General features: G+C 67.1%; 50 protein-coding genes and 7 tRNA genes (2 of these 57 cut by a window edge). 20 read left to right on the forward strand and 37 right to left on the reverse strand.

From position 1 onward, the window contains the following. Both ABMA10_RS11695 and ABMA10_RS11700 read left to right on the forward strand, forming a co-directional pair. Positions 1–255, forward strand: partial view of a DUF349 domain-containing protein gene (locus ABMA10_RS11695; protein WP_414693670.1) — the end only. The gene continues 975 nt to the left of window position 1, outside the view; 255 of the gene's 1,230 nt are visible here — the last part of the coding sequence; the start codon falls outside the window, past its left edge; the stop codon is at positions 253–255. Between the two features lie 93 nt (positions 256–348). Continuing rightward, complete coding sequence (locus ABMA10_RS11700; RefSeq protein WP_347868818.1) at positions 349–1,023, forward strand: hypothetical protein; 675 nt, start codon at positions 349–351, stop codon at positions 1,021–1,023. Here the strand turns inward: ABMA10_RS11700 and ABMA10_RS11705 are convergent. From ABMA10_RS11705 to thrS, 12 genes are all read right to left on the reverse strand, one after another. Beyond that, positions 1,010–3,265, reverse strand: a complete 2,256-nt coding sequence (locus ABMA10_RS11705) for a RelA/SpoT family protein (RefSeq protein ID WP_347868819.1) — start codon at positions 3,263–3,265, stop codon at positions 1,010–1,012. The genes ABMA10_RS11700 and ABMA10_RS11705 overlap by 14 nt on opposite strands. Positions 3,266–3,313: 48 nt before the next feature. Further along, positions 3,314–4,357, reverse strand: coding sequence for a protein translocase subunit SecF (gene secF, locus ABMA10_RS11710; protein ID WP_347868820.1), 1,044 nt, complete (start codon positions 4,355–4,357; stop codon positions 3,314–3,316). After that, the gene (gene secD / locus ABMA10_RS11715; RefSeq protein ID WP_347868821.1) at positions 4,357–6,108 is read right to left on the reverse strand and encodes a protein translocase subunit SecD; all 1,752 of its coding nucleotides are present in this window, start codon (positions 6,106–6,108) and stop codon (positions 4,357–4,359) included. The genes secF and secD overlap by 1 nt, the downstream gene beginning before the upstream one ends. Positions 6,109–6,173: 65 nt before the next feature. Beyond that, on the reverse strand, positions 6,174–6,554 hold the full coding sequence (locus ABMA10_RS11720; protein WP_347868867.1) for a preprotein translocase subunit YajC: 381 nt from the start codon (positions 6,552–6,554) through the stop codon (positions 6,174–6,176). 72 nt (positions 6,555–6,626) lie between these two features. Continuing rightward, positions 6,627–7,658, reverse strand: coding sequence for a Holliday junction branch migration DNA helicase RuvB (gene ruvB, locus ABMA10_RS11725; protein ID WP_347868822.1), 1,032 nt, complete (start codon positions 7,656–7,658; stop codon positions 6,627–6,629). Next, the gene (ruvA, locus tag ABMA10_RS11730; RefSeq protein ID WP_347868823.1) at positions 7,655–8,281 is read right to left on the reverse strand and encodes a Holliday junction branch migration protein RuvA; all 627 of its coding nucleotides are present in this window, start codon (positions 8,279–8,281) and stop codon (positions 7,655–7,657) included. The genes ruvB and ruvA overlap by 4 nt, the downstream gene beginning before the upstream one ends. Next, on the reverse strand, positions 8,278–8,910 hold the full coding sequence (gene ruvC / locus ABMA10_RS11735; RefSeq protein WP_347868824.1) for a crossover junction endodeoxyribonuclease RuvC: 633 nt from the start codon (positions 8,908–8,910) through the stop codon (positions 8,278–8,280). The genes ruvA and ruvC overlap by 4 nt, the downstream gene beginning before the upstream one ends. 96 nt (positions 8,911–9,006) lie before the next feature. Then, positions 9,007–9,768: a YebC/PmpR family DNA-binding transcriptional regulator gene (locus ABMA10_RS11740; RefSeq protein WP_347868825.1), complete on the reverse strand. Its 762-nt coding sequence runs from the start codon at positions 9,766–9,768 to the stop codon at positions 9,007–9,009. Between the two features lie 99 nt (positions 9,769–9,867). Then, positions 9,868–10,464 (reverse strand): pyridoxal 5'-phosphate synthase glutaminase subunit PdxT, encoded by a 597-nt coding sequence (gene pdxT, locus ABMA10_RS11745; protein WP_347868826.1) that lies wholly within the window; start codon positions 10,462–10,464, stop codon positions 9,868–9,870. A 39-nt stretch (positions 10,465–10,503) separates the two neighbouring features. Continuing rightward, positions 10,504–11,409: a pyridoxal 5'-phosphate synthase lyase subunit PdxS gene (pdxS, locus tag ABMA10_RS11750; RefSeq protein ID WP_347868827.1), complete on the reverse strand. Its 906-nt coding sequence runs from the start codon at positions 11,407–11,409 to the stop codon at positions 10,504–10,506. A gap of 84 nt (positions 11,410–11,493) precedes the next feature. Then, on the reverse strand, positions 11,494–12,051 hold the full coding sequence (locus ABMA10_RS11755; protein WP_431030573.1) for an HIT family protein: 558 nt from the start codon (positions 12,049–12,051) through the stop codon (positions 11,494–11,496). Beyond that, on the reverse strand, positions 12,048–14,015 hold the full coding sequence (gene thrS / locus ABMA10_RS11760; RefSeq protein ID WP_414693671.1) for a threonine--tRNA ligase: 1,968 nt from the start codon (positions 14,013–14,015) through the stop codon (positions 12,048–12,050). The genes ABMA10_RS11755 and thrS overlap by 4 nt, the downstream gene beginning before the upstream one ends. A 146-nt stretch (positions 14,016–14,161) precedes the next feature. Between thrS and ABMA10_RS11765 the strand changes: the two genes are divergently transcribed. Then, complete coding sequence (locus ABMA10_RS11765; protein WP_347868829.1) at positions 14,162–14,845, forward strand: lysoplasmalogenase; 684 nt, start codon at positions 14,162–14,164, stop codon at positions 14,843–14,845. Positions 14,846–14,902: 57 nt separating this feature from the next. On the opposite strand, the gene ABMA10_RS11770 is transcribed toward ABMA10_RS11765, so the two are convergent. From ABMA10_RS11770 to ABMA10_RS11795, 6 genes are all read right to left on the reverse strand, one after another. After that, positions 14,903–14,977 (reverse strand) — tRNA-Val (locus ABMA10_RS11770). A 34-nt stretch (positions 14,978–15,011) separates the two neighbouring features. Beyond that, positions 15,012–15,082: transfer RNA gene (locus ABMA10_RS11775), tRNA-Cys, on the reverse strand. Positions 15,083–15,141: 59 nt separating this feature from the next. Then, a tRNA-Gly gene (locus tag ABMA10_RS11780) sits at positions 15,142–15,213 on the reverse strand. Between the two features lie 242 nt (positions 15,214–15,455). Next, positions 15,456–15,527, reverse strand: a tRNA-Val gene (locus tag ABMA10_RS11785). A 68-nt stretch (positions 15,528–15,595) separates the two neighbouring features. Continuing rightward, positions 15,596–15,669, reverse strand: a tRNA-Cys gene (locus tag ABMA10_RS11790). A gap of 58 nt (positions 15,670–15,727) precedes the next feature. Further along, positions 15,728–15,799, reverse strand: a tRNA-Gly gene (locus tag ABMA10_RS11795). Between the two features lie 171 nt (positions 15,800–15,970). Between ABMA10_RS11795 and ABMA10_RS11800 the strand changes: the two genes are divergently transcribed. The 6 genes from ABMA10_RS11800 (at position 15,971) to ABMA10_RS11825 (ending at position 22,861) form a co-directional block, all read left to right on the forward strand. Further along, positions 15,971–16,043 (forward strand) — tRNA-Val (locus tag ABMA10_RS11800). 59 nt (positions 16,044–16,102) lie between these two features. Further along, a complete protein-coding gene (locus ABMA10_RS11805) occupies positions 16,103–17,647 on the forward strand; it encodes a DUF3375 family protein (RefSeq protein WP_347868830.1) in 1,545 nt (514 codons plus the stop codon). 1 nt (position 17,648) lies between these two features. Next, positions 17,649–18,419 (forward strand): DUF4194 domain-containing protein, encoded by a 771-nt coding sequence (locus ABMA10_RS11810; RefSeq protein ID WP_347868831.1) that lies wholly within the window; start codon positions 17,649–17,651, stop codon positions 18,417–18,419. Then, positions 18,416–21,823 (forward strand): ATP-binding protein, encoded by a 3,408-nt coding sequence (locus tag ABMA10_RS11815; protein WP_347868832.1) that lies wholly within the window; start codon positions 18,416–18,418, stop codon positions 21,821–21,823. Before ABMA10_RS11810 ends, ABMA10_RS11815 begins: the two co-directional genes overlap by 4 nt. Before the next feature lie 43 nt (positions 21,824–21,866). Then, entirely contained in the window at positions 21,867–22,310 is a 444-nt protein-coding gene (locus tag ABMA10_RS11820; protein WP_347868833.1) for an META domain-containing protein, read from the forward strand. Continuing rightward, positions 22,307–22,861, forward strand: coding sequence for a GNAT family N-acetyltransferase (locus ABMA10_RS11825; protein WP_347868834.1), 555 nt, complete (start codon positions 22,307–22,309; stop codon positions 22,859–22,861). Before ABMA10_RS11820 ends, ABMA10_RS11825 begins: the two co-directional genes overlap by 4 nt. 127 nt (positions 22,862–22,988) lie before the next feature. On the opposite strand, the gene ABMA10_RS11830 is transcribed toward ABMA10_RS11825, so the two are convergent. Then, on the reverse strand, positions 22,989–23,756 hold the full coding sequence (locus tag ABMA10_RS11830) for a phosphotransferase (RefSeq protein WP_347868835.1): 768 nt from the start codon (positions 23,754–23,756) through the stop codon (positions 22,989–22,991). Positions 23,757–23,974: 218 nt separating this feature from the next. Between ABMA10_RS11830 and ABMA10_RS11835 the strand changes: the two genes are divergently transcribed. Then, positions 23,975–24,316: a hypothetical protein gene (locus ABMA10_RS11835; protein ID WP_347868836.1), complete on the forward strand. Its 342-nt coding sequence runs from the start codon at positions 23,975–23,977 to the stop codon at positions 24,314–24,316. A 19-nt stretch (positions 24,317–24,335) separates the two neighbouring features. On the opposite strand, the gene ABMA10_RS11840 is transcribed toward ABMA10_RS11835, so the two are convergent. From ABMA10_RS11840 to zapE, 3 genes are all read right to left on the reverse strand, one after another. Then, positions 24,336–24,884: a type II toxin-antitoxin system PemK/MazF family toxin gene (locus ABMA10_RS11840; RefSeq protein ID WP_431030574.1), complete on the reverse strand. Its 549-nt coding sequence runs from the start codon at positions 24,882–24,884 to the stop codon at positions 24,336–24,338. A gap of 100 nt (positions 24,885–24,984) precedes the next feature. After that, on the reverse strand, positions 24,985–26,217 hold the full coding sequence (locus ABMA10_RS11845; RefSeq protein WP_431030575.1) for an ammonium transporter: 1,233 nt from the start codon (positions 26,215–26,217) through the stop codon (positions 24,985–24,987). 197 nt (positions 26,218–26,414) lie between these two features. Then, complete coding sequence (zapE, locus tag ABMA10_RS11850) at positions 26,415–27,455, reverse strand: cell division protein ZapE (RefSeq protein WP_347868839.1); 1,041 nt, start codon at positions 27,453–27,455, stop codon at positions 26,415–26,417. A 155-nt stretch (positions 27,456–27,610) separates the two neighbouring features. Here zapE and ABMA10_RS11855 point away from each other — a divergent pair, with 155 nt between their 5' ends. Together ABMA10_RS11855 and ABMA10_RS11860 are read left to right on the forward strand one after the other, a co-directional pair. Next, a complete protein-coding gene (locus ABMA10_RS11855) occupies positions 27,611–28,513 on the forward strand; it encodes a sulfurtransferase (RefSeq protein ID WP_347868840.1) in 903 nt (300 codons plus the stop codon). An 84-nt stretch (positions 28,514–28,597) separates the two neighbouring features. Continuing rightward, entirely contained in the window at positions 28,598–29,032 is a 435-nt protein-coding gene (locus ABMA10_RS11860; RefSeq protein WP_347868841.1) for a SufE family protein, read from the forward strand. Between the two features lie 10 nt (positions 29,033–29,042). Here ABMA10_RS11860 and ABMA10_RS11865 read toward each other — a convergent pair whose 3' ends face one another. Further along, positions 29,043–30,260 carry an alpha/beta hydrolase family protein gene (locus ABMA10_RS11865; RefSeq protein ID WP_347868842.1) on the reverse strand — a complete coding sequence of 406 codons (1,218 nt, stop codon included), beginning with the start codon at positions 30,258–30,260 and terminating at the stop codon, positions 29,043–29,045. A gap of 25 nt (positions 30,261–30,285) precedes the next feature. On the opposite strand from ABMA10_RS11865, the gene ABMA10_RS11870 reads away from it, so the two are divergent. From ABMA10_RS11870 to ABMA10_RS11885, 4 genes are all read left to right on the forward strand, one after another. Further along, the gene (locus tag ABMA10_RS11870; protein ID WP_347868843.1) at positions 30,286–30,882 is read left to right on the forward strand and encodes a DUF3000 domain-containing protein; all 597 of its coding nucleotides are present in this window, start codon (positions 30,286–30,288) and stop codon (positions 30,880–30,882) included. A 64-nt stretch (positions 30,883–30,946) separates the two neighbouring features. Continuing rightward, entirely contained in the window at positions 30,947–32,131 is a 1,185-nt protein-coding gene (locus ABMA10_RS11875; protein WP_347868869.1) for an HRDC domain-containing protein, read from the forward strand. 74 nt (positions 32,132–32,205) lie between these two features. Then, on the forward strand, positions 32,206–33,411 hold the full coding sequence (locus ABMA10_RS11880; RefSeq protein ID WP_347868844.1) for a thiolase family protein: 1,206 nt from the start codon (positions 32,206–32,208) through the stop codon (positions 33,409–33,411). Continuing rightward, positions 33,412–35,553 carry a 3-hydroxyacyl-CoA dehydrogenase NAD-binding domain-containing protein gene (locus ABMA10_RS11885; RefSeq protein WP_431030576.1) on the forward strand — a complete coding sequence of 714 codons (2,142 nt, stop codon included), beginning with the start codon at positions 33,412–33,414 and terminating at the stop codon, positions 35,551–35,553. Positions 35,554–35,849: 296 nt separating this feature from the next. Here ABMA10_RS11885 and ABMA10_RS11890 read toward each other — a convergent pair whose 3' ends face one another. From ABMA10_RS11890 to dut, 7 genes are all read right to left on the reverse strand, one after another. Further along, complete coding sequence (locus ABMA10_RS11890) at positions 35,850–36,827, reverse strand: aldo/keto reductase (RefSeq protein WP_347868846.1); 978 nt, start codon at positions 36,825–36,827, stop codon at positions 35,850–35,852. Then, a complete protein-coding gene (locus ABMA10_RS11895; protein WP_347868847.1) occupies positions 36,824–37,207 on the reverse strand; it encodes a MerR family transcriptional regulator in 384 nt (127 codons plus the stop codon). The genes ABMA10_RS11890 and ABMA10_RS11895 overlap by 4 nt, the downstream gene beginning before the upstream one ends. Before the next feature lie 43 nt (positions 37,208–37,250). Further along, complete coding sequence (gene dxs / locus ABMA10_RS11900) at positions 37,251–39,227, reverse strand: 1-deoxy-D-xylulose-5-phosphate synthase (RefSeq protein ID WP_347868848.1); 1,977 nt, start codon at positions 39,225–39,227, stop codon at positions 37,251–37,253. Positions 39,228–39,387: 160 nt separating this feature from the next. After that, positions 39,388–42,225, reverse strand: a complete 2,838-nt coding sequence (locus ABMA10_RS11905; protein ID WP_347868849.1) for an aconitate hydratase — start codon at positions 42,223–42,225, stop codon at positions 39,388–39,390. 246 nt (positions 42,226–42,471) lie between these two features. Then, positions 42,472–43,248, reverse strand: coding sequence for a DUF3159 domain-containing protein (locus tag ABMA10_RS11910; RefSeq protein WP_347868850.1), 777 nt, complete (start codon positions 43,246–43,248; stop codon positions 42,472–42,474). A gap of 3 nt (positions 43,249–43,251) precedes the next feature. After that, positions 43,252–43,872, reverse strand: coding sequence for a DUF3710 domain-containing protein (locus ABMA10_RS11915; protein ID WP_347868851.1), 621 nt, complete (start codon positions 43,870–43,872; stop codon positions 43,252–43,254). Then, positions 43,869–44,354 (reverse strand): dUTP diphosphatase, encoded by a 486-nt coding sequence (gene dut, locus ABMA10_RS11920; protein ID WP_347868852.1) that lies wholly within the window; start codon positions 44,352–44,354, stop codon positions 43,869–43,871. The genes ABMA10_RS11915 and dut overlap by 4 nt, the downstream gene beginning before the upstream one ends. A 38-nt stretch (positions 44,355–44,392) precedes the next feature. On the opposite strand from dut, the gene ABMA10_RS11925 reads away from it, so the two are divergent. Further along, positions 44,393–44,839, forward strand: a complete 447-nt coding sequence (locus ABMA10_RS11925; protein ID WP_347868853.1) for a DUF3093 domain-containing protein — start codon at positions 44,393–44,395, stop codon at positions 44,837–44,839. Positions 44,840–44,935: 96 nt separating this feature from the next. On the opposite strand, the gene ABMA10_RS11930 is transcribed toward ABMA10_RS11925, so the two are convergent. After that, a complete protein-coding gene (locus ABMA10_RS11930; protein ID WP_056005937.1) occupies positions 44,936–45,229 on the reverse strand; it encodes a DUF4193 domain-containing protein in 294 nt (97 codons plus the stop codon). A 199-nt stretch (positions 45,230–45,428) separates the two neighbouring features. On the opposite strand from ABMA10_RS11930, the gene sepH reads away from it, so the two are divergent. After that, positions 45,429–46,556: a septation protein SepH gene (sepH, locus tag ABMA10_RS11935; protein ID WP_347868854.1), complete on the forward strand. Its 1,128-nt coding sequence runs from the start codon at positions 45,429–45,431 to the stop codon at positions 46,554–46,556. Positions 46,557–46,582: 26 nt separating this feature from the next. Here the strand turns inward: sepH and ABMA10_RS11940 are convergent, their stop codons facing one another. After that, positions 46,583–47,725, reverse strand: a complete 1,143-nt coding sequence (locus tag ABMA10_RS11940; protein WP_347868855.1) for an alkaline phosphatase family protein — start codon at positions 47,723–47,725, stop codon at positions 46,583–46,585. 84 nt (positions 47,726–47,809) lie between these two features. Between ABMA10_RS11940 and ABMA10_RS11945 the strand changes: the two genes are divergently transcribed. Continuing rightward, the gene (locus tag ABMA10_RS11945; protein ID WP_347868856.1) at positions 47,810–50,326 is read left to right on the forward strand and encodes a DNA gyrase/topoisomerase IV subunit A; all 2,517 of its coding nucleotides are present in this window, start codon (positions 47,810–47,812) and stop codon (positions 50,324–50,326) included. A gap of 81 nt (positions 50,327–50,407) precedes the next feature. Here ABMA10_RS11945 and ABMA10_RS11950 read toward each other — a convergent pair whose 3' ends face one another. Continuing rightward, positions 50,408–52,489 carry a DNA gyrase/topoisomerase IV subunit B gene (locus ABMA10_RS11950; protein WP_431030577.1) on the reverse strand — a complete coding sequence of 694 codons (2,082 nt, stop codon included), beginning with the start codon at positions 52,487–52,489 and terminating at the stop codon, positions 50,408–50,410. Positions 52,490–52,713: 224 nt separating this feature from the next. Between ABMA10_RS11950 and ABMA10_RS11955 the strand changes: the two genes are divergently transcribed. Next, positions 52,714–52,944, forward strand: coding sequence for a DUF7455 domain-containing protein (locus ABMA10_RS11955; protein WP_431030578.1), 231 nt, complete (start codon positions 52,714–52,716; stop codon positions 52,942–52,944). 92 nt (positions 52,945–53,036) lie between these two features. On the opposite strand, the gene ABMA10_RS11960 is transcribed toward ABMA10_RS11955, so the two are convergent. The 4 genes from ABMA10_RS11960 to ABMA10_RS11975 all read right to left on the reverse strand — a co-directional run. Continuing rightward, positions 53,037–53,786, reverse strand: coding sequence for a hypothetical protein (locus ABMA10_RS11960; RefSeq protein WP_347867235.1), 750 nt, complete (start codon positions 53,784–53,786; stop codon positions 53,037–53,039). Continuing rightward, positions 53,783–55,045, reverse strand: a complete 1,263-nt coding sequence (locus tag ABMA10_RS11965) for a MurT ligase domain-containing protein (protein WP_347867234.1) — start codon at positions 55,043–55,045, stop codon at positions 53,783–53,785. Before ABMA10_RS11965 ends, ABMA10_RS11960 begins: the two co-directional genes overlap by 4 nt. Positions 55,046–55,049: 4 nt before the next feature. Continuing rightward, entirely contained in the window at positions 55,050–56,327 is a 1,278-nt protein-coding gene (locus ABMA10_RS11970) for an RNA polymerase sigma factor (protein WP_347867233.1), read from the reverse strand. A 222-nt stretch (positions 56,328–56,549) separates the two neighbouring features. Next, a protein-coding gene (locus ABMA10_RS11975; RefSeq protein ID WP_347867232.1) for an MFS transporter crosses the window boundary here: on the reverse strand, positions 56,550–56,789 show its 3' end. The gene runs 1,068 nt beyond the window's last position; 240 of the gene's 1,308 nt are visible here — the last part of the coding sequence; its start codon lies beyond the right edge, outside the window; its stop codon occupies positions 56,550–56,552.

Genomic DNA, 56,789 nt, shown 5'->3' on the forward strand with positions numbered 1-56,789 from the left:
GAGCAGGTCCGTGTTGTCGAGGACCGGCTGCGAAAAGTGGAGTCCCATGTGAAGCAGCTCGAGGACGACCACTGGAAGCGTAACAACCCCGAGACGAAGGCCCGCACGGACGGACTCGCCAGTCAGCTGGCGGATGCCATCGCGAAGCTGGAGGATGAGGTCGAGGCGGCTCGAGCGTCCGGCGATGCCGACCGTCTCACCGCGGCCGTCGAAGCGCTCGATGCTCGGAAGGCGTGGCTCGGCGCGATCCGCTAGCGGAACCGCTCCACACGTGGCACGACGGCCGCGTTCTCCACAGATCCGTCGAACGATCCTCCTGCGACCACACGTTGCCGGAGGATCGTTCGTATGTCCACGGCCCCGAGAACCTCCCTGTCCGCTCATACCGCCATCGCACCCGGCGCACAGCCGGCTCAGCGCCTGCCGGCCTACCTGAGGCCGCCACAGCTCTCTGTCGCCGAATTCACCGCTGCGCGCCTCGACGGTGAGGTGTTCGCATTCGAGGACGGCTTCTGCAGCGTCGACGAACCGGACACAGCGCGACTGCGGGCGGAGGTGCTCGCGAGCATTCCTGCGCTCGATCAAGCCACCGTCGCCGAGCTGAGCGCCGCCTGGATCCACGGGGCCGTCCTCATCGCTCCGCGCGAGCACACCGGCTATGTGTCCTCCGCCAAGCGCAGTGCGGTCTCATCCCGCTTGCGGATCAGGCAGGTGGTGCTGCGCGCCGACGACACGGAACGGTCCGGTGGTCTCCGCGTCACGACACCGACCCGCACGGTCGCGGATCTCGCCAGACGCACCGGAGACGATGCTGCGCCGGCGCCGGCGGCGATCAGGAACTACTTCCTCCTGGGGCTCACGAGTCCATCGGAAGTCATCGCGTGGGTGCGTGCAGAACGCCGCGTGCTCGGACGAGCTCGCATCGAACGTGTCGTCGCGACAGCCACCGATGTCGCCCTTCCAGGACTCGAGCACAGCCCCAGCGAGCTGGCATCGTGGTCGCTCCCGATCAGCCGCCGTTGACGCGGTAGACGTCGTACACCGTGTCGATCCGACGAACGGCGTTGAGCACGCGGTCGAGGTGGGTCGTATCCCCCATCTCGAACACGAAACGGCTGATCGCCAGGCGATCACTCGACGTGTTGACCGTCGCCGACAGGATGTTCACGTGGTACTCCGAGAGCACCCGCGTCACGTCGGACAACAGGCCGGCGCGGTCGAGCGCTTCCACCTGGATCTGCACGAGGAATACGCTCTTCGATGACGGCGCCCATTCGACGTCGATCATGCGCTCGGGTTCCTGGAGGAGGTTCTGCACATTGTGGCAGTCAGAGCGGTGGACGGAGACACCCGAGCCACGCGTCACGAAGCCGACGATCTCGTCGCCGGGCACCGGGGTGCAGCACTTCGCGAGCTTCACCAGGATGTCCGGGGCGCCGAGCACGAGCACACCCGAGTCGCTGTTCTGCAGCCGGTCGCGACGACTCCCGCGGACGGGCACAGTGAATTCCGTGTGCTCGCTGTCGGCGTCCTTTTGCAGCAGCGCGACGACCTTCTCGAGCACGGACTGCGTCGATACGTGACCCTCGCCGACAGCGGCGTAGAGAGCGGTCACGTCCTCGTAGCGGAGCTGGGCAGCGACCTCCGCGAAGGAGTCCTGATTCATCAGCTTCTGCAGCGGAAGGTTCTGCTTGCGCATCGCGCGTGCAATGGCGTCACGGCCCTGCTCGATCGCTTCGTCCCGACGTTCCTTCGTGAACCACTGACGGATCTTGTTCCGGGCACGAGGGCTCTTCACGAAGTTCAGCCAGTCCTGGCTGGGTCCGGAGTCGGGGTTCTTCGAGGTGAAGACCTCGACCACATCACCGGTGTTGAGCGAGCTCTCGAGCGGCACGAGACGACCGTTGACGCGCGCGCCCATCGTGCGGTGGCCCACTTCGGTGTGCACGGCGTAGGCGAAGTCGACCGGTGTCGCGCCCGACGGAAGGCCGACGACCCGACCCTTCGGCGTGAAGACGTAGACCTCCTTCGCGCCGATCTCGAATCGCAGCGAATCGAGGAACTCCCCGGGGTCGGCGGTCTCGGCCTGCCAGTCGGAGATGTGGGCGAGCCACGCCATGGAACTGTCCGGTTCGGCTGAAGGTACGGTCTTGCCGCTGTTCATCCGTTCCTTGTACTTCCAGTGGGCAGCGACACCGAACTCGGCGCGCTGGTGCATCTCGTTCGTTCGGATCTGGATCTCGACGGGTTTGCCACCAGGGCCCACGACCGTCGTGTGCAGCGACTGGTACAGGTTGAACTTCGGTGTCGCGATGTAGTCCTTGAACCGTCCGGGGACGGGCGTCCATCGGGCGTGGATCGAACCCAGCACCGCATAACAATCGCGAAGCGAGGTCACGAGCACACGGATGCCGACGAGGTCGTAGATGTCGTCGAACTCACGTCCGCGAACGACCATCTTCTGGTAGATCGAGTAGTACTGCTTGGGTCGCCCAGCGACCTTGCCACGGATCTTCTGCGCCTTGAGGTCCTCGTTGACCGAGTCGATCACATGCTGGACGTACTCCTCGCGCTGCGGCGTGCGCTGCTTCACGAGCGACTCGATCTCGGCATACAGCTTCGGATAGAGCACCGCGAAGGAGAGGTCTTCGAGTTCCCACTTGATGGCCTGGATGCCGAGGCGGTGCGCCAAAGGCGCGTAGATCTCGAGTGTCTCCGTGGCCTTCTTGGCAGCCTTCTCGGCCGGGACGAAGCCCCAGGTCCTGGCGTTGTGCAGTCGGTCCGCCAGCTTGATGATCAGGACGCGGATGTCCTTCGACATCGCGACGATCATCTTGCGGACGGTCTCGGCCTGCGCACTGTCGCCGTACTTGACCTTGTCGAGCTTGGTGACGCCGTCCACCAGCATCGCGACCTCGTCGCCGAAGTCGGCGTGCAACTGGTCGAGCGAGTAGTCCGTGTCTTCGACTGTGTCGTGCAGTAGGGCGGCGACGATGGTCTTCGGGCCGATGCCGAGGTCTGCCAGGATCTGCGAGACGGCCACCGGGTGGGTGATGTACGGCTCACCGCTCTGGCGCTTCTGGCCCGAATGGGCGCGTTCCGCGACCGTGTAAGCGCGCTCGATGAGCGCGAGGTCGGCCTTGGGGTGGTGCTGCCGCACCGTGCGCATCAGCGTGTCGACGGCGCCGGCTGGTTGTGCCTTCGAGAAGATCCGAGGCACGAGACGACGCAGGGAGGCCGTCGAGGATGTCGTGGTGTCCGCCATCTCAGGCCTCCCTGCGTTCGTGCACGCGTGTGTTCGTGTCTACCGGAGTCAACGCGCCAGGGGCGCAGTTGCTTCCGGGCGTTCGCCGTCGGCGTCGTCCGTCGAGCCGTGAGCGCGCTCGCGGGCCTGGAGTACGCGCTTGTCGTGCTTCGCGATCCGAGGCTCGTTGTGACGGAAGTTCGCGTACAGCGGGGCTGCCACGAAGATCGTCGAATACGTGCCGACGAGGATGCCGACGAGCAACGCGAGGGAGATGTCGCGCAGCGTGTCCGCGCCGAGGACGAAGGCGCCGAAGAACAGGATGGCCGCAACCGGCAGCGCCGCGACGACGCCGGTGTTGATCGAGCGGACGAGCGTCTGGTTGACGGCCAGGTTGACCGACTCGCCGAAGGTGCGCGCCGCACCGTCGGCGTCGAGCGTCGTGTTCTCGCGGATCTTGTCGAACACCACGACCGTGTCGTAGAGCGAGAATCCGAGGATCGTGAGGAAGCCGATCATCGCGGCCGGAGTGATCTCCCACCCGGTGGCGGCGTAGACACCGGCCGTGATGATGAGGTCGTGCACGAGCGACAGGAGCGCAGCGGCGGACATCTTCCAGGTGCGGAAGTAGAGCGCCATCAGGATCGCCGCGAGGATCAGGAACACCACGAGGCCGACGATCGCCTGCTTCGAGACGTCCTGGCCCCAGGACGGGCCGATGAACGAGCTCGTGATGTCTGCCTGTTCGACGCCGTACGCCTCGGCGAGAGCCGCCGACACCTGCTGCGTGACCTTGTCGTTCTCGAGCTGGTCCGTCTGTACCCGCACCGAGTCTCCGCCGACCACGGTGACGTGGGTCGTCGCGCCCGGCACCACGGACGCGACCGCGTCCTCGGCGAGTGACTGTTCGGTGCTCTTGACGTCAGCGATCTGGAACTGCGAACCGCCGCGGAACTCGATGCCGAAGTTGAAGCCGCCCTTGACCACCGGGATCAGGATGGACAGGAGGACCGCGACGATGGCGATCGTGTACCAGATCTTGCGCTTCCCGACGAAGTCGTAGGAGCGCTTGCCCGTGTAGAGCTCGTTTCCGAACCGTGCGAACGCACCCATCAGGAGTCCTTCCCATCGGTCGGCAGATCGTCTGCTCTCGTGTCGGACCCGCCGCCGACGAGCGCTGCCTGCTTCCGCTCGGCGATCGTCTGGCGTTTCGCCGCCTCACGGCTGCTTGAAGCGGCCTTGGTACCTGGCACGGCGCTCGGCTTCCGGAACTCGGCTCGGCCGCGGTAGATCGCACCGAGGGCCGAAGGGTCGAGCCCCGTGAACGGCTTACCGCTGTTGAACAGTCTCGTCTGGCCGAGCAGCTGCATCATCGGATGCGTGAAGAGCAACACGACGATGACGTCGATGATGACCGTGATCCCGAGGGTGAGCGCGAACCCGCGCACGTTGCCGATCGCGACGATGTAGAGGACGACCGCTGAGAGCAGGTTGACGCCCTTCGCGACGTAGATGGTGCGCTTTGCACGCTTCCATCCGGCTTCGACGGCGGACTCCAGGCCGCGTCCGTCTCGGAGTTCATCCTTGATGCGCTCGAAGTAGACGATGAAGGAGTCGGCCGTGAATCCGATCGCGACGATCAGACCTGCTATCCCGGCGAGTGAGAGCCTGAAGCCCTGACGCCATGACATGAGCAGGATCACCACATAGGTCAGGACCGCTGCCACGACGAGGGACGCGATGGTCACCGTTCCGAGCAGTCGGTATTGGAACAGGGTGTAGATCACGACGAGGATGAGCCCGATGAGGCCGGCGATGAGTCCGCTCTCCAGCTGGCTCGACCCGAGCGTCGCCGAGATGGTGTCCTGGCTCTGCACGACGAAGCTGATGGGCAATGCGCCGAACTTCAGCTGATCGGCGAGGGTCTTCGCGGACTCCTCCGTGAACGAGCCACTGATCTCCGGCTTGCCGTCGGAGATGACGGCGAGCGATTGCGGGGCCGAGATGACGTTGCCGTCGAGCACGATCGCGAACTGGTTCTGCGGGCTCTGCAGCGCGGTGAGTCGACCGGTCACATCGGCGAAGAGCTCGGTGCCCTTCGTGTTGAAGACGGGGTACACCGCCCATTCGCCGGTGCTGGCACCCGAACTCGTGGTCTTGATGCCTGCGCTGGCGTCGGTGAGTTGCTCACCCGAGACCTCCACCGGGCCGAGGATGTACTTGAAGTTGCCGTCCACATCGCAGGTGATGAGTGGATCTGCCGCCGGGGCGGCAGTGGCGTCGAGCGAGTCCGCTGCGGCGGCGCAGTCGTAGGCCTGGAACGCTGCGTACAGCGCCGGCGTCACCTGCGCGAGGTCACTGGCGTCGGTCGGAGCCGCAGTCGGTGTGCTCTCGAGACCGGGATCTGGTGTCGGGTACGGCGTCGAGGACCCGTCCTCACCGATGAATGTGTTCGAGGGCTGACCAGGGGTCAGCTGCTGCGAGGTGAGGACCGGACGGAACTCGAGCTTCGCCGACGATTCGATGCGGTTCAGCGTCGCTTCGTCAGGTGTGCCGGGAATCGACACGACGACGTTCTGGCCCTGCGTCGTGATCTCGGCTTCGGAGACACCCGAGGCGTCGACACGCTGGCGGATGATCGCCACGGCCTGGTCGAGCTGCTCGTTCGAGACCGTCTGGCCGGACTCGAGCTTCGGCGCCAGGATGATTTGTGTGCCACCCTCGAGGTCGAGAGCCAGCTTGGGCGCCCAAGAGCTGTTCCCCCAGAGGACTCCGGCCGCGTTGATCGCGAACAAACCGATGAGGATTACGCCAAGCCAGGTGAGCGAACGCCACGCTTTCTTGACCGGAGTCGACTTTGCCAAACTCGGAACTCAGCTTTCTCTGCCGGTGATGACGCGTACGCCATCACCCGGGAAGGGGGGTTGGACTAGTCGTCGCTCTTCTGCGGCTTCGAGGAGTCCTCGACACGCTGACCGAACTCGGGCTCTGCATCGAGCGCCGAGGCGTCTTCGGGGATGGTCTCGACCGCGGGTGCGTCTTCGGTCGTCTCGGCGACGACGGGCGGGACGACCGCACCGGCGTAGCGAGGGTCGATGGTGACGATGACGCCGGGAGCGATCTCGACGTCGGCTTTGCGAGCGTCGCGATCCATGGAGATGAGCGTGCCGTACACACCGAAACCGGTGAGCACCTCGGCGCCGGGGACGAGCTTCTGCTCGGTCTGCGCGGCCGCCTTCTTCCGCTTGTTGTTGCTCACCATCATGAACACGATCATGACGCCGGCGAGGCCGAACAGGACGAGGGTCATTGCATCCACGATGGGAACCTTCCAGAGGAGATTGAGGGCAGATGCTGTTGAGAACGCACTGCCAAAGGGAAATTATAGGCCATCGAGGGTGGATCCTTGCTGAGAAGGTGTCCGGCCGAAGTGTCGCCAGGCCGCAGCCGTCGCGACACGGCCTCGTGGAGTACGCGTGATGAGCCCGATCCGGACGAGGAAGGGCTCGACGACGGACTCGATCGTCTCGGGTTCCTCGCCGACCGACACCGACAGGGTACTGAGACCGACAGGCCCGCCGGCGAACCGGTCGAGCATGCCTTCCATGACCGAGCGGTCGAGTCGATCGAGTCCGAGAGCGTCGACGTCGTAGAGGTCGAGGGCAGCTCGAACCGTCTCCAGGTCGGCCCGCCCGCCGTGGACGAGTGCGTAGTCCCGCACGCGACGGAGCAGGCGGTTCGCGATGCGCGGAGTGCCGCGGCATCTCCCAGCGATCTCGGCCACCGCACGAGCGTCGATGTCGAGGCCGAGGAGGTCTGCGGTGCGGTGGAGGACCTGTTCGAGTTCCGGCTCGTCGTAGAACTCCAGGTGGGCGGTGAAGCCGAAGCGGTCGCGGAGCGGGTTCGGCAACAGACCTGAACGCGTCGTCGCTCCGACGAGCGTGAAGGGCGCGAGCTCGAGCGGGATGCTCGTGGCCCCGGCTCCCTTGCCGACCATGATGTCGATCCGGAAGTCCTCCATCGCGAGGTACAGCATCTCCTCCGCCGGACGTGCCATGCGGTGGATCTCGTCGATGAACAGGACTTCACCGGGCGTCAAAGACGACAGTACCGCCGCAAGGTCGCCGGCGTGCTGGATCGCAGGTCCGCTGGTCAGGCGCAGTGGCTTGCCCGTCTCGTGGGCGATGATCATCGCCAGCGTGGTCTTACCGAGACCGGGAGGGCCGGCGAGCAGGATGTGGTCCGGGGTCCGGTTCTGCATGCCCGCGGCGGTGATGAGCAGTTGGAGTTGGCCGCGTGCCTTCGCCTGCCCGACGAACTCGGAGAGCGAGCGAGGGCGGAGCGCGCCTTCGAAGGCGAGTTCCGAGTCCGATTCGGAGGCCGGGTTCGTGAGGTCGTCCGGGGCGTCGCTCACGGGGTCCGTCCTGCCGGGTTGGCCGGACCCAGTCGGCCGAGGGCCAGGCGGATGAGTGAGGGCACTGCGGAGAGCTCGGACGAGCTCGCATCCGCCGAAGCCTCGACGACCGCCTGGACGGCCGTCTTCTCCGGCCAACCGAGCCCGATGAGGGCGGTGACGACCTGGTCGGCGATGGCAGCGGCGTTCACCGTCGTCGCAGGGGCCTCGGGGGTGGTCCGCGTGACACGGAGCTTGCCGGCGAGCGAGACCGTGATGAGTTTCGCGGTCTTCGGACCGATGCCGGACACCTTGCGGAACGGTGCGTCGTCCTCGGCGGAGATCGCCGTGGCGATCTGTTCGGGTGTGAGGGCCTCGAGCACACCCAACGCCGATTTCGGGCCGACGCCGGTGACGCTCACCAGGAGTTCGAAGACGGACAGTTCCTCCGCCGAGCGGAAGCCGAACAGCGCGAGTGAATCCTCTCGGACGATCAGCGTCGTGGACAGTCTCGCCTCGTCGCCGATGCGCAACGAGAGGGCCAAGGCAGGCGTGACCTGGACCGCGAAGCCGACGCCGCCCACCTCGATGACGACGAGACTGCCGACCGCGCTGAGGACGGTGCCGCGAAGCGAGGAGATCATGCTTCCAGCCTAGGGCTCTGCGCGGTGCGGCCGCGGCCGGTGGCGGCTCGGGCGGATCCGCCGCGCTCTGCGGCGGCCCAGGCGAGTTGCGCGGGTGTCAGCGCGGCACTCCCCCGCGGCTGCGGTCCCGCCGGCGCGACGGCCGTCGAGACGCTCGGCCGCCACGCGTGGCAGATCGCGAGAGCGAGCGCGTCTGCGGCATCCGCGGGCTTCGGCAGCTCAGCGAGTCCGAGGATGCGGGCGACCATCGTCTGCACCTGGAGTTTGTCGGCTCGGCCGTAGCCGGTGACGGCGGCCTTCACTTCGCTCGGTGTGTGGAGCCCGACGGGGATCCCGTTCGCCGCCGCGGCGTGCAGGGCGAGCCCGCTGGCCTGCGCAGTGCCCATGACCGTGCGGACGTTGTGTTGCGCGAACACCCGCTCGACAGCCATGGCCGTCGGCGAAGTCCGTGCGATCGCCTCCGAGATTCCACGCGCGATCTCCAGGAGCCGCTGTTCGAGCGGGGCGTGGGCATCGGTCCGGATGACGCCGTACTCGACGAGCGTCGCTTGTCGGCCAGGCAGTACGTCGACGACGCCGACCCCGCATCGAGTGAGGCCAGGATCGATCCCGAGGACGCGCAGAGTCATGTCTCGACCCTAGGCGCGCGCATCATGAGGGCCCGGCGGCGGATGCGGAGTGTCGTACATCCGTTCGAACGACAGAGCCGCTCAGGCCGCGCCGGACTATTCGTCGTCGGCTTCGAGCTCCGCCTGGACCTCGGGCGTGAGGTCGAAGTTGGAGTAGATGTTCTGGACGTCGTCGTTGTCTTCCAGCGCATCGATCAGCTTGAAGATCTTCCGCGCGGTGTCCGCGTCGATCTCGACCTTGAGGGTCGGCACGAACGCGACATCGGCGGAATCGTAATCGATGCCGGCGTCCTGGAGCGCGGAACGCGCGGCGACCATGTCGCTCGGCTCTGTGACGACTTCGAAGGTCTCGCCCTCGGTGTTGACCTCTTCTGCTCCCGCTTCGAGCACCGCCGCGAGGACGTCGTCCTCGTTGGTGCCCTCGGCCTGGACCACGATGAGGCCCTTGCGGTGGAAGTTGTACGCCACGGAGCCCGGATCGGCCATCGTGCCACCGTTGCGGGACATCAGCGTCCGGACGTCTGCGGCTGCGCGGTTCTTGTTGTCGGTCAGACACTCGACGAGCAGAGCGACGCCGTTCGGACCGTAGCCCTCGTAGATGATCGTGGTGTAGTCGACGACCTCACCGGTGAGACCGGCGCCGCGCTTGACGGCGCGATCGATGTTGTCGTTCGGGACGGAGGTCTTCTTCGCCTTCTGGATGGCGTCCTGCAGGGTCGGGTTCCCTGCAAGGTCTGCGCCGCCCATCTTGGCAGCGACCTCGATGTTCTTGATGAGCTTGGCGAACGACTTCGCGCGGCGGCCGTCGATGACGGCCTTCTTGTGCTTGGTCGTAGCCCACTTGGAGTGTCCGGACATGTGCTCCCTAACTGCGTGAAAAGAACCTGACCAGTCTAGGCCAGCGACCGGCAGCCCGCGATCTGTGCCGCGATGCTCGCGGCGTGACGGCCCAGTGTGTCAGCGAGCGGTGGCGACCTTGTCGAGGAAGTACGAGTGGAAGCGGGTGTCGCCGGTGACCTCCGGATGGAAGGAGGTGCCGAGGAGGTTCCCCTGCTCGACCGCGACGAGTCGGCCGTCGTCGAGCGTCGCGAGTGCAGTGACGCCCGGCCCAGCGTTCTCGACAACCGGTGCGCGGATGAAGACAGCGTGCACGGGCGGGGTGCCGAGCACCGGGATCTCGAGGTCGGTCTCGAACGAGTCGAGCTGAGAACCGAACGCGTTCCTCCTGACCGAGACGTCGAGACCGCCGAGGCTCTGCTGCCCCGTGATCCCGTCGAGGATCCGGTCGGCCAGCAGGATGAGGCCTGCGCAGGTGCCGTAGACCGGGAGGCCGGAACGGATCGCGTCCTGAAGTGGTCCGGCGAGATCGAACGCACGCGCCAGATTGTCCATGACGCTCGATTCGCCGCCCGGGAGGACGAGCCCGTCGACGCTCGCGAGCTCTGAGGGACGCCGGATGAGCGACACTTCGGCGCCGAGGCCTTGGAGGACGGCGGCGTGCTCGCGGAAGTCGCCCTGGAGCGCGAGGACCCCGACGCGGGTGCGGCCGGTCACAGAGTGACCGGCCGCATGCCACGAACGGTGCGGAGGGCGCTACCAGCCACGCTCGGCGAGACGGTGCGGGGCGGCGAGATCGGAGACGTTGATTCCCACCATCGCCTCGCCGAGGCCACGCGAGACCTCTGCGATGACCTGCGGGTCGTCGAAGAACGTGGTTGCCTTCACGACGGCCGCGGCACGCTGGGCGGGGTTGCCGGACTTGAAGATGCCCGAACCGACGAACACGCCGTCCGCACCGAGCTGCATCATCATCGCAGCATCGGCTGGCGTTGCGACGCCTCCGGCGGTGAAGAGGACGACGGGGAGCTTGCCTGTCTCGGCGATCTCGACGACGAGGTCGTACGGGGCCTGCAGCTCCTTCGCCGCGACGTACAGCTCGTCCTTCGACATGGACGACAGATTCGCGATCTCGGAGCGGATCTTGCGGATGTGCTTCGTCGCCTCGGACACGTCGCCGGTACCGGCTTCGCCCTTGGACCGGATCATCGCCGCACCCTCGTTGATTCGTCGGAGCGCCTCACCCAGGTTGGTCGCGCCGCACACGAACGGGACGTCGAAACCCCACTTGTCGATGTGGTTGACGTAGTCGGCGGGGCTCAGCACCTCTGACTCGTCGATGTAGTCGACGTCGAGTGCCTGCAAGACCTGCGCCTCGACGAAGTGGCCGATGCGGGCCTTCGCCATGACGGGGATGGAGACCTCGGCGATGATGGATTCGATCAGGTCGGGATCGCTCATCCGAGCGACACCACCCTGTGAACGGATGTCGGCCGGAACGCGCTCGAGCGCCATGACGGCGACCGCTCCGGCATCCTCGGCGATGCGTGCCTGCTCTGCGGTGACGACGTCCATGATGACGCCGCCCTTGAGCATCTCGGCGAGTCCGCGCTTCACGCGGTTCGAGCCGTGCTGTCCAGTGGTCGTGCTGCTCTCGGTCATGGTGGTGAGCCTAGTTCGCAGCCCGCGCGCGCTGCTCCGTCCACAGCCCAGGAATTGGACTTGTGGACGGAGCGCACGGCACCGTCAGGACGAGGCGGGCCAGGCGTCCGCGATCGACCGACGGACATCGCCGAGGAGCTGCGGGAGTGCCTTCGTCTGCGCGATGATCGGGAAGAAGTTGGCGTCGGTCGCCCAGCGCGGCACGACGTGCTGATGGAGGTGTGCCGCGATGCCGGCACCGGCCACGGCACCCTGATTCATCCCGAGGTTGAAGCCGTCGTTCCGAGACACCTCCCGGACCACCCGCATGGCGGTCTGCGTGAGACTGCCGATCTCGGCGACCTCCTCAGGGGTCGCGTCGTCGTACATGGCAACGTGACGGTACGGGCAGACGAGCAGGTGTCCGGAGTTGTACGGGAAGAGGTTGAGCAGCACGAAGGCGTGCTCACCGCGGTGCACGATGAGCGCCTGCTCGTCGTCCAGCGTGGGAGCGATACAGAACGGGCACCCGTCGTCTGCCGGCTGGCCTTGCTTGATGTAGACCATCCGGTGCGGTGTCCACAGGCGCTGGAAAGCGTCCGGGACACCCACCAGGTGGGACGCCTCGATCGACTCGGGTGCTTGCTCGGACGGCGACGTCATGCGGGCAGGTCCGTCGCGGTGTTCACCTGCACCTTGGCGGCGATGGCCGCCCGGATCCGGCGCACCGCGTCTGCGACGGCCACACCGTTCTCCTGGGTGCCGTCGCGGAAACGGAAGCTGACCGCGCCGTTCGCCTGGTCCTCTTCGCCGACGATCAGCTGCACGGGGACCTTGGCCTTCGTGTGGTTGCGGATCTTCTTCTGCATCCGGTCGTCCGACGCGTCGAGCTCTGCGCGGACACCGGACGACCGCAGCTCCGAGACGACTCCGCCGAGGAACTCCTCGTACTGCTCCGACACCGGGATGCCGACGACCTGGACCGGCGCGAGCCAGACCGGGAACGCTCCCGCGTAGTGCTCGAGCAGGATCGCGAAGAAGCGCTCGATCGAGCCGAGCAGGGCGCGGTGGATCATCGCGGGACGCTTGCGGGTGCCGTCGGCCGCCGTGTACTCGAGCTCGAAGAGTTCGGGCAGGTTGAAGTCGAGTTGCACCGTCGACAGCTGCCAGGTGCGGCCGATCGCATCGCGGGCCTGGACGGAGATCTTCGGGCCGTAGAACGCGGCGCCGGCAGGGTCGAGCACGAGCTCGAGGCCGGATTCGATCGCGACCTGCCGCAGCGTCTCGGTCGCTTCGTCCCAGACCTCGTCCGTGCCGACGTACTTGTCCGGGTCTTTCGTCGACAGCTCGAGGTAAAAGTCGTCGAGCCCGTAGCCGCGCAGGGTCTCGAGCACGAACTGCAACTGGCGTCCGACCTCGTCCTTGACCTGCTCGTCCGTCACGTAGATGTGCGCGTCGTCCTGGGTCAGCCCGCGCACGCGCGTGAGGCCGGAGAGTGTTCCGCTCTTCTCGTAGCGGTACACGGTGCCGAACTCCGCGAGGCGCAACGGGAGCTCCCGGTAGCTGCGACCGCGAGCCCGGTAGATCAGGTTGTGCATCGGGCAGTTCATCGGCTTCAGGTAGTAGTCCTGCCCCTGCCGCGTGACGTGTCCGTCCGCGTCGACCTCCTGGTCGAGGTGCATCGCGGGGAACATGCCGTCCTTGTACCAGGCGAGGTGCTGACTGACCTCGAACAGGTGCCCCTTGGTGATGTGCGGAGTGTTCACGAGCTCGTACCCGGAGGCGAGCAGCCGCTCGCGCATGAAGTTCTCGATCTCGTTCCGGATGATGCCACCCTTGGGGTGGAAGACGGCGAGACCCGAGCCGATCTCCTCGGGGAAACTGAAGAGGTCGAGTTCGGCGCCGAGCTTGCGGTGGTCGCGTTTCGCGGCTTCCTCGATGCGTGTCTGGTAGGCGCGCAGCTCGTCCTTCGTCGCCCAGGCGGTGCCGTAGATCCGCTGGAGCTGCGGGTTCTTCTCGCTCCCCCGCCAGTAGGCGGCGGCGAGGCGTGTGAGCGCCCAGCCGTTGCCGATCATCCGTGTGTTCGGCAGGTGGGGTCCGCGGCAGAGGTCCTTCCAGACCGTCTCCCCGGTCTTGGGATCGACGTTGTCGTAGATCGTCAGTTCAGCACCGCCGACCTCGACGTTCTCGTCGTCGGTGGAGGAGCCTCCCTTGAGGCCGATCAGTTCGAGCTTGTAGGGCTCGCCGGCGAGCTCCGCACGCGCCTCGTCCTCGGTGACGACGCGGCGCACGAAGCGCTGGCCCTGGCGGATGATGCGGTCCATGGTCTTCTGGAGCACCTTGAGTGCTTCGGGCGTGAAGGGTGCCGCGACGTCGAAGTCGTAGTAGAAGCCGTCGGTGACCGGGGGCCCGATGCCAAGCGTGGCGTGGGGGTCGACCTGCTGGACGGCCTGTGCCAGCACGTGGGCGGCCGAGTGGCGCAGGATGTTGAGACCGTCTGGCGAATCGAGATGGACCGGTTCGACGGTGTCCGTCTCCGTCACCGTGGCGGCGAGGTCCTTCAGTTCGCCGTTGACGCGCATGGCGACCACGGATCGGTCGGTGAACAGTGCGAACCCGTCACTCACGGATGATCCCTCTTTCTCAGGTGAAACCTTGGCCGTGCCAGCCTACCGTCGTCGGCGGTGGCCGGTGCTGCGCGGGGGCCGCCCGCGATGGAGCTCGTGTGGGGCCGTCGCTAGAGTGATGGCACACGACGCACGGGGGTGGCGGTATGACGACGACGAGCAGGTCCAGGGCCGCACTGGCGCTCTTCGCGGTGTTCCCGGCTGTCGCGGCAGTCCACGTCGCGGCGCTCGCGCTCGGCCAGGAATGGTTGTCCTCGCTCACGAAGCCATTCCTGATGCTCATCCTCGCGCTGGCGCTCCTATGGTCGATCCGGCGCCTGAGCGCGCCGGCGGTGATCGCCGTCATCGCGATCCTCTGCAGCTGGCTGGGCGACGTCGCGCTCATCGTCCCAGGCGAACTCGCCTTCGGTGTCGGGATCCTCTTCTTCATGCTGGCTCAGGCGGCCTACGTCGTGCTCTTCGTGCGACACCTGCGCACGCGTCGTCGACCACCCGCCTGGGCCCTCGTCTACGTCGTCTGGCTGGTGCTCGGCATCGGCCTGCTGAGCCAACAGGACATGGGCGCGTTGTATCCCGCCGTCGTCCTCTACGGCATCGTCATCGGCGCGATGGCTGCCACGTCGACCATGACGACACGGACGATCGCGCTCGGTGGCGCGCTGTTCCTCATCTCGGACTCGCTCATCGCCGTCGATCGTTTCGTCCCGTCGGTGACGGTCTGGGCTGCGGACGAGGTCATCATGATCACCTACGCTGCTGGCCAGGGGCTCATCGTCTGGGGGATCGCCGAGCTACTGCGGCGTCCACAACCTGCCGTCGTCCCGGTCTAGACCGGGACCGTGGAAACGACGAAGGGCCCGAGCATCTCGCTCGGGCCCTTCGCTGCGTGGTGGGCGATACTGGGATCGAACCAGTGACCTCTTCCGTGTCAGGGAAGCGCGCTACCGCTGCGCCAATCGCCCAAATGGGTTGTTGCCCAGATGGAGTGTAGCTCTGAGGTGGCGACGGGATTCGAACCCGTGTGGACGGCTTTGCAGGCCGCTGCCTAGCCTCTCGGCCACGCCACCACGTGTGATGGAACACACTGTGCAGCGGGCCGTTGATCCTGCAGGCCCACTGACACTCGAGCGGATGACGAGATTCGAACTCGCGACCCTCACCTTGGCAAGGTGATGCGCTACCACTGCGCCACATCCGCATTTGTCCCCGTTTCCGGGTGCTTGGAAACTCTAGCCGATCTTTGGACCGCACGTTGACACCAGCTGGTTCACTCTCAGCTCGAATCCCTGCCGTTCCGGGGAAAATCCGCCTGAAAATCAGTTCCGCCCGGGCGCGTCACGCTGCAGGCCGGCCAGGGAATGAAGCACCCTGTGGTGTCAGGCCGTGGAACGACGACAGCCCCGGACGATTCGTCCGGGGCTGTCGGTGGTGATGGAAACGTGGGCGATACTGGGATCGAACCAGTGACCTCTTCCGTGTCAGGGAAGCGCGCTACCGCTGCGCCAATCGCCCGGGTCGGCGTCTGTGCAGACACTGCGCCGGGATGTTGCTGGTGATTCAAGACTGCTCGTGGAACTGAGTGGAGGTGGCGACGGGATTCGAACCCGTGTGGACGGCTTTGCAGGCCGCTGCCTAGCCTCTCGGCCACGCCACCACGTGTGATGGAACACACCGTCGAGCGGGACACCCGAAGGCCGTACCACTGACACTCGAGCGGATGACGAGATTCGAACTCGCGACCCTCACCTTGGCAAGGTGATGCGCTACCACTGCGCCACATCCGCATTTGTGCCCGCATTGCTGCGTGCTCGAACGACTCTAGCCGATAAACCGACCGATCTTCAAACCGATGCTCGCGCGGCGTGGCCGATCCGCTCGATGTGCACTCTGCCCGCAGCATCGGCTAGTATCGTGATTCGCGGCTGTTCGGAACCCTGGCGGTACGGACGCCCTGCGGGCGATTGGCGCAGTTGGTAGCGCGCTTCCTTCACACGGAAGAGGTCATCGGTTCGAGTCCGGTATCGCCCACTCCACTCCCCCGAGTCAGATCGGGGGTTTTTCCATGTCCGGGCCAGACGAGGAGTGCGGTGGGAGAGATCGAGAGCGAGTTCGGCCGCGTCCGCGACGCACTCGAACGCCCCGCGCTGCGGCTGCTGAGCAGGCCGACCGCGCCTGCCGTCGTCGCGATCTTCCGCACCACCTTCGGGCGCGACGTGCAGTTCGTCGCTGCCGACCGGTTCCATCTGCAGGTCGAGGAGTACCTCGGCGAGCTCGTTGCACGAGGCGCGCGGATCCCTGCTGGCGGGGACGAGCGCGGGGGCGGACGTACACTCTGCCGGGAGTGGGTCCACGACCAGTGGCTCGTCCGGACGAGCACCGACGACGGCGAGGAGCAGTACTCGCTCACCTCCCACGCGCTCGAAGCGGTATCGCTCGTCGACGGACTCGCGCACGACCGGGCGCTGATCAGTGAGTCACGGCTGACGATGATCCTCGACTCCGTCCGCCGCTGGGCACTCCAGGCGGACCCTGATCGCGACGAGCACCTGCGCCGCATCGACGCCCAGCTCGCCGAGCTGCAGGCCGAGCGCGACCGCGTCGCCGGCGGCGGCCTCGTCGCCCCGGCCTCCGACGACCGCATGCACGACGGCTATGCGAACATCGCCGATCTCATCCGCCAACTCCCGAGTGACTTCCGCCGCGTCGAGGAGTCGGTGATCGCGATGCACCGCCGCATCGTCGAGGACTTCCGGAACGATACGAGGCCGATCGGCGAGATCCTCGACGACTACCTGCGGCGCACCGACGAGTTGATGACGGCGACGGCGGAGGGCCGCGCGTTCGAGGGAGCGTTCGAGCTGCTCAGGAACGACGAGCTGCTGCAGGATCTGAAGCGCGACCTGTCGACAATCCTCGACCACCCGTTCTCCTCGCGCCTCGGCCCGAACGAACTGCGCGGCTTCCGCGGCGCGGTGGGGATCATCCGTCAAGGAATCGAGGACGTCCTCGCGCAGCGTCGGCGCCTCACCTCGACCTTGCGTGACCACATCGTGCACCATGACGTCGTCCAGGACCGGGAACTCGACACCACCCTTCGCGCACTCAACCAGCGCCTGGGCATCTGGATGCGCACGGCCGGCCCGCGAGCGACGGTCGACGTCGCACTGTTGCCTGAACCGATCGAGATCGACCACCTGCGCGAGCGGTTCCACGACCCCGACGTCGACGCCGCTCCCCCACGCATCGAGGCGACGACCGCGCAGCCCTCCACCGCCCCGCTCTCCCTCGACTCGCTGCGGTCCCAGGGCGGCCCGCTGCTCGACGAGTTGCGTGCCGGCCTGCTCGCCGGCGCGACGTCGGGTGCGGCGGACGCGCATGCGGCGTTCTCCGAGCTCGACGACGAGCTCCGCCGCCCCGTCGAGCTCTTCGGACTCGTCCACCTCATGACGCAACTCGGTGCCTACGACGAGGATGCGCTGCGGCGGCGCTACGAGACGGTGCGGCCGGACGGAAGCACGAGTGTGTTCGAGCTTCCCGCCTTCCCCCTCGATGACCTCGCCGTCGCGGGGCTGGCCGAGACCGGCCCGACCGCCGGACATCTTGCAGACCGCGCCGCGCCCCGAACGGAGTGACATGACCACCGAACAGCACGTGGACACCCGCGACGAGGAGTCGATCGACCCCGGCCAGGCGGACGTCACCGACGACCCCACCGTCATCGTGCAGCCCGATGACGCCGACGGCTCGTTCGCACTGTTCGAGGGCGATGAAGGGCGACTCGACGCCGCGCAGCGACGGGCACTCGTCGCGCTCCTCAAACACCGCTACGTGAGTCCTGCGCTGCATCCGGCAGAGTGGCACACGATCCTCGAGACCGAATCGCTGCTCCGCTCGCGACTCAACGAGCTCTTCCTCGAGTTGCAGGTGGACCGTTCGGCAGAGGTCGCATTCAAACGCCAGGCGACGTCGGAGAGCGGCCGACGCCCCTTCCCGACGTTGCTTCACGACACGGCCTACAGTCGCGAGGAGACGATCCTGCTGGTCTATCTGCGCACGCGTCTGCGCACCGAGCAGGCGAACGGCGCTCGCGCAGCCATCGTCGAGCATGACGAGCTGCTGGGGTTCGTGGCCAGTTTCCGCCCAGAACACGCGAACGACCGGGCTCGCGACGACGGCCGCGTCGAGCGCGCGATCGAGAAGCTGCTGACTGCACGGGTCCTCCTCCGCACGAAAGACCTCCGACGCCACCGGATCGCCTCGGTCGTCGAGACCCTGCTCCCGCTCGAACGCCTGCAGGAGCTCCTCGAGTGGCTCGAGACCCAGACGTCTGAGACGCCTGAGCGAGCGGACGCTCCGGATGACGACGGCTCACCTGAATCACTAGCTGCAGAGGATGACCGATGAGCCGCACGCCTGACACCGACACGCTCATCGACCTCGTGGAGCAGTGGCGCGTCGAGCGCATGCAGCTCATCAACTGGGGTGGGTTCGACGGGTACCGATCGGTCGACTTCGCTTCCCGAGCGACCCTGATCTCCGGAGCATCGGGCACCGGGAAGAGCTCGCTCATGGACGCGTACCTCGCGGTGATGATGCCCTCGGACGTCCCGTTCAACGGGGCATCGAACGACGCGACCGTCGGTCGAGCACGGAATCCCGACCAGCGCAACCTGCTGACATACCTGCGCGGCAAGGTCGACTCGACCCGAGACCCGCAGACCGGTGCGATGCGCGACATCAACCTGCGCGGCTCCGACCAGCTGACGTGGGGCGCCGTCGCCGTCACCTTCCTCAACGACGACGACCGACGCTTCACGGTCGTGCGCGCGTATCTCGTGCCACGTCGCGCGGTCCGGACCGGAGACCTCTCGATGACGATGGCCACGGTCGACGGCCCGTTCGACCTGAAGCGGCTCGAGGAGTTCGTCCCCAAACGCTTCGACGCCGGAGAGCTGCAGGGGCGGATCCCCGGCTTCGTCGTCAGGGACACCTACGCCGAGCTGTCATACACGTTGCACACCCGACTCGGCATCGGCGCCGGCGGTGACGGTGGCCGGGCGATGCGCCTGCTCGCCCGGATCCAGGCGGGCCAGAACCTGCCGACGGTCGACGGGCTCTACAAGTCGATGGTCCTCGAGCGTCCGACCACCTACGACGCGGCGGATCGCGCCCTCGCGCATTTCGAGGCACTCGACGAGGCCTACCTCGCGATGGAGACGGAGAGCCGGAAGGCTCGGGTGCTCGAGCGACTCGGCGAGCTGCGGGACGACTACGAACGAGGACACCTGGCTGCAGCGGAGCTCGATCGACTCGGGTTCACCGACGACGGCCCCACGCCGTTCAACGTGTGGCGGAGCCGCGCCCACGAGGCGCTCCTCGACGACGCCGTCTCCCGCAACCGTCGAGACAAGCTCGAAGCCGGCGCGACGCTCGAGGCCGCTCGAGCGCGGGCGACCGCTGCGGGCGTCCGTCTGCGTGAACTCGAGCGTCAGGTCTCCGAGCAGGGCGGCAGCGCCCTCCGACGTGCCGAGGAGCGCCGCGAAGCCGCAGAGTCGGCGCAGCTCGAGGCGGAGCGCGCCCGCGCACTGTTCGATGAGCGAACCGGGGTATTGGACGAACCGATCGAGGACGAAGCCTCCTTCATCGCTGCTCGGAGCGCCAGCGAGGACTTCCTGGAGCGTTACGAGGGTGCGCTCGAGGTCATCGAGGGAGACCGCTCGGAGCTCCATCGAGAGGCGTACCCGCTCGAGGAGCGCAACACCGAACTGCGGCTCGAACTCCAATCGCTCCGAGGGCGGGACGGCGCGGTCCCAGATCGGCTCCACCGTGCGCGTGTCGCCCTTGCGGAGGCGGCCGGTATCGAGCCTGAGCAGCTGCCGTTCGTCGCCGAGCTGATCGACGTGCCGCAGGCGCACGCCGCCTGGCGTCCGGCGGTCGAGATCGCGCTCCACGGCCTCGCGCGGACGCTCCTGGTCGACGAGGAGCACCTCGATGCCTTCGGGCGCGCGATCGACACCGTGCGCATCCCCGTGCGCATCCAGTTCGAGGGTGTTCCCGTCGGCGCACCGAGCGCCCCGGCCTCCGGCGACCCGGCGTTCGTCTCGGGGAAGGTCGCCTACAAGGCCTCCCCCTTCAGCAACTGGGTCGAGGAGCGCGTCACCTCCGACCGCATCGACGCGCGATGCGTCGAGTCCCCCGTCGACCTCGCGGGCCCCGGCCGCCGGGTCACGTCCAGCGGGCAGTTGCGCGACGGGCGCCGCGGATCTCACGGCGACCCCGGAGGCGCTCCGATCCTCGGCTTCACCAACGACGCACGGATCGCGTCGATCGAGGCCGAGCAGGCCGAGCTCCGCGGCCGCCTCGAACTCATCGCCGGTAGACAGGCGGCCGTCCAGGACCGGATGACCAGGTTGGAGACCCAGCGGCTCGCGCACCGGTTCCGGCTGGACACCGAATGGTCGAAGATCGACGCTGTCGGAGCCCGCAGACATCGCGACGCAGCGGCGGCCGAGCTCACCCGGCTCCTCGATTCGAACGACGTCCTCCAGGAGCTGCAGGGCTCGGTCGCGGCTGCACAGCGTGAGCTCGACGCGGCGAACGCCGAGCGGTTCCCTGCAGAGGACCGCGTCCGACGTCTCGACGACGAGCACGGGACGCTCGTGGACGAGCAGGACGCCGCGACGACCGTGATCGACCGCTTCGAGCGATCCGGTGCCGAAGAGGCGCTGCCGGCCGACGTCGAGCGGATCGAGGCGTCGTTGGCCGCTGTCGGTGGCGCATCCTCGCTCGGCGGGTTCACCGATGCCGTCAAGCGCCTGCGCGTGCGCCTCGGCGAGGAACTCGCGGCGGCGCTGCGCCAGGCCGAGCAGGCCTCGCTCGCCCAGGTGCACGTGTTCGAGAGCTACCAGGCGGTCTGGCACGATCCGAACCTCGGTACGACGCTCGAATCGTATGCCGATTACCGCGCCATCCTGGACGGCATCATCGGTACCGGCCTCCCGGAACGCCGACAGGAGTGGCGACGGCGTCTGTCGCAGTGGAGCGGTGAGGATCTCGTGCCGCTCGGCAGTGCCTTCGAGAGCGCGGTGGAGGAGATCGAGGATCGCCTCGTCCCGGTCAACGACATCCTGCGCGACCTGCCGTTCGGGCCGGACCACGACCGCCTGAAGATCGTGCTCCGACGCGGCAACCGTGAGGAACTGTCCGCATTCCGCCGCGAACTGCGCTCACTGTCGGGCGAGACGTCGACAGACCTCGACGACGCGGCACTCGAGGCGAGGTTCCAGCGCCTCCGCCGGTTCATGGACTCGATCCGCGACGCCGGTGGAAGTTCCTCAGCACCGTCCGCCCGAGATCAGCTGCTCGACGTGCGGCGCCACGTCGAGATCACCGCGGTCCGATACGACACTGACGGCCGCGACGTGAGCGTGTACTCCTCGCTGGGCGACAAGAGCGGCGGCGAGACGCAGGAACTCGTCGCGTTCATCGTCGGGGCGGCGCTCCGGTACCAGCTGGGCGACGAGGACCGGCCACGCCCACGGTTCGCGCCGGTGCTGCTCGACGAGGGCTTCATCAAGGCGGACTCCGAGTTCGCCGGGCGTGCGGTCGTCGCCTGGTTGAGGCTCGGCTTCCAGCTCGTGATCGGCGCTCCTCTCGACAAGGTGACCGCGCTCGAGCCGTACATGGATCGTCTCCTGTCCATCCGGAAGGATCCCCAGACCCGCCACGCATGGGTCGCTGAGATATCCCGCGCGGCAGACGTCGATCAGGCGATCACGTCCGAGCCGGTTCCCGAGCCGACGCGCTAGCATCGATCGAGCTGCGACCGAGTGGTCGCCGGAGGGGGTCAGCATGTTCGCAGTCACACGGTCCGGACCAGCGCGTATCGCGGTCCTCGGCACCATCGGTGCCGGGATCCTGACGCTCGTGCTCGCAGGCTGTTCCGGAAGCTCCTCTGCCGGCGACCCGTCGGCATCGACGACACCCGACGCCGGTGCGTCCGACGCTGTCGGCATCGTCGGTGTGTGGGGAGACGCGGACGCGCAGCAGGAGCCGTCGCTCACCTTCGCGGAGGACGGTTCCGTCAGCGGTTCGGACGGCTGCAACCGCCTGGTGGCTTCCTGGACCGCGGACGGCGACACGGTCGACTTCGCGCCGCTCGCGTCCACCCGCATGGCGTGCGAGGGGGTAGACACCTGGTTGTCGAACGGCGCCTCCGGCACCTGGACGGAGTCCACGCTCGTGGTCCTCGATGAGACCGGGACGCAGATCGGCACCCTCGAGCGCTCGGAGTGAGCGGCTCGGTCGAGACTGCCGGCGCCTGGCTGCCGCGGCTCCCGGTCCGGACCGAACGACTCCTGCTCCGCGCGCACCGGCGCGAGGATCTCGACGATCTCGTCGTGTTCCACAGTGATCCGGCGGTGACGAGGTTCATTCCGGGGCCGGTGCGCACGCGTGAGCAGACGGCGGAAGCGCTCGAACTCAAGCTGACGCGGGCCGTCGCCGCCACCGAGGGCGATTGGTTGGTGTTGGCCGTCGAGGATCTGGCCACTGGCCGCGTGATCGGTGAGGTGCTGCTCAAGCGGACGAACGACGCGGAGCGTATCGGCGAGGTCGGCTACGCGTTCGCGACGGCGGCTCAGGGCCGCGGGTTCGCGAGTGAAGCCGTGCGATCAATCCTGCAGCTGGGGTTCACGACGTTCGGACTGCAGACCATCGTCGCTCGCGTCGAGACGGGCAACGATGCTTCATCACGGTTGCTCGATCGGCTCGGTTTCGAGCTGGACCCGAAGCCTGAGGTCGAGGAGTCCGGTGTCGAACTGCTGGTCTACCGACGAGCTCGCTGACGACAGTCCCGATGTCGCAGCGATCGCCCTGTGAGCTTCCTCGGCTCCACGAACGCGCAGAACTTCGGCGGCGACGAGCAGTACACGACCTTCGAAGGATGTCAGGGTCTTGCAACGTCAGAGGCTCTCAGGGACTGTCGCCGGCGAGAGCGGTGCGCCATGCTTCGAGGTTGCGCTCGACGTATCGCGCAGTCGATGACCAGAAATCTCCATGTCCTTCGAGGAACATCGTCGCCCAGGGTTCGCGTCCGCTAGCGTGCGAATCACGAAGCAGCGTGTACATCGTCTGAGTCCGCTGGACCATCGCATCCGGCAATGCAGCCCGAAGCTCAGCGCTCGCAGCGTACCCGTCGACGAACGCACGCAGTCGACGTGCTGCGCTCGACACCGTGTGCGCTTCGTCCAGAACCGCGAATGACTGTGCCGCATAGGCGAGGTCCCAGAGCCGAGTGCTTGGACCGGCTGCGTCCCAGTCGATGAAGACCAGTCGTCCCTCACCGACGATGAGATTCCACGGCGCGAGGTCGTTGTGACACACGAGGTCGGCGGTGTCGGGTGGAGGGATCAGGACGTCCCAGGTCGCATCGCCGTCCTGGTACGGACGACTGGCATCGTGAATGTCTCGGACGAGTGCGCCAACCCGTTGCAGCTCACCGTCGGAGAGCGGACCAAGCTCCATGGCAAGCGTGCCTGGCACGTATTCGAGTACTTGACGCCCACGGCTATCGGGACCGCTCCAGTCGGGGACCTCGACGCCCGCGCCGCGAAGCCAGCTCATGTACCGTGCCACCGACGCTGTCGAACGCAACCATGGTTTTCGCACGGTGCCGCCCACGCGCACGACGTCGTCGCCGGAAGCGTTGCCTCCGTGCAGGGGAACCTCGTCGTCGATCATCGTCTGAGCGTAACAATCGCGACCTGAGCCTTCGCGCTGCTGCCCCTGGACGCCACGCCCTGACTGGTGTCATGTCTCAGCTCATGGGTCACGACTCTGCATCAAGACGTCGGTGGTGTGTCAGGACATCCTGAAGGTTCGGTGTTCGTCACCACTGTCATGCGACACGCCGCCTACGCTGACTTGACTCTCTACCTGTTCGAACATATGTTCGATACATGCCTGGTCGGACCGTCTCCCCGCCGATCCGCATCGCCGATGCGGAGTGGATCGTCATGCGCGAGGCGGCCGACCGCCCGGCGGGAGTCGTGAAGTACTTCGCACCGAGCGGCGCACCAGGCTACTTCCGCTGCGTGACATGGGCTCCCCGCTCGGAGGATCGACGACTCATCGGTCGATACCCGACACTGGCCGAGGCTGAGCGCGCCGTTCCGCGCGCCAGCGGCGCTGCCCCGTCGGCGGCGGCCGATCAAACGTCATCGGCGCCAGCGCCGGATGCGTGGGAGCGGGGCCAGACACCGTGGGACGCTTCACCGCGGCGGAGCAACCGGTACGGGTGACACCGTCGCGCCGCGGAGCTCAGCGCCAGCCGTAGCGAGAGCGCAGCGCTGCCGCGACAACGACGAAGCGGTCCTTCGGCAGTTGCGCAGCCTCACGCCGCATCCCCGCAGGGTGGACCCGGAACACCCGGTCCAGGTTCGCCCAGCTCGGCCGTCCGGCGCTGTCCCACGGGCCAGCACCCAGCGGGACGAAGTCGCCCTCGTGTGAGTGGTCCTTGCTGGTCAACTGCACGGCGAGCACGTGCTGGTCGGTGGTGCGAGCGACCACGAGCACCGGGCGGTCCTTGCCTCGGCCGTCACGCTCCTCGTACGGTACCCACGTCCAGACGATCTCTCCTGGATCCGGATCACCGTCGACCACGGGGTTGTAGCTCAGCGAGACGCCTCCGACCCGATGGGGATCCACCTCTGTGGTGGCGGTCGGCCCCGAACGACCAGGCGAGGCAGCGCCGACGACGGTCGAGATCTCGCTCGGTACGGGCGGTCGGCTCGACTGCTGCCCTGTCGCCGTGGAGGGACGCAGGAGGGCGTTCGCGACGCGACGCAGGAGGGAACGAAGAGTGGCCACATCGTCACCCTATCGCCCGCGCCGCGGTCCCCCGCGCGCGACGAACGGGCGCCGTCCTGGTGGACGACGCCCGTTCGGTGATTCGCGACGGTACCCGTGGTCAGTCGACCAACGCGTAACCCTCCTCACCGTGAACAGAGGTGTCGACGCCGGCGAGCTCGTCCTCGTTCTTGATGCGGAACCCGATCGTCTTCTCGATCGCGAAGCCGATGACGAAGGCGACGAGGAACGAGTAGATCAGGACCGCGAAGGCCGCGATGGCCTGGAGTGCGAGTTGCTCGATACCGCCACCGACGAACAGGCCGGTCTCGGTTGCGAAGAGGCCGAGGTACAGCGTGCCGATGAGGCCACCGACCAGGTGGATGCCCACGACGTCGAGCGAGTCGTCGAAACCGAGCTTGAACTTCAACTCCACCGCGATGGCGCAGACGGCACCCGCGACGATACCGAGGAGCAGTGCCCAACCGGGCGTCAGGTTGGCGCAGGCCGGGGTGATGGCGACGAGACCTGCGACGGCTCCGGAGGCTGCGCCGACGGAGGTCGCCTTGCCGTCCTTGAACTTCTCGACGACGATCCAACCGATGATGGCTGCAGCGGTCGCGCCCAGGGTGTTGACGACGATGAGGCCGACGTTCGCGAGCCCGTTGAGCCACTCAGCACCGGCGTTGAAGCCGAACCAGCCGAACCACAGGATCGCAGCACCGAGGAGTGTGAGGAGGACGTTGTGCGGCTTGGTGATGCCCTTCTGGAAGCCGATGCGCTTCCCGAGCACGAGAGCCAGTGCGAGAGCCGCTGCACCGGCGTTGATGTGGACCGCGGTACCACCGGCGTAGTCGATGACGCCGAGCCCGGCCTCCTCACCGAAGAGTGTGGTGCCGAGGTTCATGATCCAGCCGCCGCCCCAGACCCAGGCGGCGATCGGGAAGTAGGCGATCGTCGCGAAGAGACCCGCGAAGATCATCCACGAACCGAACTTCGCGCGGTCCGCGATCGCACCGGAGATCAGCGCGATGGTGATGATCGCGAAGGTGGCACCGTAGGTCGCACTGAGGAGGTCGGTGTTGGACGCTTCACCGCTGGCGAGCGAGGTCATCCCGAAGTCCGAGAACGGGTTGCCCGCGAACTCCATCGGACCGCCCACAGCCGACATGTTGTAGCCGTAGAGGATCCACAACACGCTGATGAGGCCGAGTGCTCCGAAGCTCATCATCATCATCATGCTGACGACGCTCTTGGCCTTGACGAGACCGCCGTAGAAGAATGCGACGCCGGGGGTCATGAACAGCACCAGAGCGGTGGCTGTGATTCCCCAAGCAATACTGCCTGTGTCCATTGGGTTTTCCTCACACATCGTGATCTTGAAGGATGCCCGAGATGGTGAGGACTGCTGCGGCTAGGGCTCGCGGTCCGACTCGGTACAGCGACCAGTCTGGGGAATGGAGGTTTCAACCCGACTGTCAGCGTGTTTCCGGCGTGTTACGCGAGTGCCGCCCAGGTAAATAGCGTGTTTCGTGGCGCACGAAGACTGCGTCACGGCATCGACGTCAGCGCAATCATGCGCGACATGGCGCGCAGATACTTCTTTCGGTAGCCGCCGTTCAGCATGTCGCCGCCGAAGACCTCGTCGAGCGCTGTGCCCGACGTGACCACCGGGATCTGCGCGTCGTAGACACGGTCGATGAAGGCGACGAGGCGAAGCGCTTCGCTCTGGCCGGTCAGGACGTGGACGTCGCGCAGGGCGATGAGGTCGATTCCCTCGAGTAGCCCGATGAACCGCGAGGGGTGCACGGTGGCGAGGTGGGCGATGAGTCCATCGAACGTGTCGAGGGTGACGGTCGCGCCGGTTGCGGCTGCGTCGGCCGTCCGCTCGTCGAGCTGCTCCGGGCTGCTGACCACGGCATGTCCTTCGATGCTCCGGCGGCGGTAGTCCGTGCCGTCGATCCGCAGCGTCTCGAAGTTCGCGCTCATGGCGTGGATCTCTCGCAGGAAGTCGGCTGCGGCGAATCGCCCCTCGCCGAGCGCGTTCGGCGGGGTGTTCGAGGTCGCGGCGATCTTGGTGCCGGTCGCGACGAGTTCGCTGAGGAGCCGCGTCATCATCATCGTGTCACCGGGATCGTCGAGTTCGAACTCATCGATGCAGATCAGGGATGCACCCTTCAGCTGTTCGACTGTCGCGACGTAACCCAGGGCTCCCACGAGGGCGGTGTACTCGATGAACGTGCCGAAGTACTTCTTCCGGCCGGGGGCGTCATGCCAGAGCGCGGCGAGAAGGTGGGTCTTCCCCACACCGAACCCACCGTCGAGGTACACCCCGGGCTTCGCCGGCTCCACCTTGGGCTTCCTGCGACCGAAGAACCCGCCCCCGCCACCGGCCTGCGGTGCGAAGAACCCTCGGAGTTTCTCGACGGCCGCTGCCTGACCGGGGAAGTCGGCATCGGGCCGGTAGGAATCGAAGCTCGCCTCGTGGAACTGGCGGGGTGGCGTGAGGCTCGCGACGATCTCCGCACCGGTGACCGTCGGGACCCGGTCGGTGAGGCTCGAGAATCCGACGGGGACGGAAGGCGTGGTCACAGGGCACCTCTGGCTCGGGGAAGGCTCGGCATTACGGAGTCTGACGCGACGGTGCGGACCGCGGGTCGGGACCGCGTACATTCGAAGGACAGGCTTCCAGCCTAGATGCACCCACCCACGTCCCATCGCAGTCCGCTGCACAATCGGAGGTACCCATGACCGTCGACGCCGATTCGACCTCGACCAAGTTCGCCGCCTACGCCCACCCGGAACGGCTCGTCACCGCCGACTGGCTCGAAGCGCACCTGGGTGAACCCGGTCTCGTCGTCGTGGAGTCCGACGAGGACGTCCTCCTGTACGAGACCGGGCACATCCCGGGCTCCGTGAAGGTCGACTGGCACACCGACCTCAACGACCCGGTCGAACGCGACTACATCGACGGCGCGGCGTTCGCAGCGCTGCTCGGTTCGAAGGGCATCTCCCGTGAGGACACCGTGGTGATCTACGGCGACAAGAACAACTGGTGGGCCGCGTACGCCCTCTGGGTCTTCAGCCTCTTCGGACACGAGGACGTCCGTCTCCTCGACGGTGGTCGCGACAAGTGGATCGCGGACGGTCGAGCGATCACGCGCGATGCCACGGAGTCGCTCCCGGTCGACTACCCCGTCGTCGAACGTGACGACACCGCACTCCGCGCCTACAAGGAGGATGTGCTCGCGCATCTGGGCAAGCCGCTGATCGACGTACGCTCCCCGGAGGAGTACAGCGGTGAGCGCACGACGGCTCCGGCCTACCCGGAGGAGGGGGCGCTGCGTGCCGGGCACATCCCGAGCGCGCAGAGTGTGCCCTGGGGCAAGGCGGTCGCAGAGGACGGCACCTTCCGCCCCGTGGACGAACTCGATGCGATCTACCGCGACGGCGCCGGCCTCGCCACTGGCGACGAGGTTGTCGCGTACTGCCGCATCGGCGAGCGGTCGAGCCACACCTGGTTCGTCCTGCAGCACCTGCTCGGGTTCGAGAACGTCCGCAACTACGACGGGTCGTGGACCGAATGGGGCAGCGCTGTGCGTGTTCCGATCGTGCAGGGCGCCGAGCCCGGCGAGGTTCCTGCGCGCTGATCGCGCAGCGCACCCCGACCGACCGCCCTCGTGCTTCGTGCTCGAGGGCGGTCAGTCGTTTCAGGCTGCGATACTGGAGTGATCATGACTGACGCCACCCTCGCCCCGAACCTTGCCGAGATCAGAGACGAGTTCCTCGCCATCGAGGAACGCGCCCGGTTGCAGTTGCTGCTCGAGTTCAGTGACGAGCTGCCAGAACTGCCGGAGCGCTATCGTGACCACCCGGACCTGATGGAGCGGGTGCTCGAGTGTCAGGCGCCCGTGTTCTTCTTCGTCGAGGTCGACGACGCCGGCATCGTGCACCTGTTCGCGACAGCACCAGCCGAGGCTCCGACCACACGCGGATTCGCGAGCATCCTCGTCCAGGGACTCGCCGGGTTGACCGTTGACGAGGTCCTGGCGGTGCCGGACGACTTCCCGCAGATGATCGGACTCGCCAGAGCGGTTTCGCCGTTGCGACTGCGAGGGATGTCGGCCCTGCTCGGTCGTACCAAACGTCGCCTGCGCGAGCTCGCCTGACGCGCGACGGTCAGTGCCCGGGAGGTAAGGGGACGAGTTCCTCGAGCCAGTCGGACACGGCAGCGGTCCACCGCTCGGGATCGTAGTTCCAAAGCTTCGTGTGCCTGGCGACGGTGAACGGGACGAACGTGACGATGTCCGGCCTCGCGAGGGCCAGAGCCCTGGAGGGTCCCGCTGGCACGTAGCCGTCGTCGTCGCTGTGCATCAACAGGATCGGCAGCGCGAGGTCGGCGGCGTTCGCGACGTAGTCGAGCCGGGCGAGGTCGATGCTCGTCGCCTGGCCAGTGAGCAGTCTCCCCCACCGACGGCTGATCGCCAAGAGTGCGACCCGCCCGACCACGCCGGGGATGCGGTTCTCCCTCGCGTGGTGCTGCAGGACGTCGACCCAGTCGATGACCGGGGAGTCGAGCGCGACCGCTCGGAGCAGTTCGGGGTGGCTCGTCCGTCGGGAGGCCTGGAGGACGATGGCGCCGCCCATCGACCAGCCCATGAGGACGACGTCCGCGGCGCCCTGTTCCCGAACCCAACCGATCGCGGCGTCCACGTCACGCCATTCCTCGTCGCCCAGCGAGTATCGGAAGTCGAGTGCTGGCGGGGCATCCCCGTCGTTGCGGTAGGAGACGAGGAGGCAGGAGTACCCGGCGTTCCTGAAGCTCGGGACAGCTCGCAACGCCTCCGAACGGGTCGTTCCGCGCCCATGGACGAGCACCGCCCATCGTGACGACGGTCCGGACTCAGGATGGATCGCCCATGCCGGGGCAGGGCCGAGCGGCGTCGGGACGACGACATCCTCCGAGGGCAGACCGAGTTCCTCCGGTCGGCGGAAGAACCAGCCGCTGAACTCGGCCTCCTGTCCGACCCGGAGCGCATCGACATCACCGCCCAGCAGTGTACGGACGACGGTCCGCTCCCGCAGTTCGACGATGTCGCCGAGCTGCACGTACGCCGCGCGCCGCGTGACCCAGCTGCCGTAGCGACCTGGGACGACGGTGTCGGGAGTCGCCACGAGCTCGACCGTGCCAGCCTCCCGGTCCAAGCCGACGATGCGGGCCTCGCTCGGTCGGTCGCGGGCGGGTACGACGACCTTACGGGCGACCGTCGCGATGACCGCGAGACCGAGCGCACCGAGTGCAGCAGCTCCGACTCCGGCGACGACAGCCGCGTCCGCGAACGCCGTTCCCCTCGATCCGGGTCGGTGTCCCCGCCCGGCGTGCCTCTGCGCATTCATCGGGATGTAACTCTAGTCTTCAGTCGTGGTAGAGAGTCCGACGACGGCCAAGGTTCCCGAAGAGTTCGCCCGCGCGGTGGACGCTGTTCGTGCTGCAGCCGTGCGACCAGATCTCAGGGTGTCCGAGATCCCCGCCCCGAGCAACCTGGCGCCCTATGCGATCGCCCTGGCGGCAGACGTCTCGCCGAGCCGTCACGACGCCGATTCAGAGCTCGGCACCGGGCGGTTCGTGCTCCTCTACGACCCCGCGGGCTCGGAGGCCTGGGGAGGACGCTTCCGGGTGGTCTGCTTTGCCCAGGCCCCGCTCGAGACCGAGATCGGGCTCGACCCGTTCCTCGCCGAGGTCGCCTGGTCATGGCTGGTCGACGCCCTCGACGCACGCGGTGCCGAATATCAGGCGGCATCCGGCACGGCGACGAAGATCATCTCCAGCGGATTCGGTGAACTCGCGCGTCAGGGTGACGGCGCACAGATCGAGCTCCGTGCCTCTTGGACGCCGTTGGAGAGCGACGTCGCAGCCCACGTGGAAGGATGGGGGGAGCTGCTGTGCATGCTCGCCGGCCTGCCTCCGACCACCGAAGGGGTCTCCCTGTTGTCCGTCAAACGAGCTCATCGTGAGTGACTCCGCAGCTGACTCCGTGCCGGCACGGCCGCTCCTCCCCCCACCCGCTCCATCCGCACCTCGGATCGTCACCGACACCCGTGAGGCGTATCTCGCGTCCCTCGACGTGCTCGCTCGAGGCGACGGACCCTTCGCGCTGGACGCGGAACGCGCTTCCGGATACCGCTACTCGCAGCGTGCCTACCTGATCCAGGTCTACCGGCGTGGTGCCGGGGTCTTCCTCTACGACCCACCGGCGATCGGACAGATGGCCGAGCTCGGGGACCTCATCCAGGGTGAGCGGTCGATCCTGCATGCCGCGAGCCAGGACCTCGCCTGCCTGCGCGAGGTCGGTGTCGATCCGAGCGAACTGTTCGACACCGAGCTCGGCGCCCGCCTCCTCGGACTCCCCCGCGTCGGACTGGGCGCGGTGGTCGAAGAGCTCCTCGGAATCCACCTGGCGAAAGAGCACTCGGCGGCCGACTGGTCGACGAGACCGCTACCCGAATCCTGGCTGGAGTACGCGGCGCTCGACGTCGAACTCCTCGTCGATGCTGCAGAGCAGCTCGCCGAGCGGATCGAGGAGGCCGGGAAGACGGACATCGCACGTCAGGAGTTCCAGGCCACGCTCGACCGCGAGGCGAAGGCGCCGCGAGCTGAACCCTGGCGGCGACTCTCCGGACTGCATGCAGTGCGGGGACAGCGCAACCTCGCAGTCGCCCGAGAGCTGTGGTCCGCCCGCGACGATCTCGCGCAGCAACGCGACACCGCTCCCGGACGGCTCATCCCCGATGCCTCGATCACCGCTGCCGCGAAGGCGAACCCGGCGACGAAGCGGGATCTCGCGAGCATGTCCGACTTCCGTGGACGAGCAAGTCGCACCGAGCTCGACACCTGGTGGAACGCGATCCAGATCGGTCAGACGACGGATGAGCTCCCCGGAGCCCGGCCGAGCAGCGACACGCTGCCGCCGCCGAGGAGCTGGATCGACAAGAACCCGGACGCCCATGCGAGGTACGCCGCGGCTCGCAGCAGGATCCTCTCCACGGCGGAGTTCCTGACGATGCCCGTCGAGAACCTCCTGACGCCCGAGACCCTGCGACGGATCGCGTGGACTCCGCCCGAGCCGCTCACCGTCGAATCCGTCTCCGAAGCGCTCTCGCAGCACGAAGCGCGCCCCTGGCAGATCGATGCGACCGCGCGGGCCATCTTCGATGCGTTTGTGGAGTCCGCCCAAACCACCGAGGAGACCGAAGCCGACGCTTCGTAGGAAGCCCTGCACCCCGACCGGTGCCGGAGCTCGCCGCCTAGGATCGGGACGTACCCCGAGAATGAGGAGGCAACGTGGCCGAACAAGCCGACGTCGTATTCGTTGATGGAGTCCGGACACCGTTCGGACGCGCCGGCGAGAAGGGCATGTACTGGAACACCCGAGCCGACGACCTGATCGTCAAGGCGATCATCGGTCTGCTGGAACGACACCCGGGCCTCCCCCTCGACCGCATCGACGAGGTCGCCATCGCGGCCACCACGCAGCAGGGCGACCAGGGACTCACACTCGGCCGCACGGCAGCGCTACTCGCCGGTCTTCCGAAGTCGGTGCCGGGCTTCGCGATCGACCGCATGTGCGCTGGAGCGATGACCTCGGTCACCACGCTCGGCAGCGGCATCGCCTTCGGTGCATACGACCTGGTCCTCGCAGGAGGGGTCGAGCACATGGGCCGTCACCCGATGGGACTCGACGCCGACCCGAACCCGCGTTTCCTGGCAGAGCGCCTCGTCAGCGAAGACGCCCTCAACATGGGCAAGACCGCGGAGCGCATCCACGACCGCTTCCCGCAGCTCACGAAGGAACGGTCCGACCGCTTCGGTATGCGCAGCCAGCAGAAGGTCGCTGCCGCGTACGAGGCAGGACGAATCCAGCCCGACCTCGTGCCGGTCGCGCTGCGCAGCGAATCCGGGTGGGGCCTGGCGACCGGTGACGAGGGGCTGCGCCCCGGGACGTCCATGGAGGGCCTCGCCGGCCTGAAGACGCCGTTCCGCCCGCACGGCCGTGTCACCGCAGGGAATGCGTCGCCACTCACCGACGGCGCGACCGTCAGCCTCCTGGCCAGCGCCGAATCCGCGAAGGAACTGGGGCTCACGCCCAAGATGCGGATGGTCAGCTTCGCCTTCGCGGGTGTCGAGCCGGAGATCATGGGGATCGGTCCGGTCCCGTCGACGGAGAAGGCGCTGCGGAAGGCCGGCCTGACGATCGAGGACATCGGCCTCTTCGAGCTCAACGAGGCCTTTGCCGTCCAGGTGCTGTCGTTCCTCGACCACTTCGGCATCGACGATGAGGATCCGCGCGTGAACCCGTGGGGCGGTGCAATCGCCATCGGCCACCCGCTCGCCGCGTCCGGCGTGCGCCTCATGATCCAGCTCGCAGCACAGTTCGCCGAACACCCCGAGGTCCGCTACGGACTGACCGCGATGTGCGTCGGCCTCGGCCAGGGCGGCTCTGTGATCTGGGAGAACCCATACTTCACCGGCAAGAAAGGGCGCAAGTAGATGACCGACTACACGACCATCGACTTCTCCGAGCTCGTCGCGATCAGCGGCGACGACGAGGTCGTCACGCACTCCTTCGTGAAGGACGCGACGCTCGCCAGCGGGCGCACCATCGCGCTCATCACGCTCGACAACGGACGCGACCACACGCGCCCGAACACGCTGGGACCGGTGACGCTGCTCGAACTCGACGGCGTCCTCGAAGCGCAGCGGGTCCGCGCCGCCGCGGGTGAGATCGACGGTGTCGCCATCACCGGCAAGCCGTTCATCCTCGCGGCCGGTGCCGACCTCAGCAAGGTCGGCGACATCCCCTCGCTCGAGGTCGCGACGAAGCTCGCGCAGCTCGGTCACTATGTCTTCGGCAAACTCGAAGACCTCGGAGTCCCGACGTTCGTCTTCATCAACGGGCTCGCGCTCGGCGGTGGGCTCGAGATCGGCCTCAATGCGAACTACCGCACCGTCGACGCCTCTGTGCCGGCGATCGCGCTCCCCGAGGTCTTCCTCGGGCTCATCCCAGGCTGGGGCGGCGCATACCTGCTGCCGAACCTGATCGGCATCGAGAACGCTCTCAACGTCATCATCTCGAACCCCCTGAAGAACAACCGCATGCTCAAGGCGCAGGATGCGCTGGCCTTCGGCATCGCGGACGTCATGTTCCCGGCTGCGAACTTCATCGAGGACTCGCTCCGCTGGGCCGACGGGGTGGTCGGTGGCACGGTCACCGTGAACCGGAAGAACGTCCCCGGCAAGATCGAGCGCACGGTCAAGTGGCCGCTCGCGATCAACACGGCTCGGAAGATGCTCGAGAGTCGGATCGGCACGGTCGCCAAGTCGCCGTACGCAGCACTCGAGCTGCTCGAAGCGGCGAAGAGTGGGACGAAGGCCCAGGGCTTCGAGCGCGAGGATCGAGCACTGTCGGAGCTGATCGTCGGCGATCAGTTCCAGGCGAGCATGTACGCGTTCGACCTCGTGCAGAAGCGCGCCAAGCGGCCCGCCGGTGCACCGGACAAACAGCTCGCTCGCCGCGTGACCAAGGTCGGGATCATCGGGGCAGGGCTCATGGCGAGTCAGTTCGCACTGCTCTTCCTGCGCCGTCTGCAGGTACCGGTCGTCATCACGGACCTCGATCAGGGGCACGTCGACGCCGGCGTGACTCGCATCCGCGGCGAGATCGACGCTCTGCTCGGCAAGGGACGCATCTCCCCCGACGAGTCGAACCGTCTGAAGGCACTGCTGTCCGGCACAACCGACAAGGCGGACTTCGCCGACTGCGACTGGGTCATCGAAGCGGTGTTCGAGGAGGTCGGCGTGAAGCAGACCGTCTTCGCCGACGTCGAGCAATACGTCTCGGACGAGACGGTGCTCGCCACCAACACCTCGTCACTCTCGGTCGAGGAGATCGGAGCGAAGCTCGCCCACCCGGAGCGGCTCGTCGGATTCCACTTCTTCAACCCCGTCGCGGTCATGCCGTTGCTCGAGGTCGTCCGGACGCCCTCGACCGACGACGCGACGCTGGCGACGGCGTTCGCAACAGCCGCGAAACTGAAGAAGAGCGCGATCCTGACCGCTGACGCGCCGGGCTTCATCGTCAACCGTCTCCTCGCAAAGGTGATGGGCGAGGCCGCTCACGCACTCGACGCCGGCACCCCGGTGCTCACGGTGGAACGCGCATTCGCACCGATCGGTCTGCCGATGACGCCGTTCCAGCTGATCGACCTCGTCGGTTGGAAGGTCGCCGCCCACGTCCAGGATACGATGGTGGGCAAGTTCCCCGACCGCTTCTTCGCGTCGGAGAACCTGCACCGGCTGGCCGCACTGGACAGTGTCGTCGAGAAGGACAAGGGCGGCAAGGTGATCGGGTTCACGAAGCAGGCGCAGAAGGTCCTCGTCGTCGGTGACTCACCGTTGACGGAGGCGGCTATCCTCCGTCGTGTCGAGGACGGACTGGCGTCGGAGATCAAGCTCATGCTCGACGAGGGCGTCGTGGCCGCAGCCGAGGATATCGACCTCGGCTTGATCCTGGGTGCCGGCTGGCCATTCCAGGACGGCGGGGCGACCCCCTACCTGGATCGGGTCGGCGCGAGCGAGCGAGCGTTCGGTGACACCTTCCATCACCCGCCCATCCGAGGCGTGCAGGCCTAGCGCCACTCCCGTCCCGAGCTCGAACGGCCGGTCACTGCTGATCGCAGTGGCCGGCCGTTGCTGTACCGATGGCCGACGCCGTGGTGTCAGCATCCTGTGCGAGAGTGATGAGGGCATACGGCGTTACTCCATTCCGTGGAGGTTCCGCCTCGAGGAAGCTCTCTGGCGTCAACAGCCCGGATGACCACGCTTCAGATCATCAGTAGAACCGTCCACAGCGCGATCAGGATACATGAAGCGTCAGCTCCCCAGCACGCACGACGACGGTCAGCACCGCTGGGGCTCAGGTGCCCTGCTCAGCGGTTGACCGAGCTCATGTCCGGATACCGATCGCCGACGGGCGCGCTGAGTGCGTCCAGGGCGGCGAGAGCGACTTCGTCGAGCACGAGGGCGTCGGCGCCGAGGTTCTCCTCGAGATACGCGATGCGCTTGGTGCCGGGGATCGGAGCGATGTCGTCGCCCTGGGCGAGCAGCCAGGCGAGCGCGACCTGGGCCGGAGTCGCGTCGAGTGAGGCGGCGACGCGATCCACCTCCTCGACGATCGCGATGTTCGTCCGAAGGTTCTCCCCCGCGAAACGCGGATTCGCCCGACGGAAATCGTCCTCGTCGAGCTCGTCCAGCGAGCGGATCGCGCCGGTGAGGAATCCTCGACCGAGCGGCGAGTACGGGACGAAGCCGATCCCGAGCTCCCGGACCGTCGGCAGGATCTCCGCCTCGGGGTCTCGGGTCCAGAGTGAGTACTCGGTCTGCAGTGCCGTGATCGGGTGCACGGCGTGTGCACGTCGGATGGTCTCCGGAGCAGCCTCCGACAGCCCGATGTGGCGGATCTTGCCCTCGGTCACGAGCTCTGCCAGGGCACCCACCGTCTCCTCGATGGGAGTCCCCGGGTCCACCCGGTGCAGATAGTAGAGATCGATGACGTCGGTACCGAGCCGCTTGAGCGAACCCTCGATCGACAGGCGCACGTTCGCAGTACTGCCATCGGAACCGTACTGGTCGTCGCTCGTGTGGCGGATTGTCCCGAACTTCGTCGCGAGGGTGATCTCGTCACGCCTCGCGCCGAGCGCAGTACCGAGCAGTTCCTCATTGAGGTATGGCCCGTACATCTCCGCGGTGTCGAAGAACGTGACCCCGAGATCGAGTGCGCGGTGGATCGTTGCGGTCGACGCTGCGTCGTCCGTCGCGGCGCCCGTGTAGAACGCGGACATGCCCATGCAGCCGAGGCCGATCCGAGCGATGTCAGGACCGCCGGTGCCGAGTGTGATGTGCTTCATCGTGTTGCCGCCTGTTCTGTGTAGAGTGCGATCTTCCGATCGATGACCTCGAGCGAGCGCTGCATCTCCTCGAACCTCGCCAGGAAGGCGATCCGGTGCCGGAGCAGCAGTTCGAGCCGTGCCTCGGTCGTGTCGTCACCGCGCTTGGCGAGCTCCGTGTAGTCCTTGAGCGTCTGAATGGACATGCCCGTCGCCCGCAAACGGGTGAGGAAGACGACCCAGTTCACGTCGGCGTCGGCGTAGCGCCGGTGCGTCGAGGTGCTGCGATCGATCGACCATGGCATGAGCCCAACACGCTCGTAGTACCTGAGCGTGTGGACGCTCAGGCCGGTGCGGACCGCGACATCGGAGATGGCGTAGCCCTCATGGTGTGTGGTCATAGCCTCACGATACGACTTCGAGCGCACTCGAGGTCAAGAGCGTTCAGCCGAGTCTCTGATCGGATCCGGTCGTCCGTGCCGGTGACGCGGCATCCTCGGGGTGCAGCGGAGGTTCTCCGGGCAACGGCCTCGCGACCGGGATCCGGCTCCCGAGGACCTGGGCCACGACATCCCGGGCGATCTGCTGTGCGGTGAGCCCGGCGTCTTCGAGGATCTGCTCGCGCGATGCGTGCCCGATGAACTCGTCGGGTGCACCGAGCTCGTCGACGGCGGTGTCGACGCCGGCCTCGCGCAACGTCTGACGAATGCGGGTGCCGATGCCCCCCACCCGAATGCCGTCCTCGATGGTGATGACGAGACGGTGTGCTGCGGCAAGGCTGACGACCGAGTCGGCCACCGGCACCACCCAACGCGGGTCGATCACCGTCGCACCGATCCCCTGCTGCGCCAGACGGTCGGCGACATCGAGAGCGATCGGTGCCATCGGGCCGACCGCGACGATCAGGACGTCCTGACGATCGGACACGTGGAGCACGTCGACGCCGTCGGCGAGTCGCTCGAGCGCTGTCAGCTCAGTGGGTGCGTTGCCCTTCGGGAAACGGATCACCGTCGGCGCATCGTCGATGGCGACGGCTTCGCGAAGCTCTTCGCGGAGCCGGGCACCGTCACGTGGTGCAGCGATGCGGATCCCGGGGACAACCTGCAGCACTGCGAGATCCCAGATGCCGTGGTGGCTCGGGCCGTCCGGGCCCGTCACGCCCGCGCGGTCGAGGACCACGGTGACGCCCGCGCGATGCAGCGCGATGTCCATCAGCAGCTGATCGAAGGCACGGTTCACGAACGTGGCGTAGACCGCAACGACGGGGTGGAGGCCTCCGTACGCGAGCCCTGCTGCCGAGGTGAATGCGTGCTGCTCTGCGATACCGACATCGTGTACGCGCTCCGGGTACTTCTCGGCGAACGCGTGCAGCCCGACCGGTCGGAGCATCGCAGCCGTGATCCCGACGACGCGCTCATCGGCATCGGCGATGTCCACCATCTCCTCGCTGAAGACGCTCGTCCAGGAGAGCTGAGCGACGGAACCGACCGGTTCGCCCGTCTCGGGGTCGATGCGGCCGACCGCGTGGAACTGGTCGGCTTCGTCGTCTCGGGCGGGCTGGAAGCCACGACCCTTCTCCGTGATGGCGTGCACGATGACCGGAGCTCCGAAGTGCTTCGCCTGCGCGAGAGCCTCCTCCATGGCATGCACATCGTGTCCGTCGACCGGGCCGATGTACTTGATGTCGAGGTTCGAGTACAGCGCCTCGTTGTTCGTCAACCGCGACAGGAACCCGTGCGTGCCGCCGCGCACACCGCGATACAGTGCGCGCCCCGGAGCTCCGAGCAGGTTGAACGCGCGCTGACTCCGTTCGCGCAGGTCGCGGTAGGTGCGGCGGGTCCTGACGCTGCTCAGGAACCGTGCCATGCCGCCGATGGTGGGCGCGTAGGAGCGCCCGTTGTCGTTCACGATGATGATCAGCCGGCGCGTGTTGTCGTCGCTGATGTTGTTGAGCGCTTCCCAGGTCATGCCGCCGGTGAGCGCACCGTCTCCGACGACTGCCACGACATGTCGGTCGTGCTGCCCGGTCATCTGGAAGGCCCGCGAGATGCCGTCGGCCCAGCTCAGCGAGCTCGAAGCGTGAGAGCTCTCGACGATGTCGTGTTCGGACTCCGAGCGCTGAGGGTAGCCCGCGAGACCGCCTCTCGTCCGCAACGCATCGAAGTCCTGCCGGCCGGTCAGGAGCTTGTGCACGTACGACTGGTGACCGGTGTCGAACACGATCGGGTCGTTGGGCGAATCGAAGACCCGGTGCATGGCGATCGTCAGCTCGACGACGCCGAGGTTCGGGCCGAGGTGCCCTCCGGTCTTCGACACGTTGGCGATGAGGAACGCACGGATGTCGCCAGCCAGCTCGATGAGTTGGGCCTCGTCGAGGCCGTCGAGGTCCCGTGGGCCGTTCACCTGTTCGAGCATTGTCATGCTGTCGTCCCTCCACGGTGGCCGGGCGCAGATTGCTCGGCGCCGTCCGACGAGTCTACGCGTCGGGACCCGACACGGCCGCGTACGACGTCGGCCGGCCCCAGCGCTTGCTGCTGGGACCGGCCGAGTGCTAAGGCCACCGTGTGGTGGCCGGTGATCTTTAGACGAGGCTCCGGAGCACGTACTGCAGGATGCCGCCGTTGCGGTAGTAGTCCGCCTCACCAGGAGTGTCGATCCGCACGACCGCATCGAATTCGACGGTCTCCTTGCCCGCTGCGGAGTGCTCGCTCGGGACCGCCGTCACGTGGACGGTCTTCGGCGTCGTGCCTGCGTTGAGCGCTTCGAGTCCGCTGATCGAGACGATCTCGGTGCCATCGAGACCGAGCGACGCCCAGCTCTCGCCCGCCGGGAACTGCAGGGGAACGACGCCCATGCCGATGAGGTTCGAGCGGTGGATCCGCTCGAAGCTCTCCGTGATGACCGCCTTGACGCCGAGAAGGCTGGTGCCCTTCGCCGCCCAGTCACGCGAGGAACCGGAACCGTACTCCTTGCCACCGAAGATGACGAGCGGCGTACCGGCGGCCTGGTAGTTCTGCGAGGCGTCGTAGATGAACGACTGCGGAGCATCTGCCTGGGTGAAGTCGCGGGTGTAGCCGCCCTCCACACCGTCGAGCAGCTGGTTCTTCAGGCGGATGTTCGCGAAGGTGCCGCGGATCATGACCTCGTGGTTGCCGCGACGCGAGCCGTAGGAGTTGTAGTCCTTCCGACCGACGCCGTGCTCGTCGAGGTACCGGCCAGCCGGCGAGTCGGCCTTGATGTTGCCGGCCGGGCTGATGTGGTCGGTCGTGACCGAGTCGCCGAGCTTCGCAAGGACACGCGCGCCGACGATGTCCGAGACCGGCGTGGTCTCCATGGTCATGCCGTCGAAGTACGGGGGCTTCCGCACGTAGGTGGACTGTTCGTCCCACTCGAAGGTCGAGCCCTCGGGCGTCTGGAGCGAGCGCCAGCGCTCATCGCCGTCGAACACGCCGCTGTACTCGTGGTCGAACATGTGCTTGTCGATCGAGGTGTCGATCGTCTCCTGCACCTCGGCGGCGTCAGGCCAGATGTCCTTCAGGAAGATGTCGTTGCCGTCGGCGTCGAGCCCGAGTGAGTCGACCTCGAAGTCGAAGTTCATCGACCCGGCCAACGCGTACGCGATGACCAGCGGCGGGCTGGCGAGGTAGTTCATCTTGACGTCGGGGTTGATGCGGCCCTCGAAGTTGCGGTTGCCGGAGAGCACCGCGGTGACCGCGAGGTCGTTCTCCTGCACAGCGGCGGAGATCTCGTCGAGGAGCGGACCGGAGTTACCGATACAGGTCGTGCAGCCGTACCCGACGGTGTAGAAGCCGAGGTCTTCGAGGTACTCGGTGAGACCGGCCTTCTCGTAGTAGTCGGTGACGACCTTGGAGCCGGGAGCCAGGGTGGTCTTGACCCACGGCTTGGCCTTGAGACCCTTCTTGCTGGCGTTGCGAGCCAGCAGGCCTGCCGCGAGCATGACCGAGGGGTTCGAGGTGTTCGTGCACGAGGTGATGGCGGCGATGGCGACCGCGCCGTGGTCGAGCGTGAAGTCGATGCCGCCCTCTTCGAGCCGGACCTGCGTCGGCTTCGACAGCGTGCTGGGCGCGTGGCTCCGGTGCGTGTGGTGGTGGTGGTTGTTCTCGTCCTCGTCTTGCGGCGTGGTGCCGGCCGGATCCGAGGCGGGGAACGATCCGGCGCCGACGAGGTCGACGATGTCGTGCTCGACGGTCGCGTAATCGTTCAGGTCGCGCTCGAACTGCCCCTTCGCGTCGCTCAGCTCGATGCGGTCCTGCGGGCGCTTCGGTCCGGCGATGGACGGCACCACGGTGGCGAGGTCGAGCTCGAGGTATTCGCTGAAGACCGGCTCGGTGTCGGGATCGTGCCAGAGCTTCTGCGCCTTGGAATAGGCCTCGACGAGGGCGATCTGCTCCTCGCTGCGGCCAGTCAGGCGCAGGTAGTCGAGCGTGACGTCGTCGATCGGGAACATCGCTGCGGTCGAGCCGAACTCGGGGCTCATGTTGCCGATGGTCGCGCGGTTCGCGAGCGGCACCTCGGCGACGCCGGCTCCGTAGAACTCGACGAACTTGCCGACCACGCCGTGCTTGCGGAGGATCTGCGTGATCGTGAGGACGACGTCGGTGGCGGTGACGCCGGTCGGGATCGAGCCGATGAGCTTGAAGCCGACGACCTTCGGGATGAGCATCGACACGGGCTGGCCGAGCATGGCGGCCTCGGCCTCGATGCCGCCGACGCCCCAGCCGAGCACGCCGAGGCCGTTGACCATCGTCGTGTGCGAGTCGGTGCCGACACAGGTGTCGGGGTATGCGCGGAGCACTGTTCCGCCGGACTCACCCGACGGAACCTCGCGCGTCATGGTGACGCGCGCGAGGTACTCGATGTTGACCTGGTGGACGATGCCGGTTCCCGGCGGGACGACCTTGAAGTCGTCGAAGGCGGTCTGTCCCCAGCGGAGGAACTGGTAGCGCTCGCCGTTGCGCTCGTACTCGAGCTCGACGTTGCGCTCGAGGGCGTTCTCGCTTCCGAAGAGGTCGGCGATGACGGAGTGGTCGATGACCATCTCGGCGGGAGCGAGCGGGTTGATCTTGTCGGCGGAGCCGCCGAGTGCCTCGACGGCCTCGCGCATGGTGGCCAGGTCGACGATGCAGGGCACGCCGGTGAAGTCCTGCATGATGACGCGCGCCGGCGTGAACTGGATCTCGGTGTCGGGGTCTGCCGTCGGGACCCATCCGCCGATGGCCCGGATGTGCGACTCGGTGATGTTCGCACCATCCTCGGTGCGAAGCAGGTTCTCGAGCAGGACCTTCAGGCTGAACGGCAGCTTCTCGTGGCCCTCCACCGTGTCGATGCGATAGATCTCGTAGTCGGTCGTCCCGACAGTCAGGGTGTCTTTCGCCCCGAAGCTGTTCACGGTGGACATAACGTCTTCTCCTTCATTGGCGCCGGCGGATTCTCACGTGCGTTCGGACCAATCTTGCTGCGGGCGGGTGCTCCGCGGCTAGCAAGGCTTGCCTAACTACAGGCTCGAAGGCCACGTGTCATCTCGATGAGGCGCATGTATCTTGATGTCGAGACAATTCTACCACCGCGGACAGCGCCACCCCGACATGCCGAGAGCCCGGCGCGGGCGCCCTCAGGCACCGCTCCGGGCTCTCGACACGACGGATCAGGCGGGCTCGGTCTGCTGCTGCTTCGGGAAGACCGCACGCACGACCAGCCAACTGAGGACGAGCAACGGAGCGTACAGCGGGACGCCCATGAGCAGGCGGAGCGTTCCCAGCATCTCGACGTTGCCGCTGAAATAGAGCGGGAGCTGCACGATCAGCCGCGCGGCGAACATCGCGACCCAGACGAGCGTGAGCCAGCGCATGGCCCGACGCTGCCCCGGGTGCGTCCGCCAGCTCGTCCCGGTACCCATGAGGTAGCCCGCGATGAGTCCGACGATCGGCCAACCGACGATGACCGACACGAGCAGTGCCGCCGCGTAGCCGCCGTTGGTCCAGAAACCGACGACGTAGAAGTCCTCGGCGCGTCCGGAGAGCAACGCGAGCACAGCGGACAGGGCGATACCGAACAGCCCGCCGACAGCCTGCGTGACCGGCTGCCGCTGCGCGAGACGCGCGATGGAGAAGATGACGCCGAGCACGAGCGGAGCGATGATCGACGGGAGCAGATCGAGCGTCAGTGTGTAGACGATGAGGAACAGCAGGCCTGGCAGGACGGCTTCGATGATGCCGCGGATGCCACCCATCGCGGTCAGGAGTGCCTTGCCCGTCGGGGCATCGCCCTCCGCCATCGCTCCGAGCCCAGACCTGCGGGCGGCTGCACCGAAGGCGGCGCTCATCGAGCCGCCGACGGACGTCGATTCCTCCACCGGTGCGGGGGCGTCCGGGACCGGGGCTGCATCCCCGGGGACCGGCTCCTGGCCTCGTGCGTCGGTCATGGGCTAGGCGCTCGTGGCCGTGGGCATCCGCAGCGGGATGAGGTCACGTGGGGGCATCGGTGTGCCGCCGCGGACGACGACGAGGCTGCGGAAGAGGTCGTCGATGAGCGCTGCAGCATCAGGCTTCGAAGCGCCCTCCCCTGCGACGACGCCGCGCAGGAACCAGCGGGGACCGTCGACGCCGATGAACCGCGCCAGGTGGGTGGCGTCGGTTCCACTCGCACCTCCGGTGGGAACCTCGGCGACGAGCTCAGGGCCGAACTCGCCCTCACGCTCGGTGACGGTGCCGCCCTGCTGGGCGATCTGCTCGGCGATCTGTGCGCGCGTCTCGTTCCAGAGGCCGGTCGAGCGTGGCGCGGCGAACGGCTGGACCTGCAGTGTCGAGCCCGCGTAGTCGAGACCGACGGCGACGACGCGCTTCGTCGCCTCCTCGACCTCGAGCCGCAGGTTCAACCCCTCGCGAGGGAGCACCTTCACGCCTCCGAGATCGATGTAGGGGCGCACCGGGTTGGCTTCGCTCTCGTCGAACGGGCCGGCGGTCTCGCGGTCCTCCGGCGCGGACTTCTCGTCGTCCGGCAGTTCCGCGTCGATGTCGAGATCTGGGAGGTCTTCGAGTTCGCTCATGCGAGTGTTCCTGTCTGGATGGTGTGGTCTGTCATGGCCTCGGGCTGGGAACCGACGCCGGTGGAACCGAATCCACCGGCTCCCCTCGCGCTGCCGGGTAGCCGCTCGACCGGGATGAAGTTGGCGCGGGCGACCGGCATGACGATGAGCTGGGCGATGCGATCGCCGGGGGCGACGGTGAACGGCGTGTCGTGGTCGGTGTTCAGGAGCGTGACTTTGATCTCGCCACGGTATCCGGCGTCGACGGTACCCGGGGAGTTCACCACCGTGATGCCGTGCTTGGCTGCGAGGCCGCTCCGCGGGACGACGAATGCGGCGTAGCCGTCGGGGAGCGCGATGGAGACTCCCGTGCCGACGAGCGCCCGTGCTCCGGGCTCGAGGACGAGGTGCTCGGAGGACACCAGATCTGCTCCGGCGTCGCCGGGGTGTGCATAGCCGGGGAGATCCGGCGCGATAATGAGTACGTCAACGCTTTCGGTCACGAATCGAGGGTAATGCAGTTCTCTGAGACAAGGCAGACATGCAGCCGTACCGTGAAACACTCTGGCCCAGCCCCTGGGTCGTCATCGCCCTCGCCCTCGTGGTGCCCGCGACCATGCTGGTGCTCGCACCGGTCTCGCTGGCGGCAGGCATCATCGGGGCCGTCGTGCTCTACGGAGGCTGCCTGGCGTTCGCGTTCGGCAGCGCGCCGCGCATCGAGGTCGCGAACGGACGACTCGCCGCAGGCAAGGCGTCGATCCCACTGGAGCTGATCGGCGAGGTCGTCGTCTACGAAGGGGCGGACGCCACCCCGCAGTTGCGGACGAAGCTCGATGCCCGAGCCTGGCTGATGATCCGCGGCTGGGTACACACCCTCGTCAAGGTCGAGATCGCGGATCCGGCCGACCCGACGCCCTACTGGTTGCTGTCGTCGCGTCGTCCGCACGAGCTCGCGAGTGCGATCGCCGCTGCTCGCGCCGCCGTCTGAGACGGCAGCGCGAGCGAGCGTGCTCGCCTGAGAAACGAAGAACCCCTCCGGATACATCCGGAGGGGGTTCTTCGGTGAGCGATGCTCAGGAGATCGTCAGGCTGCGCATTCTGCGCAGATCGGGCCGAACTTGCCTTCGTGGTCGAGCTGCGAGCGGTGCTTCACGAGGAAGCACTCCATGCAGGTGAACTCGTCCGCCTGAGGCGGGAGGACGACCACGTCGAGGTCGAGGTCCGAGAGGTCGGAGCCACCGAGGTTGTAGTCGCCGGGGTTGTCGGCGTCCTCAGAGTCGACGACTCCGGACAGCTTGTCTGGAACGCGCTCCTTCAGGGCCTCGATCGACTCGGAATCGTCGTCGGTCTTGCGGGGAGCGTCGTAATCAGTTGCCATGCCTATCCACTTCTCGTTGCCGTCGGAACAAAATCGGCGGGCACAGTTTGCATCAGTTCCGCATGAATTGCAAACCGTGTTCGGGAGGGTGTGCGGAACCTTCCCATGCAACTGACGGCACGCCCGGTCTATTCCCCGGATCGGCAGGTGATCCGTGAGAACGTGGGTCAATCACGTGGCGCGCTGAGAGGCATTCATCATGCAGGAATTGAAGGTAGTCGGAGCGGAGCTCGGAGCTCTGATCGTTGCAGATCGGAACGAGGAGGAGTACCGCCTCATCGTCGACGATGCTTTCCATGTCCATCTGCGCCGTGCCAAGCCGGCCGGTGCTCCCATCGCTGGCGCCGCGAAGATCAGTCCTCGCGAAGTGCAGGCGCATATCCGCGGTGGACTCTCCGCCGAGGATGTAGCCGCCGTGACCGGAGCCTCGCTCGAGTACGTCCAACGGTTCGAGGGTCCCGTCATCGCCGAGCGCGAACACATCGTCGGCACGGCCCTCGGCGTCGCCGTCCTCCCCACGACCGACACCTCGGCTGACGACATGGAGGCGACGTTCGGCAACGTGATCCGCGCGCGCCTCGAGAAGCTGGGTGCGAGCGGCGAGCGCTGGACGAGCTGGAAGGAACCGGAAGGTGGCTGGATCGTGAAGCTCGCCTTCACGGCCGACCGCGTCGACCACGATGCCCGATGGGCGTTCGAACCCAAGAAGCTCGCTCTCACGCCGATCGGTACCGAAGCGACGACGCTCTCCCGCCAGGGGGACCTTCCCGCTGCGCTGATCCCCCGGCTGCGCGCCGTCGACCCCGACGACTCCCCCGACACGTCGCGCTTCGACAGCGGCGCATTCTCCCTCGAGCGCGGCTCCGCCGACCCTCAGCCAGAAGCACCGCGCCTCGCTGAGACGCGGCCGATCGACCCGCTGCCGTTCGCGGCGGACACCGGGTTCGGTCGTGCACCGTCCTCGAAGGCGGCCACCCAGGCCGCGATCAATCGCGAGGCCGCGAGCCCGGAACAACACAACCAGACGGCGGACCTGCTGGAGGCGCTGCGGAAGCGCCGTGGCGAACGCGAAGCGGCTCCGACGGAGCCCGAACCTGCCGAACAGCCGCCGGCGCCGGCAGCCGTCCCCGACATCCAGACACCGCTCGCCGTGTTCGACACCGGCGAGTTCGAAGCGGCGCAACAGCGGCGCAGACAGCACGACGATGAGCCGTCCGTGCCGGACGGCACCGTCTCCGCAAGCGCGAAGGCGCGGAAGGGTCGTGCGTCGATGCCCTCGTGGGACGAGATCGTGTTCGGGGCGAAGTCCGACGACGACCCGGTGTGATTCGGCCCGCGCCCTGACAGCCCGGATCAGCGCTCGTAGCGACCGAGTCCGATGAACGGGATCCGCCGTTCATCGTCGGTCAACGAACCGTGCTGGCCGATCATGCCCCGAGCGCTCTGATCCGACGGACGCGCGTCATAGTAGGCGATGCGTTTGCGGGCGGCCACGATGACGTCGCCGATCCGTGGGAGCACCTCGGGGTCGACCTCGCCGTACCAGCCGTGTTCGATGGCCTGCTCACGCGTGGCCACCCAGGCGCGGGTGCCCTCCTCGATCTGCCAGGCCTCTGCAAGCGCGATCCGCTGCGCCGGTCCGGCATCGGCATCCAGGTAGAGGTGCAGACAACGCGGTTCGCCGCCGATGTGCCGGACGCCGCGGATGAGCGACGGGACCTGGTCGAACAGCACATGCTGGTGATGCGGAACATCGACCACGCCATGGTCCGCGGTCACGACGACGCCGACCGTCGACGCCAGACGCGCCGTCCACTGCCTGATGTCGCCGTCCAACTCCTCGAGCAGGTCGGACCAACGACCGGACTCCCAGCCGTACTCGTGCGCAGCCTGATCCAGTTCGGGGACGTACACGTAACTGAGTGTCGGGCCGTCCGCGGCGGTCGTCACCGCGCGCGCGACCTCGAGGCGGTCGGCCATCGTTCGGCCTGCACGGTACTCCGCTCCGCGGAGGACGGCACGAGTCAGGCCGGAGCCTCGATAGCGCTCCTGACCGATGACGGTGGTCGTGAGGCCCTGCGCCTTGGCACGCTCGAAGACCGTCGGGAGCCGCTGCCAGGTTTCGGGGACCATGCCGGCGTCCCAGCCGCTCAGCTGATTGACCACGCGGTCGCCTGCCAGGTCCCGTGCCCGATAGCTGACGAGCCCATGCTGCCCTGGTAGTGCGCCTGTCGTCAGGGTCGCGATGCCCGCCGCGGTCGTCGACGGGAAGGCCGAGACCGCCGTCGTCTGCGGCCCGAGCCGGGGCGCGAGGAATCGGGCGTGAGCCGCAGCGCTTCGGAGGTTCGCCGCGCCGAGGCCGTCGACGAGCACCACGATCGCGTGGCCGGCAGCCGGCAGCGAGCCGCCCCCGGAGGTCAAGGAAGCGAGGCAATCCGGCAGCACGTCGGCAAGGCTGCGCGAGTGCGGATTGACCGTCGGTAGCATGGTGGACATCGGGCTCAGTCTCGCACAGCGAGGACGCCGACGCCCGACGATCCCGCCGGGCACTGGCCCGACGTCCCCCAGCAGAGACACGGAATGACCCGCCAACAGCAGACCCCGCCGACGCAACCGAGTGGCGAGCGCATCGAGGACATCGATGTCTCCTCGGAGATGCAGACATCCTTCCTCGAGTACGCCTACTCAGTGATCTATGCGCGTGCGCTTCCAGACGCACGCGACGGACTGAAACCCGTCCAACGCCGCATCCTGTACCAGATGACCGAGATGGGTCTCCGACCCGACCGCGGACACGTGAAATCGGCCCGGGTCGTCGGCGAGGTCATGGGAAAGCTCCATCCGCACGGCGACACCGCCATCTACGACGCCCTCGTGAGGCTCGCCCAGCCGTTCACGCTGCGTGTCCCGCTCATCGACGGTCACGGCAACTTCGGATCGCTCGACGACGGTCCAGCCGCTCCCCGGTACACCGAGGCCCGTCTCGATGCCGCGGCGCTCGCGCTGACGATGGACCTCGACGAGGACGTCGTCGACTTCGTCCCGAACTACGACAACCAGTTCATGCAGCCCGAGGTCCTCCCAGCGGCGTTCCCGAACCTCCTGGTGAATGGCGCGAGTGGTATCGCCGTGGGAATGGCGACCAACATGGCGCCCCACAACCTCGTCGAGGTCATCGGCGCGGCCCGGCATCTCATCGCGCACCCCCAGGCCACACTCGAGGACCTGATGGAGTTCGTGCCCGGTCCCGATCTGCCCTCCGGCGGCACGATCGTCGGCCTCGACGGTATCCGCGACGCGTACGCGACCGGGCGAGGGTCGTTCAAGACCCGCGCCAAGGTCTCCGTCGAATCGGTGACGGCCCGGAAGACCGGACTCGTCATCACCGAGCTGCCGTACCTCGTGGGTCCTGAGAAGATCATCGAGAAGATCAAGGACGGTGTCGGTTCGAAGAAGCTGAGCGGCATCTCAGACGTCACGGATCTCACGGACCGCATCCACGGGCTGCGTCTCGTGATCGGCATCAAGACAGGCTTCTCCCCGGAGGCCGTCCTGGAGCAGCTCTACCGGTACACACCGCTGGAGGACTCGTTCAGCATCAACAACGTCGCGCTCGTGGACGGCGGACCGCAGACACTGGGCCTGCGGGAGCTACTCCAAGTCTACGTCGACCACCGGATCAGCGTCGTGACGCGGCGCAGCCAGTTCCGCCTCGCCCGCCGCAAGGAACGGCTGCACCTCGTCGAGGGACTCCTGATCGCGATCCTCGACATCGACGAGGTCATCCAGGTCATCCGCGCGAGCGACGACTCGGAGCAGGCGAGGACGAAGCTCATCAGTGTCTTCGACCTCTCACAGCTCCAGGCGGAGTACATTCTGGAACTCCGTCTGCGCCGACTGACCAAGTTCTCCCGCATCGAGCTCGAGACGGAGCGCGACAAGCTGCTCGGAGAGATCGCCGAACTCGAGCGGTTGCTCGGCAGCCAGAAGCTCATCCGTGCCGCGGTCTCGGCAGAACTCGCAGCCGCTGCAGAGCAGTTCGGCACGCCCCGCCGGACGATGCTGACGAATGCCAAGCCGAGTGTTGCGACGACGGGTCGAGGCCGGAACGCACCCGTCCTCGAGCTCGCCGATACTCCATGCCGTGTGTACCTCAGCGCGACCGGGCGTGTACTGCGTGTCGACCTCGGTGAGGACGTGGCTGCGCCGCGCGCGAGCCGACGCAGCAAGCACGACGCGATCCTCAGCGTGATCGACACGACGAGTCGCACGGAACTCGGCGCGGTCACGAGCCTCGGCCGTCTCATCCGGTTCAGTGCGCTCGACCTGCCTGCGGTCCCGTCGGCCTCCATCCAGCTCGCCGCGGGCGTGCGCATCGGCGAGTACCTGTCACTGCCGAACCGGGAGGAGCGAGTGCTCGCGATCGTCTCGCTGACGGCGGAGGACCCCATCGTGCTCGGCACCGCCACCGGTGTCGTGAAGCGGGTCATCCCGGGAGACCTCCCGAACAAGCCGGACTTCGAGGTCATCACGCTGAAACCGGGCGACCAGGTCGTCGGGGCCATGCAGGTGGGCGACGACGCCGAACTCGTGTTCGTCGCGTCGGATGCGCAGCTGCTCCGGTTCCCCGCCACGGCTGTCCGCCCGCAGGGCCGAGCTGCCGGCGGCATGGCGGGCATCAACCTGACCGCCGGTGCCAAGGTCATCTCCTTCACGGCGGTGCTGCCGGGCGACGAGGTGGTCGTGGCGACCGTTGCGACCAGCTCCCTCACCCTGGCCGGCACCGACAGTGGGAGTGCCAAGGTCTCGGAGTTCTCGGAGTTCCCGGCGAAGGGCCGAGCAACGGGCGGCGTCCGTGCGCAGCGCTTCCTGAAGGGCGAGGACCAGTTGGCGGTCGCGTGGGTCGGTGCTGCACCTGCTCATGCCGTCGGCACGGACGGTACGCCGCGCGCGCTGCCGGAGGTCGGTGCGAAGCGGGATGCATCTGGCGCTCCGCTCGATGCGCCCATCGGCTTCATCGGTCGACCGATCGCGGTTCCGACCCAGGAACCCGCAGCTGCGGTTGATGCGACCGAGACGGCGACGCCCGCAGAATGATCGAACGGCCCGGCCCGGCAGCATGCTCGGCCGGGCCGTCCGACATCGGGCCCGTCGTCGGTGCGCCGGACGTGTGTCGGGTCAGACGTCGATGCTCTCGCGCGAGAGACGGTCGGAGCTCTCGACGATGAACTCCTTGCGGGGTGCGACATCGTTGCCCATGAGGAGTTCGAAGATGCGCCCGGCGGATTCGGCATCCTGCACGCGGACTCGACGCAGGGTCCGGTGGCGGCGGTCCATCGTCGTCGTGGCGAGCTGATCCGCGTCCATCTCACCGAGACCCTTGTAGCGCTGGATGGGTTCCTGGTGCTTCTTGCCCGTGCGCTTCAGGTCACCGAGCACCGCGTGGAGCTCGGCTTCGGAATAGGTGTAGATCGTCTCGTTCGGTTTGGATCCCGGATTCACGACGATCACACGGTGAAGCGGTGGCACCGCGGCGAACACGCGCCCGGCCTCGATGAGCGGTCGCATGTACCTGAAGAACAGGGTGAGCAGCAGCGTCCGGATGTGGGCACCGTCGACGTCGGCGTCGCTCATGAGGATGATCTTGCCGTAGCGGGCGGCGTCGAGGTCGAATGAGCGACCCGAACCGGCACCGATGACCTGGATGATCGAGGCGCACTCCGCGTTGGAGAGCATGTCTGAGACGGAGGCCTTCTGCACGTTGAGGATCTTGCCGCGGATCGGCAGCAGCGCCTGATAGGAACTGTCCCGCGCGAGCTTCGCCGTGCCGAGTGCCGAATCGCCCTCGACGATGAACAGCTCGCTCGCCTCGAGGTTGCCGGAACGGCAGTCGACGAGTTTCGCAGGGAGCGAGGAGTTCTCGAGCGCGTTCTTCCGGCGTTGGGTCTCCTTGTGGGTTCGCGCGGAGATGCGCGACTTCATCTCGGCGACGATCTTCTCGAGCACGAGCGCGGTCTGTGCCTTGTCGTCGCGTTTCGTCGAGGCGAAGCGCTCTTTGAGCTCCTTCGTGACGACATTCGCCACGATGGCACGGACGGCGGGCGTACCGAGGATCTCCTTGGTCTGACCCTCGAACTGCGGCTCCGCCAGGCGGACGGTGAGTACGGCGGTGAGTCCGGCGAGGACGTCGTCCTTGTCGAGTTTGTCGGAGCCGACCTTCAGACGACGGGCGTTCTGCTCGACCTGGGCGCGGAGGAACTTGAGCAGCCCCTGGTCGAACCCGAGCTGGTGCGTCCCGCCCTTCGGCGTCGCGATGATGTTGACGAAGCTCCGCATGACCGTCTCGTACCCGGTGCCCCAGCGCAGGGCGATGTCGACCTCCGCCTCGCGTTCGACCTCGGTCGCGACCATCGTCCCGGACGGCGACAGCACCGGCACCGTCTCGGTGAACGTCCCACTGCCGGTGAGTCGCCACGTGTCGGTGAGCGCGGTGTCTCCGGCGAGGAAGTCCACGAACTCGGAGATGCCACCCTCATAGCGGAACGTGGACTCGACCGGCTCTTCGCCGCTCTCGTCCCGGATGTGGATGCCGAGTCCCTTGATGAGGAACGCCGTCTGTCGTGCGCGGCCGAGGAGCTCCTCGGCCTGGAACTGCGCCCCCTTCGTGAAGATCTGACGGTCGGCCCAATACCGGATCCGGGTGCCCGTGACGCCGCGCGCGGTCTTGCCGACCACACGCAGCTCACTCTGCTTCTCGAACGGTGTGAAGGGGGCGTCAGGAGTCGGAGCACCGGTGTCGGCGAAGATGCCGGGTTCACCTCGGTGGAATGACATGGCGTAGGTCTTGCCGCCGCGGTCCACCTCGACGTCGAGGCGTTCCGACAGTGCGTTGACGACGGATGCCCCGACGCCGTGCAGACCACCAGAGGCGGCGTAGGAGCCACCACCGAACTTCCCGCCCGCGTGCAGCTTCGTGAACACGACCTCGACGCCGGAGAGCCCGGTCTTCGGCTCGATGTCGACGGGGATGCCACGCGCGTGATCGCGGACCTCGACACTCTGGTCGGCGTGCAGTACGACCTCGATCTGGTCACCGTGCCCGCCGAGAGCCTCGTCCACCGAGTTGTCGATGATCTCCCAGAGGCAGTGCATGAGCCCGCGGGAGTCCGTGGACCCGATGTACATGCCGGGACGCTTGCGCACCGCCTCGAGGCCTTCGAGGACGGAGAGATGCCGGGCGGAGTAGTCGCTGCTCACCACTCCAGAGTAGTCGGCCGCTCAGACACCGCTGCGGTGACACTCGGCGTGCGACGCGCCCGGACCGGCATCGAGCTCCAGATCGTCGTGAGGACCCATCCGCGAGGCGTTCCGGTCCGAATTGTCTACGCGCACAGCGAAAACAGTGCACAATGGCACTCCGTTGTAACAAACGCGTGCTTTCATAAGTACTACGAGTTTCGTAGCCGCAGAGTCAGGAGGAGCACATGTCACAGACTGCCACCGAGAGCACGCCCAGTGACCTCGACGCCCAGCAACTGACGGCCGCCGATCGCTGTGATCTGTGCGGCGCCCAGGCCTACATCCGAGTGCAGATGAACAGCGGCGAGCTGCTGTTCTGCGCGCACCACGGGAAGAAGTACCAGGACAAGCTGACGCAGGTCGCCACGAACTGGCACGACGAGTCGAGCCGCTTGTTCGACGAGCAGCGCGCGTAGTCACCCGATCACGCAGACGAAGGGCCCCGGATCCACGATCCGGGGCCCTTCGCTGTCGTATCCGGAACACGCCGGGTGCGGACGAACGCCGATCAGGTGATGGAGGCGAGGATCTGATCCCGAGCATTCGCGGCGATGGCGTCGAGCGCGTGCAGCTCGGCCACCTCGTCGAGCATCGTGGTGCCTCCCGCGACCGTGACGGCCTGCAGCAGGAGTCGGTCCGCGAGCTCCGGGTTCTTCGCGAGCACCGGACCATGCAGGTGCGTGCCGACCAGCGGCCCGACGAGGGCACCTTCGGTGCCGTCGCCGTTGCCTCGGCCGTGCTGCACCGATCCGAGCGTCTGTACACCGGTGCCTGCACGGAAGTCGCGGGCGTGGTTCTCGTACCCCACCAGCACCGCCGTCGCGAGGTCGAGGCCGCGAGTCGGGACCACCACGAGATCGTCGCTGGCGCGCGTGACACGCAACGGCGCGTCCGCCTCGATGATCGACAAGCCGTCGATCCACTCGTCGGGAGCGAGTTCGAGTCGTCGTCCGAGCAGCTTCCAGCCGTTGGCGACCGCGAGCACCGGGACGCCCGAAGCGATCCAGTCGGTGAAAGCATCGTGGAAAGGCCGCAGCGCCTCGAGCGTCGTGGTCAGCGACGGGTCGTCGCAGGATCCGAGGATGACGGCGTGCACGGTCTCCGGAAGTTCGTCGACGGACTCGACGAGCACGTGCTCAACCGTGATGCCGCGCGCGCGGGCCCGTCGGGCGAGCACCGCTCCGTTCTCGGCATCGCCGTTCACGTTGCATCGTGACGCGAGGATCACGGCGATGGTGAGGGTCGGCTCGGTCGTCATGTTGAGTCCTGATCGTTGGAGGCGAGTCCGAGATGGGCACGGGTCCGGCGCATCGAATCAGCGGTGAAGATCACGGTCTTGCGACCGCGCTGCGGCGCCGGCAGCGCGAGGAAGTCGTCGAGAGCGGTTCCAAGATCGGACTCGATCCGGTCGATCTCGACGCCGTCGTATCCGAGCTGCAGCGCGGCCTCCCACGCTTTGGAGCCCGAGACGATCGCCACCCGACCGAGCCGAGCGGTGTCCACCGGCCAGAGATAGGAGGGATCCCGGACGTCACTGCCGACCGCGACAAGGATCTGTTCGGTCCCTGCCTCGAGGCTGTCGACGTTCAATTGGAAGCTGGCTGGGTTCTGCACGAGCACGAACTCCACCTCCTGACCACGGATCCTCGTGACCTCGCCACGACCGAACACGGGTGTCAGCGCTGCGAACGACTCGGCAGCGACGGGCAGCCGGAACGCCGCTCCGAGGATGGACGCGGCGCCTGCGATCGCTGCAGCGGCGTCGACCGCATAGTGCACGCCGCGCGCGGGCAGCCGGAAACGGACCGACTCGTCGTGATGGGCGATCGTCACGACGTCGCCCTCGAGCGATTCCACGACCGTCCCGGACGCCGGGTCGACGCGATCTCGCGAGGTGCGGCTGTAGCCGAGGCCACGCGGGCTCTCCGCCAGCACCGCCGACGAGACGCCGTATCGGCGTCGGACTGCCGCGCTGCCCGGTGCGAGGGCGTCGATCAAGGCGTCGTCGCCGTTCAGGACCAGCGACCCGGTCGACCGCTCTGCAATGGTGCCGAGCATCCGCTCGACCATCGCGGCGTCGTGGAAGCGGTCGATCTGGTCGACGGATACGTTGGTGAGGATCACGTGCGCCGGATTCAGGCGCGGCGCGATCAGTGCTCCATGGCCCTCGTCCATCTCGAGCACGCCCAGCTCGGCGTCGATCCGACCTCGGAGGTCGGCGCGCTCCAGCAGGGCGGAGGTCAAACCCTGCGAGATGTTGGCGGTCGACGGGTTGGTGAACACCGAGACGCCGTGCGCCCGCAGGATGCCGACGAGCATCTTCGTGGTCGTCGACTTCCCGCTGGACCCGCTGACGACCACCAGGCCCCGCGGGAACGAGTTCAGGGTGTCCGGGAGGAATCCGGGCGCGATGCGGTTGACCACCAGGCCGGGCACTGCCGATCCCCCGCCGGGCTTCCGCAGCCTGGCGAGGAATCGGACGGCACGACCGGCGAGGATCGCCGGGGCGTAGCGCACGGGCCTACTCGAGGTAGTCGCGCAGCGACTGGGATCGGCTCGGGTGGCGGAGCTTCGCCATCGTCTTGGACTCGATCTGACGGATCCGCTCGCGAGTCACCCCGAAGGTGTCGCCGATCTGGTCGAGCGTCTTCGGCATGCCGTCCCCGAGTCCGAAGCGCATCCGGATGACGCCGGCCTCACGCTCGGAGAGGGAGTCGAGGAGCGACTCCAGCTGCTTCTGCAGCATGGTGAAACTGACCGCGTCAGCAGGCACCACGGCTTCGGTGTCCTCGATGAGGTCGCCGAACTCGCTGTCGCCGTCCTCGCCGAGCGGCGTGTGCAGGGAGATCGGTTCGCGACCGTACTTCTGGACCTCGATGACCTTCTCCGGAGTCATGTCGAGCTCGCGGCTCAGCTCCTCGGGCGTGGGTTCGCGACCCAGGTCCTGGAGCATCTGCCGTTGGACACGGGCGAGCTTGTTGATGACCTCGACCATGTGCACCGGGATACGGATGGTGCGAGCCTGGTCTGCCATGGCGCGGGTGATGGCCTGGCGGATCCACCACGTCGCGTAGGTGGAGAACTTGAAGCCCTTCGTGTAGTCGAACTTCTCGACGGCACGGATGAGGCCCAGGTTGCCCTCCTGGATGAGGTCGAGGAACTGCATGCCACGACCGGTGTACCGCTTGGCGAGGCTGACGACGAGGCGGAGGTTCGCGCCGAGCAGGTGGCTCTTCGCGCGGGCCCCGTCCTTCGCGACCCACTGGAGCTCGCGTCCGACCTGCGAACGCTTCTCGAGGTCGCTGAGTGCCGAGAGCTTGTCCTCGGCGAACAGGCCGGCCTCGATCCGCATGGCGAGCTCGACCTCCTCCGCTGCGTTGAGGAGCGCGACCTTACCGATCTGCTTCAGGTAGTCCTTGACCGGGTCTGCGGTGGCGCCGGTGATGGCCGCGGAGTAGACGGGGATCTCGTCGTCGTCGCTGTTGGACAGCACGAGAGCGTCAGTCGGGAGGGTGATCTCGGGAACGGACTTGTCGTCCTCTTCCTCGGTGGCCTCCGTGGCGTCCTCGGTGGTCACCGTGGCCGCGTCAACGGCGACGACCTCGACGACATCGTCGTCTTCGGACTCGTCGGCGTCCGTGCTCGACTTCGTGCCCGCCTTGGCGCGGGTGGCCTTGGCCTTCGGAGCCGCCTTGGCGCGGGTGGTGGTGGCCTTGGTGGTCCGAGCCTTCGCTGCGGGAGCCTCCGTGGCCTCGTCTGCTGGCGCTGCTTCGTCTGCGCGAGCGGTCTTGGTGGCCATAGCTGCACCTTCCTGTTCGGACCCGGGAAGCTGTGAGCCCCGGATCGTCCGTGATTTCGGACATTACGAGGACCCATGTCAAGTCTTGGTGCAGTGCAACCCAGAAAGGGCCGCCGACATTCCGAGAGGTGAACGGGTCCGTTGTCCATTATAGCGCGCACTGGAACGTTCGAGAGCCACAGGCGGTTTGTCAAGACCGGAGATGCTGCACGGGGCGAACGCTCAGCGACGACGTCCGAGACGTGCGCGCACCGCGATCCACAGCGGCCCGACGGCGATCCCCTCCTCTTCGACGAAGCGTCGCCTCGTCCGCGACCGCGCCACGAGCAACATGGCCACCCCGAAGCCGACGACGAGGTACTGGACGGCGAAGGCGACGCGGAAGCTGTCCATCGAGTAGTCCGCCCGGCCCGTCCCGCTCACTGCGTCGATGATGACGCCGATCAGGAACATGATGACGAA

Origin of the sequence: Plantibacter sp. RU18, from assembly GCF_050613355.1 — a bacterium.
Lineage (GTDB): Bacteria > Actinomycetota > Actinomycetes > Actinomycetales > Microbacteriaceae > Plantibacter.

What these genes read in the sequence shown, in the direction of transcription:
- ABMA10_RS11820 (WP_347868833.1), top strand. Translation starts at nt 21,867, where the DNA reads ATGTTCGCAGTCACACGGTCCGGACCAGCGCGTATCGCGGTCCTCGGC.
- ABMA10_RS11925 (WP_347868853.1), top strand. Translation starts at nt 44,393, where the DNA reads ATGCAGCCGTACCGTGAAACACTCTGGCCCAGCCCCTGGGTCGTCATC.
- ABMA10_RS11700 (WP_347868818.1), top strand. Translation starts at nt 349, where the DNA reads ATGTCCACGGCCCCGAGAACCTCCCTGTCCGCTCATACCGCCATCGCA.
- ABMA10_RS11720 (WP_347868867.1), bottom strand. Translation starts at nt 6,554, where the DNA reads ATGACCCTCGTCCTGTTCGGCCTCGCCGGCGTCATGATCGTGTTCATG.
- ABMA10_RS11705 (WP_347868819.1), bottom strand. Translation starts at nt 3,265, where the DNA reads ATGGCGGACACCACGACATCCTCGACGGCCTCCCTGCGTCGTCTCGTG.
- ABMA10_RS11855 (WP_347868840.1), top strand. Translation starts at nt 27,611, where the DNA reads ATGACCGTCGACGCCGATTCGACCTCGACCAAGTTCGCCGCCTACGCC.
- ABMA10_RS11835 (WP_347868836.1), top strand. Translation starts at nt 23,975, where the DNA reads ATGCCTGGTCGGACCGTCTCCCCGCCGATCCGCATCGCCGATGCGGAG.
- ABMA10_RS11890 (WP_347868846.1), bottom strand. Translation starts at nt 36,827, where the DNA reads ATGAAGCACATCACACTCGGCACCGGCGGTCCTGACATCGCTCGGATC.
- pdxS (WP_347868827.1), bottom strand. Translation starts at nt 11,409, where the DNA reads ATGACCGAGAGCAGCACGACCACTGGACAGCACGGCTCGAACCGCGTG.
- ruvC (WP_347868824.1), bottom strand. Translation starts at nt 8,910, where the DNA reads ATGACTCTGCGCGTCCTCGGGATCGATCCTGGCCTCACTCGATGCGGG.
- ABMA10_RS11905 (WP_347868849.1), bottom strand. Translation starts at nt 42,225, where the DNA reads ATGTCCACCGTGAACAGCTTCGGGGCGAAAGACACCCTGACTGTCGGG.
- ABMA10_RS11765 (WP_347868829.1), top strand. Translation starts at nt 14,162, where the DNA reads ATGACGACGACGAGCAGGTCCAGGGCCGCACTGGCGCTCTTCGCGGTG.
- ABMA10_RS11930 (WP_056005937.1), bottom strand. Translation starts at nt 45,229, where the DNA reads ATGGCAACTGATTACGACGCTCCCCGCAAGACCGACGACGATTCCGAG.
- ABMA10_RS11955 (WP_431030578.1), top strand. Translation starts at nt 52,714, where the DNA reads ATGTCACAGACTGCCACCGAGAGCACGCCCAGTGACCTCGACGCCCAG.
- ABMA10_RS11945 (WP_347868856.1), top strand. Translation starts at nt 47,810, where the DNA reads ATGACCCGCCAACAGCAGACCCCGCCGACGCAACCGAGTGGCGAGCGC.
- ABMA10_RS11895 (WP_347868847.1), bottom strand. Translation starts at nt 37,207, where the DNA reads ATGACCACACACCATGAGGGCTACGCCATCTCCGATGTCGCGGTCCGC.
- ABMA10_RS11845 (WP_431030575.1), bottom strand. Translation starts at nt 26,217, where the DNA reads ATGGACACAGGCAGTATTGCTTGGGGAATCACAGCCACCGCTCTGGTG.
- ABMA10_RS11865 (WP_347868842.1), bottom strand. Translation starts at nt 30,260, where the DNA reads ATGAATGCGCAGAGGCACGCCGGGCGGGGACACCGACCCGGATCGAGG.
- ABMA10_RS11830 (WP_347868835.1), bottom strand. Translation starts at nt 23,756, where the DNA reads ATGATCGACGACGAGGTTCCCCTGCACGGAGGCAACGCTTCCGGCGAC.
- ABMA10_RS11885 (WP_431030576.1), top strand. Translation starts at nt 33,412, where the DNA reads ATGACCGACTACACGACCATCGACTTCTCCGAGCTCGTCGCGATCAGC.
- ABMA10_RS11755 (WP_431030573.1), bottom strand. Translation starts at nt 12,051, where the DNA reads ATGACGTCGCCGTCCGAGCAAGCACCCGAGTCGATCGAGGCGTCCCAC.
- ABMA10_RS11860 (WP_347868841.1), top strand. Translation starts at nt 28,598, where the DNA reads ATGACTGACGCCACCCTCGCCCCGAACCTTGCCGAGATCAGAGACGAG.
- ruvA (WP_347868823.1), bottom strand. Translation starts at nt 8,281, where the DNA reads ATGATCTCCTCGCTTCGCGGCACCGTCCTCAGCGCGGTCGGCAGTCTC.
- sepH (WP_347868854.1), top strand. Translation starts at nt 45,429, where the DNA reads ATGCAGGAATTGAAGGTAGTCGGAGCGGAGCTCGGAGCTCTGATCGTT.
- ABMA10_RS11740 (WP_347868825.1), bottom strand. Translation starts at nt 9,768, where the DNA reads ATGTCCGGACACTCCAAGTGGGCTACGACCAAGCACAAGAAGGCCGTC.
- secF (WP_347868820.1), bottom strand. Translation starts at nt 4,357, where the DNA reads ATGGGTGCGTTCGCACGGTTCGGAAACGAGCTCTACACGGGCAAGCGC.
- dxs (WP_347868848.1), bottom strand. Translation starts at nt 39,227, where the DNA reads ATGACAATGCTCGAACAGGTGAACGGCCCACGGGACCTCGACGGCCTC.
- ABMA10_RS11960 (WP_347867235.1), bottom strand. Translation starts at nt 53,786, where the DNA reads ATGACGACCGAGCCGACCCTCACCATCGCCGTGATCCTCGCGTCACGA.
- ABMA10_RS11915 (WP_347868851.1), bottom strand. Translation starts at nt 43,872, where the DNA reads ATGAGCGAACTCGAAGACCTCCCAGATCTCGACATCGACGCGGAACTG.
- ABMA10_RS11810 (WP_347868831.1), top strand. Translation starts at nt 17,649, where the DNA reads ATGACCACCGAACAGCACGTGGACACCCGCGACGAGGAGTCGATCGAC.
- ABMA10_RS11910 (WP_347868850.1), bottom strand. Translation starts at nt 43,248, where the DNA reads ATGACCGACGCACGAGGCCAGGAGCCGGTCCCCGGGGATGCAGCCCCG.
- ABMA10_RS11970 (WP_347867233.1), bottom strand. Translation starts at nt 56,327, where the DNA reads ATGGCCACCAAGACCGCTCGCGCAGACGAAGCAGCGCCAGCAGACGAG.
- ABMA10_RS11940 (WP_347868855.1), bottom strand. Translation starts at nt 47,725, where the DNA reads ATGTCCACCATGCTACCGACGGTCAATCCGCACTCGCGCAGCCTTGCC.
- ABMA10_RS11815 (WP_347868832.1), top strand. Translation starts at nt 18,416, where the DNA reads ATGAGCCGCACGCCTGACACCGACACGCTCATCGACCTCGTGGAGCAG.